The organism is Candidatus Villigracilis saccharophilus (assembly GCF_016711665.1).
The window spans coordinates 1-57,671 of the sequence record NZ_JADJSO010000074.1; the positions used below are offsets into that span (position 1 = coordinate 1).

The 57,671-nt window shown below is 50.0% G+C and carries 56 protein-coding genes, 2 tRNA genes and 1 pseudogene (1 of these 59 running past the window's edge); 21 read left to right on the forward strand and 38 right to left on the reverse strand.

Features of this window, described 5'->3' with window-relative positions; genetic code table 11:
• Positions 1–1,366: 1,366 nt before the first annotated feature.
• Positions 1,367–1,570, forward strand: a complete 204-nt coding sequence (locus IPL17_RS23195; RefSeq protein ID WP_345309468.1) for a hypothetical protein — start codon at positions 1,367–1,369, stop codon at positions 1,568–1,570.
• 1,398 nt (positions 1,571–2,968) lie between these two features.
• Here IPL17_RS23195 and IPL17_RS23200 read toward each other — a convergent pair.
• The 3 genes from IPL17_RS23200 to IPL17_RS23210 all read right to left on the reverse strand — a co-directional run bounded on the left by IPL17_RS23200 (position 2,969) and on the right by IPL17_RS23210 (position 4,188).
• Positions 2,969–3,172, reverse strand: a complete 204-nt coding sequence (locus IPL17_RS23200) for a hypothetical protein (protein ID WP_345309469.1) — start codon at positions 3,170–3,172, stop codon at positions 2,969–2,971.
• Positions 3,173–3,276: 104 nt separating this feature from the next.
• Positions 3,277–3,912 (reverse strand): amidase, encoded by a 636-nt coding sequence (locus IPL17_RS23205; RefSeq protein WP_345309470.1) that lies wholly within the window; start codon positions 3,910–3,912, stop codon positions 3,277–3,279.
• A 144-nt stretch (positions 3,913–4,056) separates the two neighbouring features.
• A complete protein-coding gene (locus IPL17_RS23210) occupies positions 4,057–4,188 on the reverse strand; it encodes a hypothetical protein (RefSeq protein ID WP_345309471.1) in 132 nt (43 codons plus the stop codon).
• On the opposite strand from IPL17_RS23210, the gene IPL17_RS23215 reads away from it, so the two are divergent.
• The gene (locus tag IPL17_RS23215) at positions 4,187–4,408 is read left to right on the forward strand and encodes a hypothetical protein (RefSeq protein ID WP_345309472.1); all 222 of its coding nucleotides are present in this window, start codon (positions 4,187–4,189) and stop codon (positions 4,406–4,408) included. The two genes, IPL17_RS23210 and IPL17_RS23215, sit on opposite strands and share 2 nt — an antisense overlap.
• A gap of 66 nt (positions 4,409–4,474) precedes the next feature.
• Here the strand turns inward: IPL17_RS23215 and IPL17_RS23220 are convergent, their stop codons facing one another.
• The 3 genes from IPL17_RS23220 to IPL17_RS23230 all read right to left on the reverse strand — a co-directional run bounded on the left by IPL17_RS23220 (position 4,475) and on the right by IPL17_RS23230 (position 7,334).
• Positions 4,475–4,969, reverse strand: coding sequence for a formate--tetrahydrofolate ligase (locus IPL17_RS23220; RefSeq protein ID WP_345309473.1), 495 nt, complete (start codon positions 4,967–4,969; stop codon positions 4,475–4,477).
• Entirely contained in the window at positions 4,953–6,314 is a 1,362-nt protein-coding gene (locus IPL17_RS23225; protein WP_345309527.1) for a formate--tetrahydrofolate ligase, read from the reverse strand. The genes IPL17_RS23220 and IPL17_RS23225 overlap by 17 nt, the downstream gene beginning before the upstream one ends.
• A gap of 219 nt (positions 6,315–6,533) precedes the next feature.
• Positions 6,534–7,334, reverse strand: coding sequence for an isopentenyl phosphate kinase (locus tag IPL17_RS23230; protein ID WP_345309474.1), 801 nt, complete (start codon positions 7,332–7,334; stop codon positions 6,534–6,536).
• A 42-nt stretch (positions 7,335–7,376) separates the two neighbouring features.
• Between IPL17_RS23230 and IPL17_RS23235 the strand changes: the two genes are divergently transcribed.
• From IPL17_RS23235 to IPL17_RS23305, 15 genes are all read left to right on the forward strand, one after another.
• The gene (locus tag IPL17_RS23235; RefSeq protein ID WP_345309475.1) at positions 7,377–8,207 is read left to right on the forward strand and encodes a hypothetical protein; all 831 of its coding nucleotides are present in this window, start codon (positions 7,377–7,379) and stop codon (positions 8,205–8,207) included.
• Positions 8,208–8,244: 37 nt separating this feature from the next.
• On the forward strand, positions 8,245–8,736 hold the full coding sequence (locus IPL17_RS23240; RefSeq protein WP_345309528.1) for a PaaI family thioesterase: 492 nt from the start codon (positions 8,245–8,247) through the stop codon (positions 8,734–8,736).
• A gap of 218 nt (positions 8,737–8,954) precedes the next feature.
• Positions 8,955–9,356 carry a hypothetical protein gene (locus IPL17_RS23245; RefSeq protein WP_345309476.1) on the forward strand — a complete coding sequence of 134 codons (402 nt, stop codon included), beginning with the start codon at positions 8,955–8,957 and terminating at the stop codon, positions 9,354–9,356.
• 79 nt (positions 9,357–9,435) lie between these two features.
• A complete protein-coding gene (locus IPL17_RS23250) occupies positions 9,436–11,085 on the forward strand; it encodes a hypothetical protein (RefSeq protein ID WP_345309477.1) in 1,650 nt (549 codons plus the stop codon).
• 38 nt (positions 11,086–11,123) lie between these two features.
• Complete coding sequence (locus tag IPL17_RS23255; RefSeq protein ID WP_345309478.1) at positions 11,124–12,500, forward strand: radical SAM protein; 1,377 nt, start codon at positions 11,124–11,126, stop codon at positions 12,498–12,500.
• Between the two features lie 28 nt (positions 12,501–12,528).
• Positions 12,529–12,870, forward strand: a complete 342-nt coding sequence (locus IPL17_RS23260; RefSeq protein ID WP_345309479.1) for a diguanylate cyclase — start codon at positions 12,529–12,531, stop codon at positions 12,868–12,870.
• Positions 12,871–12,885: 15 nt separating this feature from the next.
• The gene (locus IPL17_RS23265; RefSeq protein WP_345309480.1) at positions 12,886–13,890 is read left to right on the forward strand and encodes a hypothetical protein; all 1,005 of its coding nucleotides are present in this window, start codon (positions 12,886–12,888) and stop codon (positions 13,888–13,890) included.
• An 8-nt stretch (positions 13,891–13,898) separates the two neighbouring features.
• Positions 13,899–15,026, forward strand: a complete 1,128-nt coding sequence (locus IPL17_RS23270; protein WP_345309481.1) for a PqqD family peptide modification chaperone — start codon at positions 13,899–13,901, stop codon at positions 15,024–15,026.
• 87 nt (positions 15,027–15,113) lie between these two features.
• Entirely contained in the window at positions 15,114–16,184 is a 1,071-nt protein-coding gene (locus tag IPL17_RS23275) for a hypothetical protein (RefSeq protein WP_345309482.1), read from the forward strand.
• Positions 16,185–16,188: 4 nt separating this feature from the next.
• Positions 16,189–16,752 carry a dual specificity protein phosphatase family protein gene (locus tag IPL17_RS23280; protein ID WP_345309483.1) on the forward strand — a complete coding sequence of 188 codons (564 nt, stop codon included), beginning with the start codon at positions 16,189–16,191 and terminating at the stop codon, positions 16,750–16,752.
• Positions 16,749–17,513 carry a class I SAM-dependent methyltransferase gene (locus tag IPL17_RS23285; RefSeq protein WP_345309484.1) on the forward strand — a complete coding sequence of 255 codons (765 nt, stop codon included), beginning with the start codon at positions 16,749–16,751 and terminating at the stop codon, positions 17,511–17,513. The genes IPL17_RS23280 and IPL17_RS23285 overlap by 4 nt, the downstream gene beginning before the upstream one ends.
• A 25-nt stretch (positions 17,514–17,538) precedes the next feature.
• Positions 17,539–18,216 carry a signal peptidase I gene (gene lepB, locus IPL17_RS23290; protein WP_345309485.1) on the forward strand — a complete coding sequence of 226 codons (678 nt, stop codon included), beginning with the start codon at positions 17,539–17,541 and terminating at the stop codon, positions 18,214–18,216.
• Positions 18,217–18,225: 9 nt separating this feature from the next.
• On the forward strand, positions 18,226–18,522 hold the full coding sequence (locus IPL17_RS23295) for a YgiT-type zinc finger protein (RefSeq protein ID WP_345309486.1): 297 nt from the start codon (positions 18,226–18,228) through the stop codon (positions 18,520–18,522).
• A gap of 25 nt (positions 18,523–18,547) precedes the next feature.
• Positions 18,548–19,096: a hypothetical protein gene (locus IPL17_RS23300; RefSeq protein ID WP_345309487.1), complete on the forward strand. Its 549-nt coding sequence runs from the start codon at positions 18,548–18,550 to the stop codon at positions 19,094–19,096.
• Between the two features lie 52 nt (positions 19,097–19,148).
• Positions 19,149–19,221: transfer RNA gene (locus IPL17_RS23305), tRNA-Glu, on the forward strand.
• 84 nt (positions 19,222–19,305) lie between these two features.
• Here IPL17_RS23305 and IPL17_RS23310 read toward each other — a convergent pair.
• The 9 genes from IPL17_RS23310 to plsX all read right to left on the reverse strand — a co-directional run bounded on the left by IPL17_RS23310 (position 19,306) and on the right by plsX (position 28,432).
• Entirely contained in the window at positions 19,306–20,442 is a 1,137-nt protein-coding gene (locus IPL17_RS23310; protein ID WP_345309488.1) for a carbamoylphosphate synthase large subunit, read from the reverse strand.
• A gap of 23 nt (positions 20,443–20,465) precedes the next feature.
• Positions 20,466–21,461 (reverse strand): 3-oxoacyl-[acyl-carrier-protein] synthase III C-terminal domain-containing protein, encoded by a 996-nt coding sequence (locus IPL17_RS23315; protein ID WP_345309489.1) that lies wholly within the window; start codon positions 21,459–21,461, stop codon positions 20,466–20,468.
• Positions 21,462–21,527: 66 nt separating this feature from the next.
• A complete protein-coding gene (locus IPL17_RS23320; protein WP_345309490.1) occupies positions 21,528–22,700 on the reverse strand; it encodes a hypothetical protein in 1,173 nt (390 codons plus the stop codon).
• Between the two features lie 34 nt (positions 22,701–22,734).
• Positions 22,735–23,577, reverse strand: a complete 843-nt coding sequence (locus IPL17_RS23325) for an MBL fold metallo-hydrolase (RefSeq protein WP_345309491.1) — start codon at positions 23,575–23,577, stop codon at positions 22,735–22,737.
• A 67-nt stretch (positions 23,578–23,644) separates the two neighbouring features.
• On the reverse strand, positions 23,645–24,649 hold the full coding sequence (locus tag IPL17_RS23330) for an NAD-dependent epimerase/dehydratase family protein (RefSeq protein ID WP_345309492.1): 1,005 nt from the start codon (positions 24,647–24,649) through the stop codon (positions 23,645–23,647).
• A complete protein-coding gene (locus tag IPL17_RS23335; RefSeq protein ID WP_345309493.1) occupies positions 24,646–26,220 on the reverse strand; it encodes a fatty acid CoA ligase family protein in 1,575 nt (524 codons plus the stop codon). Before IPL17_RS23335 ends, IPL17_RS23330 begins: the two co-directional genes overlap by 4 nt.
• 44 nt (positions 26,221–26,264) lie before the next feature.
• On the reverse strand, positions 26,265–26,597 hold the full coding sequence (locus IPL17_RS23340) for a diguanylate cyclase (protein ID WP_345309494.1): 333 nt from the start codon (positions 26,595–26,597) through the stop codon (positions 26,265–26,267).
• Between the two features lie 14 nt (positions 26,598–26,611).
• Entirely contained in the window at positions 26,612–27,307 is a 696-nt protein-coding gene (locus tag IPL17_RS23345) for a hypothetical protein (protein ID WP_345309495.1), read from the reverse strand.
• Positions 27,308–27,409: 102 nt separating this feature from the next.
• On the reverse strand, positions 27,410–28,432 hold the full coding sequence (plsX, locus tag IPL17_RS23350) for a phosphate acyltransferase PlsX (protein ID WP_345309496.1): 1,023 nt from the start codon (positions 28,430–28,432) through the stop codon (positions 27,410–27,412).
• A 115-nt stretch (positions 28,433–28,547) separates the two neighbouring features.
• Here plsX and IPL17_RS23355 point away from each other — a divergent pair.
• A tRNA-Leu gene (locus tag IPL17_RS23355) sits at positions 28,548–28,629 on the forward strand.
• 89 nt (positions 28,630–28,718) lie between these two features.
• Here IPL17_RS23355 and IPL17_RS23360 read toward each other — a convergent pair.
• From IPL17_RS23360 to IPL17_RS23375, 4 genes are all read right to left on the reverse strand, one after another.
• Positions 28,719–29,483 (reverse strand): arginine deiminase family protein, encoded by a 765-nt coding sequence (locus IPL17_RS23360; protein ID WP_345309497.1) that lies wholly within the window; start codon positions 29,481–29,483, stop codon positions 28,719–28,721.
• Complete coding sequence (locus tag IPL17_RS23365) at positions 29,484–30,245, reverse strand: amino acid ABC transporter ATP-binding protein (RefSeq protein ID WP_345309498.1); 762 nt, start codon at positions 30,243–30,245, stop codon at positions 29,484–29,486.
• 1 nt (position 30,246) lies between these two features.
• Positions 30,247–31,095 carry an amino acid ABC transporter permease gene (locus tag IPL17_RS23370; protein WP_345309499.1) on the reverse strand — a complete coding sequence of 283 codons (849 nt, stop codon included), beginning with the start codon at positions 31,093–31,095 and terminating at the stop codon, positions 30,247–30,249.
• 77 nt (positions 31,096–31,172) lie between these two features.
• Positions 31,173–32,081, reverse strand: a complete 909-nt coding sequence (locus IPL17_RS23375) for a transporter substrate-binding domain-containing protein (protein WP_345309500.1) — start codon at positions 32,079–32,081, stop codon at positions 31,173–31,175.
• Positions 32,082–32,246: 165 nt separating this feature from the next.
• Between IPL17_RS23375 and IPL17_RS23380 the strand changes: the two genes are divergently transcribed.
• The 3 genes from IPL17_RS23380 to IPL17_RS23390 all read left to right on the forward strand — a co-directional run bounded on the left by IPL17_RS23380 (position 32,247) and on the right by IPL17_RS23390 (position 36,261).
• Positions 32,247–32,657 (forward strand): SCP2 sterol-binding domain-containing protein, encoded by a 411-nt coding sequence (locus IPL17_RS23380; protein WP_345309501.1) that lies wholly within the window; start codon positions 32,247–32,249, stop codon positions 32,655–32,657.
• Between the two features lie 118 nt (positions 32,658–32,775).
• Positions 32,776–34,593 carry an aldehyde ferredoxin oxidoreductase family protein gene (locus IPL17_RS23385; protein ID WP_345309502.1) on the forward strand — a complete coding sequence of 606 codons (1,818 nt, stop codon included), beginning with the start codon at positions 32,776–32,778 and terminating at the stop codon, positions 34,591–34,593.
• Between the two features lie 48 nt (positions 34,594–34,641).
• Complete coding sequence (locus IPL17_RS23390) at positions 34,642–36,261, forward strand: NAD(P)H-hydrate dehydratase (RefSeq protein WP_345309503.1); 1,620 nt, start codon at positions 34,642–34,644, stop codon at positions 36,259–36,261.
• Positions 36,262–36,363: 102 nt separating this feature from the next.
• Here the strand turns inward: IPL17_RS23390 and IPL17_RS23395 are convergent, their stop codons facing one another.
• The 19 genes and pseudogenes from IPL17_RS23395 to IPL17_RS23485 all read right to left on the reverse strand — a co-directional run.
• Complete coding sequence (locus IPL17_RS23395; RefSeq protein WP_345309504.1) at positions 36,364–37,407, reverse strand: SPFH domain-containing protein; 1,044 nt, start codon at positions 37,405–37,407, stop codon at positions 36,364–36,366.
• Between the two features lie 207 nt (positions 37,408–37,614).
• Positions 37,615–38,415, reverse strand: coding sequence for an XdhC family protein (locus IPL17_RS23400; protein WP_345309505.1), 801 nt, complete (start codon positions 38,413–38,415; stop codon positions 37,615–37,617).
• A 91-nt stretch (positions 38,416–38,506) separates the two neighbouring features.
• Positions 38,507–38,839, reverse strand: coding sequence for a hypothetical protein (locus IPL17_RS23405; RefSeq protein ID WP_345309506.1), 333 nt, complete (start codon positions 38,837–38,839; stop codon positions 38,507–38,509).
• Positions 38,840–38,921: 82 nt separating this feature from the next.
• Positions 38,922–39,251, reverse strand: coding sequence for a DUF86 domain-containing protein (locus tag IPL17_RS23410; protein ID WP_345309507.1), 330 nt, complete (start codon positions 39,249–39,251; stop codon positions 38,922–38,924).
• 186 nt (positions 39,252–39,437) lie between these two features.
• On the reverse strand, positions 39,438–39,896 hold the full coding sequence (locus IPL17_RS23415) for a hypothetical protein (RefSeq protein ID WP_345309508.1): 459 nt from the start codon (positions 39,894–39,896) through the stop codon (positions 39,438–39,440).
• 9 nt (positions 39,897–39,905) lie between these two features.
• Entirely contained in the window at positions 39,906–41,249 is a 1,344-nt protein-coding gene (locus IPL17_RS23420) for a DHHA2 domain-containing protein (protein ID WP_345309509.1), read from the reverse strand.
• Between the two features lie 116 nt (positions 41,250–41,365).
• Positions 41,366–43,783: a transporter substrate-binding domain-containing protein gene (locus IPL17_RS23425; protein WP_345309510.1), complete on the reverse strand. Its 2,418-nt coding sequence runs from the start codon at positions 43,781–43,783 to the stop codon at positions 41,366–41,368.
• A gap of 79 nt (positions 43,784–43,862) precedes the next feature.
• Positions 43,863–46,340: a molybdopterin cofactor-binding domain-containing protein gene (locus tag IPL17_RS23430; RefSeq protein ID WP_345309511.1), complete on the reverse strand. Its 2,478-nt coding sequence runs from the start codon at positions 46,338–46,340 to the stop codon at positions 43,863–43,865.
• Positions 46,280–46,852: a (2Fe-2S)-binding protein gene (locus IPL17_RS23435; RefSeq protein WP_345309512.1), complete on the reverse strand. Its 573-nt coding sequence runs from the start codon at positions 46,850–46,852 to the stop codon at positions 46,280–46,282. The genes IPL17_RS23430 and IPL17_RS23435 overlap by 61 nt, the downstream gene beginning before the upstream one ends.
• A 24-nt stretch (positions 46,853–46,876) precedes the next feature.
• Positions 46,877–47,389 (reverse strand): nucleotidyl transferase AbiEii/AbiGii toxin family protein, encoded by a 513-nt coding sequence (locus IPL17_RS23440; RefSeq protein WP_345309513.1) that lies wholly within the window; start codon positions 47,387–47,389, stop codon positions 46,877–46,879.
• Between the two features lie 2 nt (positions 47,390–47,391).
• Positions 47,392–47,901, reverse strand: coding sequence for a hypothetical protein (locus tag IPL17_RS23445; RefSeq protein ID WP_345309514.1), 510 nt, complete (start codon positions 47,899–47,901; stop codon positions 47,392–47,394).
• A 42-nt stretch (positions 47,902–47,943) separates the two neighbouring features.
• Entirely contained in the window at positions 47,944–50,853 is a 2,910-nt protein-coding gene (locus IPL17_RS23450; RefSeq protein WP_345309515.1) for an insulinase family protein, read from the reverse strand.
• Between the two features lie 54 nt (positions 50,854–50,907).
• Positions 50,908–51,974 (reverse strand): annotated as a pseudogene (locus tag IPL17_RS23455) (site-specific DNA-methyltransferase).
• Positions 51,975–52,064: 90 nt separating this feature from the next.
• Positions 52,065–52,451, reverse strand: coding sequence for a PilZ domain-containing protein (locus IPL17_RS23460; protein WP_345309516.1), 387 nt, complete (start codon positions 52,449–52,451; stop codon positions 52,065–52,067).
• A gap of 179 nt (positions 52,452–52,630) precedes the next feature.
• A complete protein-coding gene (locus IPL17_RS23465; RefSeq protein WP_345309517.1) occupies positions 52,631–53,548 on the reverse strand; it encodes a hypothetical protein in 918 nt (305 codons plus the stop codon).
• A gap of 143 nt (positions 53,549–53,691) precedes the next feature.
• Entirely contained in the window at positions 53,692–54,441 is a 750-nt protein-coding gene (locus IPL17_RS23470; RefSeq protein WP_345309518.1) for an FAD binding domain-containing protein, read from the reverse strand.
• A gap of 37 nt (positions 54,442–54,478) precedes the next feature.
• The gene (locus IPL17_RS23475; RefSeq protein WP_345309519.1) at positions 54,479–55,084 is read right to left on the reverse strand and encodes a trimeric intracellular cation channel family protein; all 606 of its coding nucleotides are present in this window, start codon (positions 55,082–55,084) and stop codon (positions 54,479–54,481) included.
• Positions 55,085–55,127: 43 nt separating this feature from the next.
• The gene (locus IPL17_RS23480) at positions 55,128–57,506 is read right to left on the reverse strand and encodes a LysM peptidoglycan-binding domain-containing protein (RefSeq protein WP_345309520.1); all 2,379 of its coding nucleotides are present in this window, start codon (positions 57,504–57,506) and stop codon (positions 55,128–55,130) included.
• A protein-coding gene (locus IPL17_RS23485; RefSeq protein WP_345309521.1) for an RNA polymerase sigma factor crosses the window boundary here: on the reverse strand, positions 57,503–57,671 show its 3' portion. 398 nt of this gene lie beyond the right edge of the window; 169 of the gene's 567 nt are visible here — the last part of the coding sequence; its start codon lies off the right edge, out of view; its stop codon occupies positions 57,503–57,505. The genes IPL17_RS23480 and IPL17_RS23485 overlap by 4 nt, the downstream gene beginning before the upstream one ends.

The window sequence follows — 57,671 nt, forward strand, 5'->3', positions numbered from 1 at the left end:
TGCCGGAAGGTGTTGTCACCAATCAATATTGCTCGGCGGACGGCAGCTACGCAACTTCCCGTCCAACTTTCGCTTCCGGCACCAGATTATGACGTGCGGGGAACTCAAATGCGATATGCAGGGTGATCGAAAACGGATGCCGTCTGCTCACCTGTCTGATCCGCGCGGCAAGGGAGGGCTACGAATGAGATCACAGTCTGTAATGCGCCTGCAACGGCACCTGCGAGGATGTAACTGGGTTAACTCCATGTGATGCGGGCTATACTCTCATTCTGCAGAACTTGTAAATTACTCCATCCTCAGCCAGTTGAGTGTGGCTGTGCTGCGGCCAGGTACAGCGTACGAGATAACGGTGGTCAACAGACCTGTGTGATCGCGACCGATCACACGAATGGTCAGTGTCTGGCAGGAATGTATTTCGACAGCCTTGCTGGCAGGTGTGTTTCACCCCGGATGGGTCAGAGTCCGCAAACTCCCTACAGTATCGATAATTTCATCTCCAGCATTGCAGACCTATGCAGGGTATGCTGCGCAGGATATTCCTACCGCAGCAGATCTTTCCAGCTGCTGCCCAGGCGGTGACAGGTGGAACATACCGGGTTATCAGCGGGCTCCACAGTCAATTCGGACCTCGGAGCCTGTTCCCCCGGGGCTGACAGGAACTGGAGTGGTCGGGCTGCGACGACCACGTGAATACGCTGAAATGCAGTGAACCGTGGATGTGTGTGCGCCCATCTCCAAGGAAACGCTTTGCGGATAAAGTTGTTTGTTCCTGGGATGAAAAAGCAGCTTTGTGTAAGCCAAAATAGTTTCTGATCAAAATCCACAGGTGTGTAAATGCGGGTTTTCCTACCTGTAAGGCGTATTCAGTTCTGTTACATACTAAAAAATATTGGGGATGGAGTTTATAATTTTTTCATTTTGAAAGCATTGTTATCGGAGGGTCGAATGAAACGATCTTTATTATATTTTCCCGATCATGGCGGGCTATATCTTTGATCATATCAACATGTAATTTGCCATTAGGCGCTGGAAGAAGCCGCCCGTAGCGCTTATCACGGAAAGCTCCAGCCACTTCTGCAGGTTGTGACAAAACCGCCCGCGTTTATCGCAGATCTGCCCACGGCAACTGAGGCTGCGCTGGCCCCACGATCAACCTGGCGGTCCTCCAGTAGGTTGGGCTCAAATATAAACATGTGGACGGTTCAATTTTGATAGCCGTGCCAGGGGGAGTTCATTATGGGTATAACGCTTCCGACAATCCCATCCACAACGTTACCTTAAGTGATTTCTGGATCTATAGCACCAAAGGTCACCAATCAACAATATACCCTATGTGCAGGCGGGAAAATGCACCTCCTGACCCATGGAAATAATCCTGATTTTGAAGATCATCGCTTTGTTAATTTTTTCCTGTGACGGCTGTGAATCATACTCCAAGCCGCAGAATATTGTTCCCTACGTGCATGGCCGCCTGCCAAGTGAAGCGGAGTGGGGAAAACTGCGCGCGGACCCGAAGGGATCTTTCCATGGGGTGATGAACCCCTGTTTGCGATCTGTTGAATTTTAAGTTTTGCTGTGAGGGCAAGACCACCGCTGTTAATAATTACACCAATGGGATCAGTTACTATGGCGCGTTTGATATGTCTGGGAACGCGCGCGAATGGGTGGCCGATTGGTGCAGTCGAACTTTACTATAGCGAGGCGGCGGTTGACCCGTTGGGTCCAACCTCGAGAGAAACAAGTCCGTGCGCGGGAGCAGTTTTCAGGACAGCGCCGATCCGTCCATCTCAGCGCACCGCTTTTCGCTCGTGCCGACCGGAGAATCTAAATGATCTGGGATTTCGCTGTGTGGTGGAAGATCCGACTTATTTTGCGCGATGTGCGAGCAATTGGGATATATCAGGACGGGACCTTTAGGCGAGCCCGCGAACTGCACCTCAGACATCAGATGCATGATGTCAATATTTCGCAAGCGCCCAATTGACGGGCAAGCCATATTACATTCATATACAATCGTGACCTTCAGTCTTTCAGACACGCCGCCCGATGCGTGGACGTATGATGTGGCGTCCGTTCAAGTCCGGTCGCGGGTGGAGTTAAATAAAATCCAATGTGACCTCCGGTCCTTATACAGCCTCAGCGGAAGGCTCTTGCGTGGACATGACTTCTTGTGTTTCTGACTGCCGGCCAATTGCGCGCGGGTCAAGGATACCTGTGTGTGGGACAGGTCTAAAACGGGCGGACAGCCTGTTTTGGCGAGTGCCACCTATGATCCGCCTCAACTCTTGTTGCGCTGCCGCGCCCGATAGTGTGTTAAGTTTTGAACTTTGCCCGGCCCGGTTTTACCGCTTTGGTGATGCATGTGTGATTCTTCGCTGGAGTGATCGATAGTGAACTTCAAGCTGTATTGTTCGATACCCAAAACTGTCATCCGCCGGTAAGAACTACGCCCAAGCCAAATGACGATCCTGGCGGGGATGTTTCACCCCCTCCGCAGGGTTGTGGCGGCCCCAACGATCCGTATTTGGCGTGGGATTCGACACTGTGTTGTTGTGCGTATACAAGTCCAACTGCAGGCTCATTTGCGTTAAGACACCATAATGAAGCTAATGGGCTTGGAAAATTCATCAACTCAACGAACCAGCTTTGGAGTAATCTTTCTGAAGCTGGTTTTTTTCTATTTGGCATTGATTACACCCGACCCGTGCTTTATTACAAAAACAGTCCCAAGGATTTCCTCGGGACTGTTTGATTTTCTACATTTTTCAGGGAGCGGGGATCGGGTGGTCGGGAGCACTAGCGCATCATATTCTTCGAACAATAACTCGCATTGTCTCTTAACTTTTTGGTCCTGGACTTGCGTCTTGCGAGTGAATACTCGCTCGAGGTGAATGCCCGCGCCTGTTTCGAGACGCAGGCGTACATCCGCGCCGCCGAACCAATCGGGATGTTCCCCTTCTTTCGTTCACGATGGAATGCCGCGCCCCGTCCGCCGGGTCATGATCCCATTGGCAAGTGCGGCTTCCTGAGGAAATCTTGCATTGACCTCGATGATGGTCGCGCCTTGTTCTTTCAAAATTTGCGCTGCTTTGCCCGACAGCTTCCAAACTTCCGGGTCTGCTTCAGCAATATAACTTCCAACTGCAAGACCGATCTTGGGTCCGCTCACGCCATCTTTGATGTGGCTGGAAAATCATCCACTGGGGTCTTGTTGCTGGCGGGGTCAAGTTCATCATATCCCGCTCATTACTTGCAGCATCAGCGCCGCGTCTTCTACCCTGCGGGTGAGCGGACCGGGTGATCGAGATTCCATGATAGTGGAAGGATGCCGCGCAGGCTCACGTCCGTAGGTGGGTTTGAGTCCCACCACGCCGCACAATGAGGCTGGGATGCGGATCGAGCCCGCCTGTGTCCGTGCCAAGCGCCGCCAGCGTCATGCCTGTCGCGACAGCGACCGCGCTTCCTCCCGGAGGATCCGCCGGGTGTGCGCGTAATGTCCCGGGGATTTCTGCAAGCCCCAAAGTGCGGGTTGTTATTGGTTACACCGAGCGCGATCTCATGCGTGTTGGTCTTGCCAATGATCTGCGCACCAGCCTGTTTTATTTTTTGAACCACGAGGGCATCTTCCTGCGGGATGTGGTCCGCAAAGAATTTTGAACCGGAGGTGGAGCGAATTCCCTTTGTATCGTACAGGTCTTTGACCGCAATTGGAATTCCATATAGCAAACCATTCCGTGTGTCCGATGAAGGCATAGTTGCTTCGGACGGAATGACTGTGATGAAGGCATTCAACGTCGGGTTGAGTCTCTCAATTTGACGGTGGCAGGTTGCAGCGAGGTCAGAGGCATGGGCAGGGTCGCTTTGGGCAAGTTCGCGTTGATCGGTCAATGACAGGGATTCATGATTCATAATGGCGCAGATTATATCCAGATTAGAAAGTTTTTACACGGTCTGTTCGTGCTGATATACTATTCTAATGAAAAAGATTGCCCGCTTTCTGATCCTGTCAATCATAATACTTGTGTTGATATTGACTTCAATTCAGGAAACCGATTATCCGAGCGGATTTGTCGGATCGTCAGATTCGAGCATCGCCCGCCGTTGGTTGCGCAGCAAAAAAGTGACAGGATGCACGGGCTTGTCTTTGTGAGTTTTTGCCGGCCAGTGAACGGAATGCGCAGCCATGCAGCCCATCGTGAATGGGATCAAAAAACAATATAAAGCCTGTTTGAAAATGGAGCGGGTGAACTTTAACTCGAAGACCCGCTGGCATGAATTGATCGGACCGATCGGGTCACCGGAATTTGTTCTGCTTGACTCCTCCAATCAAATTATTCACCGCTGGATCGGGCTTACAGAAAAGGCAGAGTTTACTCAAGTAATGAATTCAGTTTGCGGGAGTTAAAATAAAACAGACCCTGAAGATTTTCTTCAGGGTCTGTTTTATGACGATTGGGTTAGAACAAGCCGACTACTTTGCGGTCTCAAGGTCGAGATCGACATCGTAGAATACCGGGCGTGTGGGTAAGCCTGGCATTGTGCGCATGTCTCCAAGGATCGGGTAGAGGAAGCCTGCTCCAACAGAAGCGCGGATCTCGCGGATGCTGACACGGAAGCCGGTTGGTGCGCCTTTCTTCGAGGCGTCGGTGCTGAAAGAGAGGTGGGTCTTCGCCATGCACATCGGGAGTTTGTCGAAACCGAGGCGGGTATAACGCGCGATCTGTTCTTCAGCTTCGGGGGAGTAATCCACGCCGTCGGCGCGATAGATCTCGCGGGCGATGGTTTCGATCTTCTCTTTGATGGTGTCTTCCAACGGATAAAGGAATTGGAATTTGCTGGGTTTCTCTGCGGCTTTGATAACGGCTTCGGCAAGTTTCTTCGCGCCAGCGCCGCCATCGGCCCAATGGGTGGAGACGACCGCGTCCATCGCGCCCATCTTGAGTGCGGCTTCACGGACGAGTTCCACTTCTGCGGGGTGTCTGTGGCAAAGGGTTGACCGCTACGACAACATTCACGCCGTATTTGAGCGCATTCTGAACATGGCGTTCCAAATTGGGAAGGCCGGCACGCAGCAGTTCAAGATTCTCGTCTGTGTATTCAGAGGCAAGAGGTTTGCCTGCAACGACCTTCGGTCCACCGCCGTGCATCTTGAGCGCGCGCACGGTTGCGACCATCACAACCACCTGCGGGATCAAGCCGGAGTAGCGGCATTTGATATCGAAGAATTTTTCCATTCCGATGTCTGCGCCGAAGCCGGATTCAGTGATGACATAATCTGCGAGTTTGAGCGCGATCTTATCCGCGATGATGGAGGATTGTCCGTGAGCGATATTGGCGAACGGTCCCGCGTGAACGAAAGCTGGCGTGCCTTCAAGAGTCTGCATCAGGTTTGGTTTGATCGCGTCCTTCATCAGAACGGTCACTGCGCCAGCGACGCCGAGGTCTTCAGCGGTGACGGCTTCGCCGCGTTTGTTGGTCGCAACGACCATGTTGCCGAAGCGTTCGCGCATATCTTCTAGAGAGGAGGTCAACGCCAGAACGGCCATGATCTCGGAAGCAACTGTGATGTCGTAGCCAGAGCGATGCTCATGACCAGCTTCATCCTTGCCCATGCCGACCTGTACTTCACGCAGGAAGCGGTCATTGATGTCGATCACGCGCCGCCATGTGATGGTGGCTTCGTCAATGTCCAGGCGGGCAAAGAGCGAGCGTTCTTCAGTTGTGAGTTCGTTGGGATCGGTTTTGTTGATGCCGAGTTTCTTCAATCGGCGTAACATGCTGGGAGAGAATCTGCGGTTGCCTTTCTTGTCGAGCGGGCAGAGCGCATTGAACAACTTTTCATCATCCTGCATCTTTTCGTGCATGACGCGCGCATCCAAAGCAGCAGCTGTTAAATTATGAGCAGCGGTGATGGCATGGATATCGCCTGTCAGATGCAGGTTGAAATCTTCCATAGGGATGATCTGCGAATATCCGCCACCGGCTGCGCCGCCCTTAATGCCAAATGTGGGGCCTTGTGATGGCTGGCGAATGGCGGTGATCACCTTCTTGCCTAGCAGCGCGCCTAACGCCTGTGAAATGCCGACGGTGGTTGTGGTCTTGCCTTCGCCGAGCGGAGTGGGCGTGATGGCGGTTACGTCAATATATTTGCCGTCTTTGCGATTCTTCAAACGGTCTAAAATTTCAAGTTTAACCTTGGCTTTGTACGGACCATATAATTCAAGTTCATTTTCACGGATGCCCAATTCTGCGGCCACTTGTAAAATAGGCTTGAGTTTGGCGGCTTGCGCTATGTCGATGTCGGAGGGCACCGGGCGGACGAGTTTTAACTTCGTCGGTTTGAATGTGACTTTGGCTTTTGCTGGGACGACTTTCTTTGCCGCTACTTTTGGTTTGGCTTTCGCCTTCACGGTTTTCTTTGCGATTTTTGTTTTGGTTGCCATAAAATCTCCTTGTAGATTATATATAATCCAACGTGTCTATTATCCGATTTTTCACAAAAAAAGCAAGAGCGTTTCGTCACCTCTTTGTCACTCAATCAAGAGTGTGCCGACATTTTCTCCGTTCAATGCGCGGGTCAGGCTGCCTGGTTCCTCAGCCGAGAAGATCTGCACGCTCAAGCCTTTATTCTTTTTAACCAATTCAAGCATTTCCTCTACTTTTGCCTTCATCCCGCCAGTGACATCGGTACTGGCCGATCCGCCGATCCCTGCACGCATCTTTTCATAATCTGACAACTGGATCTGTTTAACAAGCGTCGTCCTTGCTGGGAAATCTGCCCACACCCCGGCCTCGATCCCTGCCAGCAAAATGCGTGTAGGGGAGAACTCTTCCACCAGAAATGCAAACACATCCTCGGTAGAAAGGATTGTCCCGCCTAAGGATTCATCGAAAGCCACATCGCCATGTACAACAGGCAAAAGCTTCGCCTCTAATGCTTTGCGCATAGTCAGCATGTTGTGCGAGGTGACTTTCCTATTCTTTGAAACTAATGAGGAAGACGGATGCAGCGAGACTGCGGGCAGTCCAGCCTTTAAGAGTGACTCGATCACGTAACGGGTCAATTCTGCGGCTTGAAACTTGACTTCTGCGAAACCGTGCCATTGCTCAACTGTTTTGACTCCGTCGCGTGTGCCGTGTTTTTTGGCGGCAGTGTGTCCGAATGAGCCGGAACCATGCCCGAGGATCAGAAGCAGGTCCGGGTTTGAATCCAGGACCGTTTTGATTTCCAGAGCCAGTTCATTTAATTTGTCGAGCCGCGGGGTGTAGGGGATATCCTTATCGGTGATAAGCGATCCACCCAGTTTGAGGAAGACGATTTCATGGGTCATGGTCACATTATAACGGTGAACGATTACGTTATAATCCTTCTCATGGATATTCATGGTGGAGTTGTTGCCGCGGCGATACTGATCGTTACTTTGGCAATTTTAGTGGTGAGATCGGCTATTCGTGTGATGCAGTCGGCGCGCAGGCTTTCCTTTTATAGTTTGCGCCGTATGCATAACCGCAATGCGTTCAGGTTATTTATATTTGCTTTATTCCTGTTCGCCTGCGCGTACTGGCTTCCTTTTTATGGCGAGCCGATGATCTATGTTTATTTTCCACCTTCACCAACCATAACATTGACCCCCACGATCACATTAACGCCGACCATCACGTTGACTCCGACCCTGTCTCCGGTGCCGAGCCAGACTTTCACCCCGTCTGTTTCTGATACGCCCACATTAACGACTACTCCCTTTTTACCGGTTGCGATCGAATCTCTGTTCGAAGGAGTGGTGACACCCAACCCCGATGCGGTCTTTACCGCCATTCAGTTCTCCACCAAATTTGATGGTTTGAATCCGGTTGATCCGAAGACAGTTTTTGAACTTCCCATTGAAAAGATCTATGGCGGATTTGATTACAACAACACGATCCCGGGTGTGCAATGGACTGCACTCTGGTACCGTGAAGGGAAATTGATCTGTTATGAGACCAAACCCTGGGACGGCGGCACCGGCGGAATTGGCGGGTATTCCGAATGTTCGCAGCCCATCGGCGGCTGGATGCCAGGTACATATGAAGTGCAGATCTTTATGGCTTATGAATGGAAGGTGGTTGGGCGCTTTGTTGTGCTTGACAACCTTTCCACGCCTACTTCTACACCCACATCCACTCCATTTATCGAACGAACAGTTACGCCTGCTGCTACTCCTTAAGTAAGGTAATAATAAATTTATTAAAAGGAATTCCATGATGACAGAAACAGCCTTTCAAGATTTTTACCCCGAATATTTTGCGCACTGTTACGGTTGTGGCAGTATGAATGACCTTGGACATCAAATAAAAAGTTTTTGGGATGGCGAAGAATCGGTCTGTCACTTTCAACCCATGCCTTATCACACTGCTATTCCCGGCTATGTCTATGGCGGATTACTTGCCTCCTTGGTGGATTGTCACGGTACAGGCACAGCCGCTGCGGCTGGCTATCGCGCCGAGAACCGTGCCATGGATACCGAACCGCCTTTGCGTTATCTGACCGCATCCTTGCATGTTGATTATCTCAAGCCTACGCCGCTTGGTCCTGTGTTGGAGATCCGCGCGAAGGTCAAGGAAGTCAAAGGGCGGAAGGTGGTTATAGAGGAATGGATCGTGGTGAATGGAGTGATCACTGTGAAAGGGGAAGTGGTGGCGGTGCAGGTACCGGAAGGTTTGGTGAAAGAGTTGTTGGAAAAAAATAATGATTAAGTGCTGTGCCGCACAGAAAAAAACTGAGACCCCCAGGTTCTTGAAGAATTAAGGACTTGAGGGTCTTTTGTTTTCCTCAAAACGTTCATTTTGAGAAAATATAGGTAAAAAATATCAGGACAAATGTCAATTGCCTGAAAACAACGAAAATGCTAGACTCATCGTATGTAAGATTGCTAATATTTCAATTTACTAATATTTTGTAGGAGAGTCACTTCATGGCAAACAAGACAGTTCTTTATGTTGGTGCCGGCATTTTGTTCCTGATCGGGTTGTGCCTGGTGGGTTATGGCGTACTCAGTGTCATCGGCTCCACCTCAGCTCAGGGCAGTTCATCCTGGTTGACTTTTGGTCTTGGGTTTGGTTGCGTGGGTGTTTTATTTTTTGCCGGCGGCGCAGGCATGGTCATTGTTGCCATGCGTGGAACAAAGACCGAGATCGTGCAGCAAGTCACCATGAAAATGGATCTGCCCGGGCAGACCAAGATCGAAGAAGTCAAATGCAGATCCTGCGGCGGGACCTTGAGCGCGAAAGATATCACGCTTGCGAATGGCGCGCCGATGGTCAACTGCCCGTATTGCCACACCATCTATCAACTCACCGAAGAACCGAAATGGTAGGCCGATTTACGATTGATTTGACGATTTTTGATTTGTGGGTTTTCGAGGTCATACCGAGACCATGCTGGAGGTTAGTTAAATGAAACAAAAATTATTTGCAATTTGCCTTGTCTTTCTATTGACATTTGGATTGGTGACCGGCGTATCTGCTCAATCCTATTTCTTTAACCTCGATCAAGAGGTGGTCAATGTGTTTTGGAATGAAGACGGCACATTGGCGCTGGATTATCAATTTACATTTACAAATTCACCCGGCGGGCATGTCATTGATTTCGTGGATGTCGGCGTTCCCACGGGACAGTTCTCCGATGTCTCCGCCGATGTGAACGGAAATCCGCTCACGATCTCTTCCGATTTTCAGGGGCAGGGCGGTTCAGGTTTCTCGGTGGATATGGGCGCATACGCCATTCAGCCCGGTCAAAGCGGGACCGTGCATGTGGTCGTCGGTAAAGTTGAAAACGTTCTATACAAGGATGATGACGATGAAGCCTACGCCAGCGCGGTCTTTACTCCGAACTGGTTCGGGTCTGAGTTTGTAAGCGGTGTCACGGACCTGACCGTCACCTATCACATGCCGCCCGGCGTTCAGCCGAGCGAGCCGCGCTGGCACGCCGCCCCGTCTGGCTTCCCGTCAGAACCGCAAACAGGCATCGGCGCGGATGGACGCGTCTTCTACTCCTGGAACAATCCAGCAGCGAGCGGTTCCACTCAATACACGTTTGGGGCTTCCTTTCCCAAATCCTACATACCGGAAAGCGCCATTGTCACCGCGCCGCCTTTTGATTTTTCCGCGCTAATCGGCGCCATGATGCCTCTATTATTTTGCGGCATTTTTGCCTTCATGTTCATTGGCATGCCCATCATCGGGGTTATTCAAGGCAAAAAACGAAAAATGCAATACATGCCGCCCAAAATCGCCATTGAAGGTCACGGCATCAAACGCGGACTGACCGCTGTCGAATCCGCGATCTTGATGGAACAGCCGCTCGATAAAGTGATGACCATGGTCCTGTTCGGTGCGATCAAGAAGAACGCCGCGTCTGTAAAAACACGCGACCCGCTTGAACTCGATATTGTCTCCGCGCAGCCTGAAGGTTTGCATCAATATGAAACCGACTTCCTCAAGGCGTTCAAAAACCCCGATAAAAAAGCGCGTCAGAAAGAATTACAAGACATGATGATCGCGCTCGTGAAGAGCGTCTCTGAAAAAATGCGCGGTTTCAGCCGCAAGGAAACTTTGGAGTATTACAAAGCCATCATGGAAAAAGCGTGGCAGCAAATTGAAGCCGCCAACACTCCCGAGGTCAAGAGTCAGAAACTTGACGAAGCCCTTGAATGGACGATGCTGGACAAGGATTATGACGACCGCACGCGCCGCATGGGACCTGTCTTTGTGCCGATGTGGTGGGGACGCTATAACCCGACTTACAGCTCGCGTCCGCTCTCAACTGGCAGCGGACTCCCAACCTCCTTGCCGAGTCAGCCCTCGGGCGGAGGTTCCCTGCCCGGTGCGGATTTTGCTGCGCAGATGGTGACTGGTGTGCAGACCTTCTCCTCGAAAGTCCTTGGCAACGTCAACACCTTTACTGAAAAAGTGACTGGCGCGACCAATCCTCCACCCAAACCCACATCCAGCGGACGCAGCGGGAGCGGACGATCTGGCGGCGGCTGTGCTTGCGCCTGTGCCTGTGCGGGCTGTGCCTGCGCCTGTGCCGGTGGCGGACGTTAATTGGATTTACGATTTCAGATTTACTATTAAAGGTAGCCATGGCTTTACTTAACTCTATTAAAAATATTTTTCAACCACCGTCCATGGTCAGCGGTCCATCGTCTGGCCTGTACCACTACGTCCGTGAAACTGCGGACGAAAAATCGCGCATCCACTTGCGGCTTGATGCAGATGGCGCTGGCACATTGATCGTTAATGCCAGCAGTGTCATGCATCTGAATCCAATGGCCGCGTTGATGGCTTATTTGATTCTCGAAGAGAAATCTGAAAAAGAGATCCTTTCATCGATCACAAAACAATATCGAGTTGGCGCAGCCCAGGCAGGCAATGACCTTTCCACTTTCCGCTTTCAACTTTCCGAGCTTCTCCGCCCCGATGGCGCCTGTCCGATCCACGAGCTGGATCTTGAATCGATCATGCCGTTCAGCGCGCGTCCTTCCGCTCCGTATCGCATGGACCTGGCTGTCACATATCGCTGTAATAACGATTGCGCGCATTGCTACAACGCCCGCGAGCGGAACTTCCCTGAACTCAGCACTGAACAATGGTTCAAGATCATGGACCAGCTTTGGGCGTTGGGCGTGCCGCACATCATCTTCACCGGCGGGGAAGCTACTTTGCGGAACGACCTCCCGGAGCTGATCCGCCATGCGGAGAACAATGGACAGATCACAGGTCTGAATACGAATGCCCGCCGTTTGTCTGATGAGAAATATGTGCAAACATTGGTCGATGCGGGGCTTGACCATGTTCAGGTCACGGTCGAATCTTGTGATGAACAGATCCATGATGAAATGATGCGCTCCAAAGGCGCATTCAAACAGACCATTCAGGGCTTGAAGAATGCGCTCAATAGCAAACTCTATGTGATGACCAATACCACCATGCTGAGAAATAATGTCCACAAGATTCCCGAGACGTTGGACTTTCTGGCTGAGATCGGCGTGCCGACCGTGGGACTGAACGCCTTGATCTATTCAGGTAACGGCGCGACGGTTGGTACGGGGTTGCGCGAAAATGAATTACAACCCATTTTGGATATCGCCACACACAAGACTGCCGAGCGTGGACAAAAACTGATCTGGTACACACCGACCCAATACTGCCAATTCGATCCGACCGCCAGCAATCTCGGCGTGAAAGGTTGTACTGCCGCGTTGTACAGCATGTGCATCGAATCAAATGGCGATGTATTGCCCTGCCAGTCCTATTATCAGCCGCTTGGCAATATGCTCACTGATTCCTGGGATTCGATCTGGAATCACAAACTGTCCACTCAACTGCGCGACCGCAAAAACCTGCCGCTCAAATGTGATACCTGCGCCCTCGTTGCCGAATGCGGCGGAGGCTGTCCGCTACAGTTTGAAGGTTTACAAGTTGAAAAGTTTTCAAATTCAAACCTGCCAATTTTCTAATATTTCAACCTTCAAACCTGGAGACCACATGAACGACCACGAATGGATCAAAGAATTTCCTGCCGCCATCACGGTGTGTGACCAGGAAGGCATCATTCTTGAAATGAATGACAAAGCCGCCAAAACTTTTGAAATGGATGGCGGATATAAACTGGTCGGCTCGAATATGCTGGATTGTCACCCTGACCCTGCGCGCGAAAAGACCGAAAGACTGCTGGCGGCAAAAACTAAAAATGTTTACACCATCGAAAAGAACGGCGTCAAGAAAATGATCTATCAATCCCCATGGTACAAAGATGGACGGTATGCGGGCTTCGTGGAACTCTCGCTTGAGATCCCGTTTGAACTGCCGCACTTCATTCGCTCCTAACTTATTCCTTGACCTATGGAAATCTGCTACCTGATCGCCTTTCCCGATGAAGATGACGGCAAGATACCCCTTGTTGAACCATTCAAGGGGTTGAAGGATGCGCCGTATTTCCGTCCCATTGATATTGACATTGTGACTCTCGGCGAGGAAACTGTCCTGATCGAAGGTCATGCAGTGTTGGTCATTCGTCAGCGTTTTGACGGGCGCGTGCAAATGGTGGAATGCAGGTTTGAATTGAAGGATCCTTTTGCTGCATCGGTTTTGCAGGAGCGCACACAGATCCAGAATGCGCTCCAGAGCAAATTCATCCCAACCCTATACCGCCAGAGCGGATTATATGAAGAGTACACCATCCTGCTTGTTCAGGATATCAGTCCATCTCCTGATAAATGGATCGAGAAGAATTCCCGCGCGCTGGCGAAATTTATCCGTTCCCAGCGTGAAGTGTTTGACAAGGAAGAACTTAACGAGATCCTTGTTTCGCGCACACGCTACTCCGCGGTGGAATTGACATTGGTGGATTGGGAAGGCGCGGTCATCATTGCGCCCAATGAAGATTACCAATCTGACATCGCCCTGCTGAAAATAGGCAACTATCAATTATTAAGGTACCGCATGCTGGATCAATCCATTGACGGAATGCTGGACAAGATCAGCCAGACCTTCTTTGAAAATAAGCGCCGTCCACGCCCGACCCGCGGAGTCATTCGTCAGATCGCGGAACACAAGCTCGAGGTCATGTTGGACTTCGAACGCGCGGAACAAAACCTGCTGCTCATCGGTGATTGGTACACCGCCAAGCTGTATGAAGCCATCCAAAGTGAGTTCTATCTCAAGGATTGGAAGGAAAACCTAAAGAACAAACTCAACAATCTCGAAAGCATCGTCCAAACGATCAAGGATAATTTCTCGCTCTCTCTCGAAAGTGTTTGGGGGCGCATCGAAATGGCTGGTTGGATGATCATGCTGATCGGATACATCTATCTCTTTATCGCCGACCTCGGATTGTTTAATAAATAGGAGACCCTATGAACATTCTCAACCAAATTTTTAGCAAGGTCACACCTCTGCCCGTGGGCACCCATCACATGCAGTCAATGCAGGATGAAAAGCCATACCGCCTGCATCTGCGTCTTCAAAAGGATGGTTCGGGTCTGCTCATTCTTAATGCGGCCACGGTCATGCAGCTCAATCCCACCGCCGCTGAATGCGCGTTTCACTACATCAAAGGCTCGTCGCCCGAAGAAGCCGCAAAACAGATCTCTGCGCGCTATCGGGTGGATCGGAAAACTGCGCTGGCAGATTTTAACAACTTTGCCGACCGCATCCACGACCTGATCTCCACGCCTGACTTGGACCCCGCTTCCTTCCTGGACTTTGAGCGGGTACAGCCTCATTCAACAGATTCCACGCTGCGGTTGGACTGCGCCCTCACGTACAAACTCCCTGCAAATAATCACACGGAGTATGCCCCAGTTAAACGTGTTGACCGCGAACTGACCACGCAGGAGTGGCAGACCATCTTAGACAAAGCCTGGCAGGCGGGCATTCCACACATCATCTTCACAGGCGGCGAAGCGACCTTGCGTGACGACCTCCCGCAGCTGATCGCCCATGCCGAAAAGAACGGTCAGGTCTGCGGTTTGTTGACCGACGGCTTGAAGCTGGCGAATAAGGAATACCTTGAGTTATTGCTGCAAACAGGCCTGGATCATGTCATGGTCATCCTCCAGCCCGATCAGCCGCGCTCGTGGGAAGCGATTGAGATCATCATCCCGCAGGATCTTTTTCTCACCGTGCATCTCACGCTCAACAAGGAGAACGTGAGCGAAGCCAAAAATATTTTGCAAAAACTGGCGGAGCTTGGAGTCGAAAATATATCTCTTAGCACCTCAGAAAGTGATTTGCTCGATGACCTACTCGAACTGCAAGGCACAGCCAATTCCCTGGGTCTCGCTATTCGCTGGGATCTGCCTGTACCGTATTCCGCCTCTCATCCTGTTGCATTTGAAACAGTGGACGAAGAAATCCCTGACGGCGCGGGCAAAACATGGATGTATGTTGAGCCTGATGGCGACGTTCTCCCCGCGCAAGGGGAGGCGGATAAAATTCTCGGGAACTTCCTGAGAGATACATGGGAGAGTATTTCAAAATAGAATTGAACCCCAAAACAGCATGCCCTATCAGCGGGCATGCTGTTTTTTAAGTGGTATCCTTGTCCAAAAATCCCAGGCGATCAAATCATGCCCCGTATAAAAACACTTCTCGCTCTTTCTGCAATTCTGGTTTTGTCTCTGGCTTGTGTTACTTTAATGGGCGCGCCGGCATCCCAGCCGCCCACCTATGTTCCACAGCCTTTGCCCGAGATCACACAGATTCCAGCTACAGAACTCCCGACTGAGATCCCAACGGAAATCCCCGATGAATTCCTTTCCTGCCCCGTGATCACGGAAAGGATCATTGAAGCGAATTCCACTGTTCTTGTGGAAGGGGAATCTGAAACCATGGATTTTGGCGCTCGTGACGAAGATAACACCACCTATATAGTTACGTATCTTGTTTCAGGGAATGAGATCAATGATCCCAGTTTTGAAAGTGTGCCAGCCGACTTGCAGGATGAACAGGATGATACCGCTGCGCATCAAAAACTTTGGGAGTATTTCACGAACTTAATACCGCTCGAAGGCAGGCAGGATCTTGCCGAATTTTCCGTGATGACCGATGGACAGGATAATGTATTGGCTGCTGTTGCTCAGACCTACAATGACCCAGCCTTGTGGGGATTGGAAGTGGATATTGCCGACTCACAGGAGTATGACTATCTTAGTTACACACTTGTCCACGAGTTTGCGCACCTGCTGACTCTTGGTCCGGATCAAGTCCCGCCAAGTGAGGCTATCTTTAACAATCCTGAAGACAATGATATTTATCTGAACGAAGTGTCAGCCTGTTCCAACTTTTTTCCCGGTGAAGGCTGTTCCAATAGCGATTCGTATATCAATCAGTTCTATGATCGTTTCTGGCGGGAGATTTATGAGGAATGGGATGCGATCAATTTGGAAGAAAATGATGATAAATATTACGAACGCCTTGACGATTTTTATTACAATTACCAGGACCAATTCTTAACTGATTACGCCGTCACCCATCCCGCGGAGGATATCGCGGAATCTTTTTCGTTCTTTGTCTTTGGCGAAAAACCCGCAGGAGATACCATCGCAGAACAAAAGATACTCTTCTTTTATAACTATCCCGAACTTGTTGATCTTCGTACAAACATCCTCAACAACCTGTGCGTATCATTTCCACAATAAGACTATGACCAAAATTCCCATTCCAGAATCTTACTGGGTCGAAGAAAATCGATTCCTGGCGGGTGAATATCCCGCTACTTATGGTATTGAATCCACCCGTCAACGCATGGACTTATTCCTTGAAGCAGGAGTTACCTCATTTTTTGACTTGACCCAATCTCATGAGCTTGTGCCATATGAGTCCATCCTAAAAGAGCAGGGCAAGATATTTGGCATCACGACTAGCTACCAGCGTTTTCCTATCCGTGATCACAGTACTCCTTCAGCGGACCTGATGACAGATATTCTGGATGCCATTGACCTGACGATCAATAGTGGAAGATGTGTTTATGTCCATTGCTGGGGCGGGATCGGGCGGACTGGCATGGTGGTTGGCTGTTATCTTGTGCGGCGTGGGGCAACGAATGCAGAAGCCGCGGCTCAGGTAAATAAGTTATTCAAGACCAGACCCAACAATCCATATTTTTCGCGTTCGCCAGAAAGCGATGATCAGGTCGACTTTATCTTGAATTGGTGGGAAGACCCTGATAAGCTGCATAGAAACGATTTGAAGTTCTGCGAAGGATGAATTGGCATTCGCGTTATCTCCAGCAAGCCGCGTGGACGCGTGATCTGAGAGTGTATTTGTTTGAGCAGGCTGGCTTGGCGAATGCAAAGCGATCTGTGTTGGAGGTTGGCTGTGGTACGGGCGCAGTCCTGTGCGAACTCACCGATCCTGCCGCCATTCACGGCCTTGACCTGAATCCTGCTGCGCTCGCTGAATGTAAGATTCAACGCCCAGCAGTTATGCTCACACAAGGAGATGCTTTTTCTCTGCCGTATCCGGATAAGTCATTTGATATTGTTTATTGTCACTTCCTGCTGCTGTGGGTGAATGATCCTTTGCAGGTCATTTGCGAGATGGCGCGCGTCGGTCGAACTATTTTGGCATTGGCAGAACCGGATTACAGCCAACGTGTGGATGAACCCTTTGAACTGAATGTGCTCGGAGAGTGGCAGGCTGAGGCATTGCGGCGACAGGGTGCAAACCCCAATTTTGGCGGCAGGCTGGCAGAGACGTTCTATAATTCGGGAGTCGAACTCATCGAAACTGGACCCATTCAAGGTCAGGTGGTGATGCGTTCTTCTGAAGATTGGGAAAATGAGTGGCTGGTGATTGAATCCGACCTGGAAGGATCGGTTACAGGGCAGGAAATCCAGAAAATAAAATCACTCGACCAAGGAGCGCGTAGCCGAAACGAGCGGCCGCTTTGCAGGTTCCGTTCTTATCGCTTGGGTAAAGACTTACAGGTAAGACCAAACCAGAACTTCGAAAAAAGAGATGTATAATCTCGACGAAGATTTGGAGGCATGTTTGGAAACCACAAACCAAGAAGAGCAGTTGGATGCACCCATCGCCACGCAGGTGGAAGGTGCTGAGTTACCGGAGACGGGAGAGGAAAAAATAAATTGGGGCAGGTTTGCGCTTGATATTATTGAAACGCTTGCTTTGGCTGTTATTTTATTTTTAGCGATCAATGCCATGTCGGCGCGTGTTCGCGTGGATGGGTTCAGCATGCGGCCAACCCTGGAAGACGGCGAGTTTGTGCTGGTCAGTAAAATGAGCTATTTGTTTGGCGAGGTACAGCGCGGTGATATTATTGTGTTCCATTTCCCGATGAATCCGGAAGAGGAATTGATCAAGCGTGTGATCGGCCTGCCCGGAGATTCTGTGAGTGTTCACAACGGCGTGGTTTCAGTGAATGGACAGGTTTTGAATGAGTTGTATATTTCAAGCGCACCTGCTTATTCCGGTGACTGGCAGGTTTTGGATGGACAGCTTTTTGTTCTGGGCGATAACCGCAACAATTCGAATGATTCAAAAGATTGGGGACTTTTGCCCTTTGATCAGATCGTGGGCAAGGCGGTCTTGATCTATTGGCCGCCGCCTTTTTGGGATGTACTTGAGCATCCTCAATTGATCACATGGGTCCGATCGCCTTATGCGGCAGTTTTTAATTCCTCGCGCGGCGTCAATTCTTTTATGCAGTAGGGATTTTATATGAGTGAACCCGATACCATCTCTCGCTCCAACGCCTGCTATGAATGTCACGCCGGCATCATGCAGCCGCGGCATCTCACCTACTTTACCTGGCTTGGTGAAGAACTAATCACCGTGCCGCATTTTCCCGCCTGGATCTGTGATGTGTGCGGCAAACGCGAATATGATGAAAAAGCCATCCAGTGGTTGAACATGTTGCTTGACCCGAATGCGGGCAAGCCCACCACGAACCGCCGCCGTGCGCCGCTTGCCCCCCGTCCTCATCATGGTGCACATCGCCCGATCCATGATTCTTAACTGAAAAGGTGATTTCAGTATGTCAATGGATACCTCTCCCCGCACTTATCGTCATCTCTCCGCTGATATTTTAACTTCCGGTTACCGCGTGGCCGGCAAGATCATGGTCACCAATCATGGCGCCATGGGCATGTTGAACGACCCCACCCGTTCCGCCATGGATGTCAGTGATGCGCGTCTCGCGCGCCTGCACATGCCTACGAAACTTGTCGATCATTTTGAATTGGTGCGCATGATGAAGAAACATGTCTACGCGGTTTGCCTGTCGCGTCGCGAAGATTTGGGTCCGCACGCCATAGTGCGCGGCGGGTATACCAGCGTGATCGAATATCCCATCCGCGTTACCACTCAAATGTTTGAAATTGAAGGCATCATGGAATTGCCTGGCAGGTTTGACTTCACCTCGCTTATCACTGAGGGCACGCGTGAGTTCCTGCCGATCTTCAATGCGACGCTGACTGCGATCCTGCTCCCGAACCTGCGTGTTGAAAGCGCCGGTATGTTGATAAACCGCAATCAGATCGACCTGATGGCGCTGTTGAATCAACGGGTGAAACCGGAAACTCAAAGCTGAAATTGCTTGACGGTCTCAGAGTGGAGTGATAGAATTCGCCCGCTCAAAAAAAGCCCCCATCGTCTAGAGGCCTAGGACGCGGCCCTTTCAAGGCCACGACCGGGGTTCGAATCCCCGTGGGGGCACTTTTTTTTGCGAAAACGCTGATCATTGATCGGCGTTTTTTTGTGCCGCGATCCGAGCTGAAGTTATTAAAAACATTGAGACATTCACATGCTTCCATTCCACTCAATATCAAACGTGGATGCTTTAAGCGGAGTTATTCCATATTTCCGCGCAAGTGCGATGTATGTGATGATGCCCCTAAACTGAAACAGGGACGGTAAGGGATCATGGAGATCAAAAATTACATCCCTGCTTGTTAGATATGTTTGCAGCCATTCAAAGAACCGACCGCTTCTGATTGAGGCAGGCAGCGCGTATGCTAGCATGGCTGCAGAGATCATGTGCGGAGATGTCCCCATGGGGCGCGCGCAGCCGGGATTTTGACCGATAAATGCCTCAAAAAATTGTGGGTTTGACGCCAGTAAGTGCACACCGCTGGTTGTGCGCGGGTTGCATTCCAATGCAAACAATTCGCCTTGGTGAGTCTGGATGAAATCGAAGGCGATCTGTCCTGTAAAATTACGTTCCCTGACAAATGTTTTCACCCAATTAAAAATGGCGGGATGTTCCACATGCCCAAAGACGATCGTCGCGCCCTGCCCCGCCGTGAATACGGATGGATAAGTGGTGTGCGCGTGGACAATTCCATTGTGGCAAACAGAATAAGTGCAATATGGGTGACCCTCTATAAATTCCTGCGCGATCCAGGGCGACTCAAAATTCAGCATGGATAACGCTCGCTTGATTGATGGCCGCATCAAGGTGTGTGCGGCAAAGCGGGAATATACCGGTTTCAGTATCAGACTGCGCCAGCGATCATACGCTTGAAGAATGTCATCCTGGTTCTTGATCAGCATTGTCTCAGGCGCAAGCAGTCCCATCTCAAGTGTATTAATGACAAAATCCCATTTATTGTGGAGAGCGTTTAATTGATTAATGGACTCGACAAAAACTGCACAAGGTAATTGATCGCGTCCCATGCTGACGTAGAAAGTTTCCTCGCAGGTGGGAATTAGCACATCGATTTTATTCGCTGTAATAATGTGGTTCAAGGCACTGAGGAATGCCTCCTTGTGTTGACGTGGTGCTGGTACGATGAAATTGGCTTGAATCGCTGCGGAGGGCTGACTCAAATGCCCCCGTAAACTTTCCGCCATGAAAACAGAATGTCCCGCGCGATGAAAAGCGCGGGCAAGTTCAAGCGCCGCAGGGGCACGACCGCCGGTAAGCAGGATGTTCATGGTTTTATCAAGATCTGCTGAATTTAGAAAGTTAACACCATTCCACCGATCGACAGCCCCGCGCCAGTGCCAACCAGTAAAATCTTGTCACCGCGCTGGATGTGTCCGTCACGGACGCCTTGATACAGGGTCACAGGAATGGACGCCGCCACACAATTGCCGAGTGTCTCAATTGTCTTGATGATCTTATTCTCAGGCCATCCAAACCGTTTAAGCATCATCAGCCCCACCTTGCTGGCCTGATGCGGAACGACTACGTCGATATCCACCATGCCTTCAGATAGGCCGGGATAGAATTCCTCCAAAAAATCGTGCGCGATGCCTCGCACCATCCGCAGGACTGCGGGACCATCCATGTGAAAGAGATCATCCTCGGCTTTGTGCCCTTCGAAACGGGGATGAAAACGGGAACCCCCTCCCATGATGGTGGTGAGATATGCGCCATCGCCATAGCTTTTGAAATGCGCGTTGTGGATCATGGATTTATCCCCATTCCCTGATCGTGTCACGACAACTGCCGCCGCCGCATCCCCAACCAGCGAGGCAGACTCGGGTTCCTTTGGATTGATTCCGCAGGATGCCACATCCGCGCTGGCGATCAGGATGTTCCTGTAACGTCCGCTGCTGATGAAATTGGACGCGACATCCATTGCCATGATAAAGCTTAAACAAGTGGTATGAATCGTCATTGCGGGGATGCCTGATTTTCCCAGTCCCAGTTGACGTTGGATCAACACACCCGTATCAGGGATCGCCTGTTCACCTGTGCCTGAAGCGTTGATGATGAGATCGAGCTGATCCGGTCTGAGTTTTGCCTCACAGAGCGCTTCGCGGGCTGCTTCCGCGGACATGAATGATGATGTTTCGTCTGTAACCCAGCGGCGCTCACGCACGCCATTATGCCGCTCCACCCAGCCTGCCGAGAGTCCGCACATGGCTTCGAGCTCTGAACTCGGAACGATTCGTTTCGGTAAATACCTTCCCAGTCCAATAATTTTGAGGGGGATGTTGACTTGCAAATTTATACTCCTGAATGATGTTGTTAATAATTTAACCGCTGACCGAAATGAACCCGCGGTCTTTACTTAAAAATCCATCTTTTTAAAATACGGGATCGCCGCCCTCGATACCGCTTGGATCAACTTCCACGGCAGCCGCTGTTTGCGCGGCAGGTGCTTTGTGTACACCGCATTATATTCAGTCACCGATTCCCCGCCGCGGACTTTTTTGAAATTTCCCACACCCCCGCTGGCGTGAACAAGTACATTTCGTTTCAATCCTTCCTGCAATGTGATCAGCGTAAGCAGCCGGTACAAGCCTTCAGCAAGGGGAAGCGAAGTATCATATCCAAACAACGGCTGGGTCATGACACTATTACGGATGAAAAATCCCATGATCGCGTCGACTCGCCCAGCCTTTTTCAAGGCATACATGTTCAAGATCTCTTCATCGCGTGCCAGTTTTAAGAAGTCAAACGTGAATTGCGGATTATAGTACGAATACTTTTGAAGATAGAGCAGCTCGTATAAATTTACTGCGCGGCGCAGTTCATCGTCTGACAGGTCTCTTCCGTTTACCACCTCGTATTCATTCTTTCTCAGCACGCGCAAGTCCTCTTTGCATTGGCGGGTCTTCAACGCAGTAGCTGGATCCATGTACCAGACCTGGCGACTCAACACCAGGTCGTATCCGAGTTCATCCAGCGTTTGAACCACATGTGGATTTTTCTTTTGATCAACGGAGCGGAAAATGATGGCGCGGTCCGGGAACCATTTGATCAACGCCTCGCTCACCGCCGATAACTGGCTGCTGTTAACCGATGGGTAAAGATTTGTAGAAAGCAGGTAGTTATTGACAAAGACCACTTTATCCAGTTCGGCGTATCGAAAATAACAAGCTGCGGGACCCATGATGAGTTTTACCATTTTTTCCGCTGGCGGGTTATTCAGGTGTTTTACTTCCTCCAGTCCACCGTATGAAACGTAATGGCTGTATGGTGATACAGTATATGTATTTTCGGGATGGAAATTTGTGAGGCTGATGGGAAGAATCACATCGTCAATTTTGACAGCCATCAACTGTGTATTGTGGACGTTTCTGATGTATTTCTGCGGATCATCCATCACCCGCGGCAAATAACGGTGTGCGTACTCACCGTCTCCTGATGAAGGGAATTGCAGGGTGTGGATATTTTCACGGGTGAATAATTGTAGAGTGTGCAATGGGTGCGTCGCGCCATGTGGGTTGGATAATGCCATTTACTAATATTCTCTCAGGGTCGGATCAGGATTGTTAATGTTGGTGCGAGGCGCTCTTCTGGGCGCGGATCGTCTCGTCACAATGTGATGGAATAACCAGCGTTTCCGGATGTGTAAGCTGGTAAGTATGTAAGTTCCCGAGCGTCTCACGGTACGCTGCGGGATCTGGAAAGAGCAAGTTAGTGATCCTGTGCGGGGGACGGTTCTCCAGAATGGATCGTTTCAGCCATGCCGCGTCTGCGACGAAGAAGAAAAGTTTTTCTGCTTCATCGCGGACAAAAATTCCCATTTGACCAAGGGCGTGCCCGGGCAATTCCACCCCCATAACGGATCCATCGCCAAGCAGATCATACCCTTTCGTAAATGGCGCGTATTTTTCTGAGAGCAGGGTGGGTTTGGACAGATCCACTTCTTGAGAGCGATCATCGAAATCGTTCGGGATAAGTCCGCGCATAAAGGCGTGTTTTATGCCTTCAAAAGGCGGCAGGTTGCGGAGGTGTGCATATGCGTGGGGCATATAGATATAACGAGACCTCGTTATATCTGGGAGTGATGCGATATGATCCGCGTGGAAATGGGAGATGAAAACGTGGGATACATCCTGCGGCCTGACACCATATGCCGCGAGCTGGTTGATAAGCAAATCTTCTTCATGCAATGTGACCGGGGTGATCCAGCGATGGAAACGATTCGGGAATTTTTTCGTCTCATCGAAGAATCGATGAGAGTATCCCGTGTCAAACAGCATTGGACCGAAGTGTGGGTGCTGAAGCAGGGCGAACATGGCTGGGAAATGAATATTGCGCCAGTGCCCGCCGTGAATGGCAATGTGTTCGGGTGCGGTGCAGTACCCTGCGTGCAGGATGTTGATTTTCATTTTGTGCCTTGCCATTGCGAGAATGGGCTGCAATCTCGCAGATAGAGTTGGTAGTCGCTTTGTCGGGCTAAAACCCTTCCCGCAATGACTCGGTCTCCTTCCACCATTGCATGAACTTGTCGAAGCCTTCAGCAACAGAAATTTTTGGTTGATAGCCGAGTTCGTTCTTTGCGGCGTTAATATCAAGCGTGGTACTGTTTGCCAATATGCTGATGGACATGCGTGTAATTGGCGGCTCGGGGTGGGTGGGGATGAGTGTGAAAATGGCTTCAAGCGTACTCGCGGCCGCCATAGCCGTTTGATATGAGATCTTTCGTTTTGGAACTGGTAAATTTAAGTCCGTACAAATTCGTTCGATGAGGTCCCAAAGTTTGACGGGTTCATCATTTGAAATGTTGTATTTTTTACCAAGTGTGCTTGCCGGCGAATTGACGCACAGAAGAAGCGCATCGACAACATTCTCGATGTAAGTCAAGTCAACTAGATTTTCGCCATCGCCTAAAATGGGAAGCCTGCCCGATCGCAGGCGCGGAATCAATCGTGGAAAGATGACTGTATCCCCTGGTCCAAAGATCGCGCGCGGGCGGATCGCGATGACGGCGAGGCCGCGTGCGAAGGCTTCATCCATTTCTTGCTCGGCGAGGAGCTTTGTGGCCGCGTAATTACTGACAGGTTCAGGCAGGGGGGCGGTCTCCCTGACATTTATGCGTGACGAATATCCAAAATAAATGCTGGGTGTTGAAACATACACCAGTCGTTTTACTTGATGCTCCTCGCATCCGCGAATGACATTGCGCGTGCCGATCACATTGGCTTGATAAAATTCTTCAAAGTTTCCCCACGGCGATGGGAGCGCGGCGCAATGAAAGACGATCTCCTGTTCCTTGCAGGCGGTCGCAATATCGCCTTTTTCCTTCAGATCCAGCCGATGTGCGCGGATACCTTCCCTTTCCAGTTGATCCAGCTTTGAAGTACTGCGTCCAAGCGCGGTTACGTCCCAGCCCATGTTGTGAAGTCTGCGGGAGAGTGCGCCGCCGAGAAAGCCTGTTGCCCCGCTCACCAATGCTTTCACGAAAGCCTCTTTTTTGCCATGATCCCCAATTTTTCTCGGATGATCTTTGAATTATGCCGTACATCTGTTGGAAATTTTTTCATATATAAGAATATTTTTATTTTGGATGCCTGTGGATGATCTTTGGCTAATTCAAGTAATTCATGGGTTATTTTTTTGTCATCGGCCTTACGATCAAGCTCGATCCATAGAACAGGTTCTCTGTTGACGCCTACCAGCGCGGTCCGATAAACGAACGGGTGCATATTGAAAACACCTTCTATTTGTTCTGTAAAAAATACACCATGATTTGTGGCTACGCGGTCGGATTTTCGTCCACAATACCACAGGCGGTTGTCATCATCAAAGTATCCCACATCTCCGCTGCGATGCACAATGTGATCGCCATGCTTGATCTTGGAAAGCAGGTTTGCGTCCTCCCTTGCGATATATGACTCGGTCACTGCCGCGCCTTGAATGGTGATCTCCCCAACGACGTTGGCTTTCACTTCGAGCGACTCGTCCCAGCCTTCGATCGCTGAATCAGTGATGGATATGATCCGTACCCGGACTCCTTCTACTGGTTTCCCCAAACAAACACCCGCCCCCATTGCGGATTTGCGCTTTGCTTCAAATATCTCACGACTCTCGATCTTCGCGATGGGTAATGCTTCGGTCGCGCCGTAGATGCCAAAGAGATCTGTTTTGTCATCCAGCAATTTTCTGAATTTTTCCTGTAGCTGAATGGTTGCGGGGGCTCCCGCGGTAATGACACGTTTCAAGCCCGATAATTTTATATTGCGGGGTATACCGTACTCCGCAAGTTTGTTCAGAACCACCGGGGATGCAAATGTGTTTGTTACCTTATAGCCTTGCATGGCGGACACTATCCGCGCAGGGTCAATGTTTCCCGGCACAGGGAAAGTGACGTCAGGGATCACAGATGTAACGCCAATCAGGGCGTCTATGAGCGCGTAGAGTGGAAACGCAGGCAGGTCAATTTCGTCCTGTGAAATATCAAAAGTGTTGCGCAACATCTCCAGTTGCGCGGCGAAGTTCGCCTGTGAGTAGATCACTCCTTTGGGAGCGCCTGTACTTCCGCTGGTATAAATGATGGCGGCGGGCGCTTCCGCGCTCATGGATTGGGGCTCGGGAAGCTCATTCTTTAACTTTTTACTTTTAGCAGATCGTATCGTCAGATTGATTTTGACTGTATCTTTACCCCAGCCAAAAAGAATCCTCAAACCATGCGTGATCGAATTGCCTATAAAAATATGCGGCTCGGTTTCTTTGAGACATTCGCCCACTTTTTTCAACCCAATGGCAGGGTCAACAATGACAGGGACGACGCCTAGCTTAAGCATGGCGAGTGCCAGCGCAAAAAACTCGATCGACGGCGGAGTCATCATGGCGGCCCGCATGCCTGGAATGACGCGGCAGGCTAAAAGTCCGCAGGTGAAGTACTGTGTCAGGTCCGCGAGCTGTGCGAAGCTGAGTGTCTCCCATGTTTTGCTGCGCGCAGATAAAAAGATAAAAGCGGGTTTATGCGGATCGATGCTGGTGATATGATCCAAATATGACAGGAGATTCATAAGCCATGATTGTATCTGCTTAATGACGATCTTTGTTCGCGTGGCTATTTTGAATCAGACATGACCGTACGGTTGCGCCCGGCTTCTTGGCGGCGTATAAAGCTTGATCGGCACGCAGGAGCAGGCTTTCCACGGTATCGTGCTTTGAGTGAGGCGTCGTGGATCAATTGAGCGATGCCGATGCTGTTCGTAAGCGTCAGCGGACCTTTGTTCATGTTGAGGTGCATTTCCGAGATGCTGGCATGGATATATTTCGCGAGGGACAGGGCATTCCGTGCGCTGGTCTGGGGCAAGAGGATCACAAATTCGTCGCCACCAATGGCGTGCCCGAAGCTGTCACTGACCCGTTTGAAATGGTCAATATCAAAGAACATCATCGAACGCGATTAAATTATTCCTGTTCAAATAAACTTGTGATCTTTGTGATCTGGTCGCTGGTCAATGCACGGTTTTTTACACCTTGGCGCATGAACTCTTTAAGTTGTTTCAGTTTCATTGCGGGAATGGGTGAATCGTTTGGCTCCAATTCAACTTCATCGCTGGTGAAAACAAGGATCGGTTTGATCTCAGGAATGAATGCTTCATCCAGCTTTTTTGCAAAGAATTTTTTCAATGTTTGCACTTCGGTTTCCGCGTCGATCTCCGGTCGGCCGATGCTCTCCTGTCCAAAAATGCGCATGTAGGCTTGCATAAACCCGCCGCCGCGCATCCGCCAGCGGTTCTTCGTGAATTCCACCTTGCCTTTTTGGTGATAGGGGAGCAGCACCCATGCGCCGGATGGTCCGACCAACAGATGCGATACTGGTGAAGAATAGTGATATATGCTGAAGTCGCTGTGTAGACCTTTTAGCCCCGTGTCAAATTTTTCGTCAGGGCGCGGGGAACGTCCCCAGCGGTTGCCCATGTACATGCCAACCTGCGTCATGATGAAACCGATCAATAAACAAACAACTGAGTATGTGAAAAGTTCGGGTTTTGTGAACGAGATATACATGCCCAGCCCAAGCACAACCAAAGCGCCCAGACTTACATACTGGCCGATCTTGCCGTTCCGTGAAATTAGTTTTTCATTCTTAATGATTTTCATGTTTTCCTATGTTGCTCCCATGCCACAGACGGTATGAGAAACTGGCTGAAATTTATGAATAAATAGATTGCTTCGAGCGGAATACGGTTCTCGCAATGACATTTATGCGGAGTTTTTCAAACTTTCTTCAATTGCAGATTTCATGGCATCCAGCACGTTCACATCCACGGCGTGTTTTGCCACGCGGATGGCGTTCTTGATGGCGAATGCATCTGAGCGGCCATGACCGATGAAGACCAGTCCGTTGATGCCAAGCAGGGGAGCAGCGCCTTGCTCGCTTGGGTCTAATAGCTTCTTGATCGCACCAAGCGCCGGCTTTACCAGCAGACCGCCGATCTTGGTGGCGACACTGCCGTTCTTGATGATCTCACGGATGCGGTCCGTGATCAATTTGGCAACTGCTTCAGATGATTTTAGCATGACATTGCCGGTGAAGCCGTCCGTGACTGCTACATCCACTTTGCCGCCGATGACTTCCTTGCCTTCCACGTTCCCGAAATAATTTAGCTTTGATGCTTTAAATAATGGCGTCGCACCTTTCACCAATTCGTTGCCTTTGCCTTCTTCTTCTCCGTTGGAGATCAGTCCCACCTTGGGATTCTTCACGCCGCGTACCTTCTCGGCATAGATGCTTCCCAAAATACCGAATTGAAAGAGATTTTCAGGTTTGCAATCCGGGTTTGCGCCAATATCCAATACAACACAGGTCCCTGTTGCGGTGGGAAAGATCGGAGCCAGCGCGGGACGGTCAACGCCGCGGATGCGTCCCAGACGGAAAAGAGCTGTGACCATGCCTGCGCCAGTATTTCCAGCCGTGACAAATGCGTCAGCGCCGCTACTCTTGACCAGGTCAATGCCGACCGCCATTGAATTCTTCGCGTCTTTACTGCGCGCCTTCAAAACTAATTTCTCGCCTTTGTCTTCCATGGAAAGCATCTCAGGCGCGTTCACAACACTGATCTTTAATCCCTTTGTGTCTTGTTTTTCAAGTACCGGCTTGATGATGGATTCATCGCCCACCAAAATGATCTCCACTCCATATTCACGCGCCGCCTGTACCGCGCCTTCCACATCCGGTACGGGGTAATTATCACTTCCCATTGCGTCCACGACGATTCGAACCATGATAGCTCCTGTTCACTGATTATTTTTATTGCAAAGAGGTAGCGTTCTCCTCGCAAAGATATAAAAGATTGTGCTTGACAAGAAAAGCAAGCCGATTATAATACGCCCTGCTAATGCGCTGGTGCTGGAATTGGCAGACAGGCACGCTTGAGGTGCGTGTGCCGTAAGGCGTGGAGGTTCAAGTCCTCTCCAGCGCACAAGCAATGAAAATCCCCGAACTCGTTTCGGGGATTTTTTCTTTTTTGATGAAGAGCCCGTTTCGCGCTTATCCCAGACCTGCTTCTGTTTACTGCGAAATGATCAAGCTGCAGCAGGTGACCGCGCCTTCGGCTTTCGCGAGTTCGTCTACAGTCACGGCGCAAATCTTGCATCCGTGTGCTTCGAGTTTGGCGCGTGTTTTTGGAAATGATGTGGGGTAAATGATCTGACCATTCACGGGTAAACAATTTGCCGCAAACGGTTCGGAGGGATCAACCTCGATCCAATTCAGATCTTTGAAGTGGGAAGTGTCCACCCAGTTTGGGTTAATGAGCACCGTGTTGTCATCAACTTTTGTCAGCGCAGTTTTGAGGTGAAGGCAGTCGTGCATTTCCACGCCGCTTACTTTATAACCATAAACAGCGAGTAATTCCTGTAGTTGATGAATGGCGGCCGCATTGCTGCGTGTTGAAATGCCGATGTAAATATTTTTTCCGAGCACAAGCACATCGCCGCCGTCCACTGTGGCGGGCGCGGTGACATGTACCAGTGTTTTGTATGGCGACAATGCCCGGATGATGGACTCTGTCTCAGGTTTGCGAGAATCCGCTCCGGGCCGCGTGATGACCGCCACTTCATCCAGAATGAAAGCTGTATCCTCCACGAAAACAGAATCGGGCAGATCCGCTTCGGCGGGTAATTCCAGCACCTCGCATCCAATGGACGCCAGCGCTTTTACATATTCATGATGCTGTGCACGCGCAACCTCAACATCGATCGGCGTGCGGTCAATATGCGTGATCTCGCATTCGTTGAAACGCGGACTGACATCGCGTGTAATGGCAACGGTCATTTATTGTTCTCCCGTGCGATAACGGTCGATCAATGCTTTTGTGCGCGGATCTTTGGGGTTGTTGAATAGATCGGCAGGCTTGGCATCTTCGATCAATTCACCGTCGCCCATCACCAGCACACGGTCTGCGACTTCGCGAGCAAAGCCCATTTCATGCGTGACCACGAGCATGGTCATGCCTTCTGTGGCGACCTTTTTCATCACGTTCAACACTTCGCCGATCAATTCAGGATCAAGCGCGGAGGTGGGCTCATCGAAGAGCATGACGCGCGGTTCCATGGTCAGCGCGCGCGCGATGGCGACGCGCTGTTTTTGTCCGCCGGAGAGACGCATCGGATATTCGTCTTTTTTAAATAACAATCCAACACGGTCCAGATTTTCCTCGCCGAGTTCTATGGCTTTTTTCTTGTCCATCCCTTTCACAATGACCGGACCTTCGATCACATTTTCAAGCACGGACATGTGTGGGAATAAATTAAATTCCTGAAAGACCATGCCTGTCTTCAAACGCACATCGTGAACGAGTTGGCGGTGGCGTGCGCCTTTCTCGCCGCCTTCCACTTTGATTCCATCCACTTCGATACTGCCATGCGAAGGTTCTTCAAGGAAATTGATGCATCGCAGGAGCGTGCTTTTCCCTGAGCCGCTGCGTCCGATCAGGCAGACGACCTGGCGTTGTTCAACATCAAGGCTGATATTTTTTAGCACATGCAAACGACCGAAATATTTATCGAGATTGGAAATCCTAACAATGGGAACCATGTTATCGGTCTCCTTTGGCGAGTCGCTTTTCGATGATGCTCTGGATATAACTCAGGATCAGGGTCATGCCCCAGTAAAACAGGGCGGCCATGATGAGCGCTTCGAGATTATGGAATTGCGCGCGTCCAACTTTTGTGGAACGCCACATCAGTTCATGTACGAAGCCGGTGGCTGAGACAAGCGCTGAATCTTTTGTCATGGCGATGAAATCGTTGCCGATCGGCGGAATGGCGAAGCGCAGGGCTTGCGGCAAAACGATGCGGCGCATGGTCTGGTTTGGGGTCATGCCCAGGGCGGCGGCGGCTTCACGCTGACCTTTGCCCACGGAACTTAATGCTGCGCGGAAAACTTCTGACATGTAAGCCCCGTAATTAAGGCCCAGCGCCAGCACGCCGGCAATGAGGCCGGGCAGAATGATGCCCAGTTGCGGCAATGCCAGAAAGAAAAAGAAGATCTGTAAATAAAGAGGTGTCCCGCGAATAAGCGAGACATAAAAAGTGCTAAGCGCATAAACGGGGGGGAGAGTGGATAGTCGTCCAAGAGCTGCCAGCAGTGCGAGGGTCATGGCAAGCGCAATGGACAGGATCGAGATCCTGATCGTTTCACCGATACCGCCCGCAATAAAGGTCAGGTTGCTCCTCATGAACTCGGTATCCACTTTTATACCGCTGAAGGTCGTTGACCCGATGGTGATTTCCTGCCCGCTGAAAGTGAAGACGAGGATAAAAAGTAAAATAAACCAGGAGAGAGCTACATTGGCGCGGAAATGGTTTTCCTTGCGGGTCTGGGCTTCATAGATCAATTCGGCTTGTGATTTGGGTGCATTCTGTTTGGTTGAGAATATATTCATGCCGATCTCCCTTGCGGATAAAAAATATGGGAAGCGGTACGCTACGCGAGCCGCTTCCCATTTGTTATTGCAAAAATTTATTTGGGAGCTTGAGTCAGATCCTGACCATCGAGCCATTTGATGGAAAGGGCGGAGAGGGTGCCGTCAGCATGCATGGCGGTAAAGATCTTGTCCACTTCGGCGCGCAGGGAAGTCGTGTCGAGGGTGGAAGCCTTGTCGAACGCGGCGGCGAGGTCTTCAGAGTACACAACACCTTCGAGTTTTCTCACGGGCAAACCCGCGGCGAGATTCGCATCCACAACGGTTCCGGAGGTGACGTAGCCGACGAAATCGGTACGGCCGGCGGCGATGGACTGCGCACATTCCTGATCGCTATCGAGCGGGACAACGGTCACGCCTTCGGGGACTTTGGCGTAGATGGAAGATTCGGGCAGGCCGAGAGCGACCATGTCATTGTTCAACCAAGATTCGTAGGTGGTGGAAACGCCGGCGCACAAAGCCTGACCAGCGAGCGATTCAAGGGTGTCATAGGTCGAGTCTGCGGCAACAGCTACGACTGCGGGAGTGTAGTAGTAGGGCACGCTGAAATCAAGAACGGTCTGGCGTGTGGTGGTGATGGTCATCGAGCCGACGCTCATATCCCATTTGTCGGCCCAATTACCGGCGGTGAGCAGATCCCAGCCGGGGGTGGCGAAACAAGTTTCAACACCGAGGGCGGTGCCGATCGCTTTGGCAACATCCACATCGAAGCCCTGCATTTCAGCAGTGGTTAAAGCGTCGGACGGGCATTTGGTGTCAGCCGGTCGTTTGGCGGTTGTATCGAGAAATGATTGCGGCGCATAGTTCGGATCGGTTGAGATCAAAATATAGCCGCGGTTCTTGATGTCATCAAGCACGTTATCCGCTTTGGCAGCGCCCCCGCCACAAGCAGAAAGGACAAGGGAGGCCAGAACCAGCAGGCTGGCCAGTGTAAACAGTTTTTTCATTTGCTCCTCCAAGAGACATGAAATATTGGGCAATTAATAAATTGCCGCGGGATGATGTTCATCCCGCACGGTTAAGCATAGACTATTTTTTTCATTTGTGCAAGGATTTTTGTACATAATTTCATAATGGTACAATATCAGTATCCTTGATGTGGAGGTTTTTTTATGACTGCTGTCTTTCCAAGTGAAGAGTGGTTAAAGGGGCTTGAAACAAAACTTAACTCTGACGAAAAATACGCTGACATTGCGAAGAATTGGGAAGGGGATCTGTTCTTTCGGATCGAACCAGAGGGCAATCTAAAAGAGGAACTCACGTTCTATCTGGACCTGTGGCATGGGAAGTGCCGAAAAGCAGAATACAAACCTGATGCATCCGCCTACCCAAAACCCACTTTCACATTAGCCGCGACCTACAACAATATCACCGCCATCCTGACAGGCAAGATGAATCCCATGACCGCCATGATGACCATGAAATTAAAAGTTCAGGGCAGCATGGGCTATATGATGCGCAATGTGCCGGTCGTGCTTGATTTTGTCCGCGTGGCGAACGAAGCGACGGAAGAAATTTTATAAGATGTCGTTGCGAGGGCGCTCGTATTTTTGCCCCGGCGCCGCCAAGCAATCTCCAACTAAGAAGGAGGTTGCTTCGGGCAAAGAACAAGAGCGCCCTCGCAACGACATAAATTAGATCATGCAACCCATCCTCAAAATAAATCTCACAACTGGCACAACAGAAGAATATGTCATCCCAAAAGAATGGGAGCGTGACTTCCTTGGCGGCGCATCTCTTGCGGCGCGGATTCTGTATCCGTATCTCACAAAGGAACTTGATCCGCTCTCGCCTGAGTCACCTTTGCTGTTCATCAATGGTCCGCTCACGGGAACATCGGGGCCCACCACAGGCCGCTTTGTGATCTGCGGTAAAAGCCCTGCGACTCAATTGTGGGCTGAATCCAATATCGGCGGATTCTGGGGACCCGAGCTTCGCAAGGCTGGCTACGACGGATTGTGGGTGACAGGAAAGTCTAATAGCCCGGTCTATCTCTGGGTCGAAGAAGGCAGGCTTGAGGTCAGGAATGCAGCGAATGTTTGGGGCAAGGATGTCTATCAGACGCAGGAATTAATCAAAGAGGAAGTTGGAGTCAAGGGTGCAAGAGTCGCCGTGATCGGACAAGCGGGTGAGCGCGGAGTCTTGTACTCATCCATTTGCTGTGACCACGGACGCATGGCGGGGCGCACTGGACTCGGCGCAATAATGGGGTCGAAAAATCTCAAAGCCATCGCAGTGTATGGAAAAAAGAAGATCGAGGTTGCGGATGAGGAGCGTTATTCCGCGTTGCGTTCCGAGGCCAATCGCACACTCAAGCAGGATAATCAGGCGAGGATCGTACATGAACTTGGGTCAGCGAGCGCCGCGAATTTTGCCGAATATCTCGGGCAGATGCCGTCGAAGTATTATCATCAGGGATCGTTCGCAAATGTGGATAATATTTCTGGTTCGAAGATGTCCGAAAGTATTTTGGTGGGATACAGCGCATGCCAGGGATGTGTGATCGCGTGCGGGCGGGTGGTGAATATTGGCGATGGCAAAAAACGCAAAGGACCAGAATACGAAACGATCGTTGGCTTTGGTCCGAATCTTTTAATCGATGATCTTGTTGAAGTGACTCGGCTCGGTGAGTTATGCGATAAATATGGCATGGACGTGATCAGCTCTGCAAACACGATCGGTCTGGCATTTCACTTGTACGAAATGGGCAAGCTGACCAAACAGGATACTGGCGGACTTGAACTGACATGGGGAAACTTCATGGCTGTGCGACAGTTGATCCAATTGATCGCGCGCCGTGAAGGACTCGGCGAATTGTTGTCGCGCGGGGCGCGTCAGTTTGGCGCGGCATTCGGTGCGGAAGATGAAGCCGTGCAAGTGAATGGACTTGAAGTGGCATATCACGATCCGCGCGGTGTTTCGGGTATGGCGCTTGCGTATGCAACTAGTCCGCGCGGGGCGTGCCATAATCAATCGGATTATTTCATGGTGGATTGGGGCAATACGCAGGAGAATATTGGTATTACCTATTTTGACCGTCACGCGCAGGCGGAGAAAGCCGCGAACGTGGCGCGTCATCAAAACTGGCGGACGTTCTTTAATTCCTTCGTGATGTGCATCTTCGCCAATGTTGACCCGCAAATGCAAGTAGACCTGGTCAACGCGGCCTGCGGTTACGAATGGACTCTCGCAGATATGATGCGCTCAGGCGAACGCGGCTGGAATCTCAAACGCGCCATCAACAACCGCCTGGGATTAACTCGCGCGAATGATAAATTGCCCAAGGCTTTTCTTGAACCCTACAAGGAAGGCGGCGCGGAAGGGTTTGTCCCTGATTTTGCTGAAATGCTGAATGCGTATTATGAAGCGCGCGGATGGGATATGGAAAGCGGGAAACCGTCCAAAGAGAAGTTGATCGAGTTGGGGTTGGAAGATGTAGCAATGGATATTTGGGAATGATGCAGGGATGACCCTTATGGTCTCCCTTTTATTTATTTTGGAGAAAAAATGAAACTCGTAACCGTCGCGCAGATGCGCGAGATTGAAAAAGAAGCAGACGCAAACGGCTTGACCTATGCCGAGATGATGGAAAACGCAGGGCGCGGACTCGCAGAGATCGTCAATGAAGTTGCCTTTGATGATGATTGGGAGGAAGTGCTGGGGCTGGTTGGACCTGGTAACAATGGCGGTGATACGCTTGTCGCGTTGACGCACCTCGTGGAAGCTGGCTGGCATGCGCGCGCGTATGTGGTCAAGCGCAAGAAGAAGGATGAATTGGTGGCGCGTTTTATTGAGGCGGGCGGAGAGGTGACCTTTGCAGATTCTGATAAGGATCTTTCGGCTTTGGACATGTGCTTTGAATCCGCGGATATTTTGTTGGATGGTCTGCTTGGCACTGGAATCAAACTTCCGCTTAAGGCAGAGATCGCATCTGTGCTGGAGCAATCCCTTTTTATTATGGCTGAGTTGGAAGAACCGCCTTATATCATCGCTGTGGATTGTCCGTCTGGAGTTGATTGCGATTCTGGCGAAGCTGCGCTGGAATGTCTGCCCGCCGATCTGACCGTCACGATGGCGGCGGTCAAACGTGGACTGTTGAAATTGCCCGCCTTCGAATTTGTCGGCGATCTGGCGCTGGTGGATATTGGTCTGCCCGACGACCTTGCTTCCTTTTACGATCTGAAAACCGAAGTGGCGGATCTTGATCTGGTGGCAGGGCTGCTGCCCGAACGCGACCTAGATTCGCATAAGGGGACGTTTGGTACTGCGCTGATCGTGGCTGGTTCCATCAATTACACAGGCGCGGCATACCTGGCTGGCGCGGCGGCGTATCGCTCGGGTGCGGGTCTTGTGACGATGGCGGTTCCAAGTCCGCTGCATGGCGTGCTGGCAGGTCAACTCCCTGAAGCAACATGGGTATTGCTTCCGCATGAGATGGGCAATATCGCAGGCAACGCTCTATCCGCGCTGACCAAGTCCCTTGAAAGCGCATCAGCTCTACTCGTTGGTCCCGGACTCGGACTCGAAGCCAAGACCAGGGAATTTTTGGAAGGACTGCTCACAGGCAAGTCCAATGCCAAGAAGCAGACATCCCAGATCGGATTTGTTCGTCAGGAAGCCAATGAAGACGCTCCGATAACTTTGCCGCCCATGGTGGTGGACGCGGACGGATTGAAGCTGCTTGCAAAGATCTCTGATTGGCATAAATTACTTTCGCCTCTCAGTGTGCTGACCCCGCATCCGGGCGAGATGGCTGCGTTGACTGGTTTATCAAAAGATGAAATTCAAAATGACCGCGAAACCATCGCGGCGAAATTCGCGCGGGAGTGGGGGCATGTGGTTGTGTTGAAAGGTGCCTTTACGGTTATCGCTTCGCCTCATGGTCAAATGACCGTGATCCCGGTGGCGTCGCCTGCGTTGGCACGGGCGGGCACAGGAGACGTTCTGGCGGGTTTAATTGTCGGTTTGCGAGCGCAAGGGCTGGATGCCTACGATGCGGCTGTTGCAGGCGCGTACATTCACGCAGAGGCAGGTCTGATCGCGGCGGAAGACCTTGGTACGACCGCATGTGTTCTTGCAAGCGATGTTTTGAACAGTATTGTAGACGTGATGAGTGAATTGGAATAATCTTTACAAGTTGGCAGATTTAAAGGTTTGAATGTTTAAACAAAAAAGAGACTTTCCAAACGGAAAGTCTCTTTTACTACTCACTATCTACTACTCGCTGCCCTAACTATTCATAAACGATTCGAGGTTTTCCTTGCTGATGCGATACGCAGAACCGATCTTCTTCGCCTTGAGGCTCCCATCAGTGATCGCGGAAAGGATATCTGCTTCGGTCACTTTGATGAACTGGGCCGCTTCAGCGGGGGTCATGATATCGGGCATCTTCGCGCCAGCAGCGGGAGCGCCGCCCTGGGAATTATTCTGCATGCCGCCTTGTAAGGCCTGTCCCATTAAGTTACCGATTCCCATTCCAGCGCCAATGCCAGCCGTGAGACCAGCTCCACCGCTTTGGTTCTGAGCTGCGTCGCGCATGGCATCTGCGGCTTGCAGTTGGGTGTAGGTTGACATGTCGAGCATGCCCATATCGCGCAGTTCCTGAGCCGATTTTTCAGAGGGCTTCAAGTTGCCGACATAGAAAGTCTTAAGCGTTAAACCGATGGCTTCAAATTCTTCCTTGCCTTTAGCGCGGACTGCCGCGCCGATCTCTTCGGTCAGGCCGATCATTTCAGGCACGGAATTCTTCGCGGCGGTTTCGCCGAGCACATCCTGCAATTTTGAGAGCAGCATGGTGCGCAGGCGTTCCTCGATTTCAGAGGTGCGATACGTGCCAGTCGTACCAACGATCTGGGTCACGAACTGCTGAGGGTCTTTGACCTGGAAGGAATAAGTACCAAAGCCTTGCAGTAACGCCACGCCCAATCCCATATTCGGATTGCGGACAATGATCGGCTGCGGCGTGCCCCACTTCTTGCTCGCGAATTCCTTCATTGAAACGAAATAAACTTCCGCCGGGAATGGCGTGCGGTCATTGAAAGCCTTGCCGATGAAATCAATGATCTTCGGAATATTCGCAGTTGCAATGGTATGACGCCCCGCTTTGAAAACATCCAGTGCGTTGCCGTCACGGAAGAATACCGCGCTCTGGCTTTCGCGCACGATTACCTGCGAGCCGATGCGGAAATCACCGATGCCTGTTTCAGGGAAGCGGTGGACGATCTCATCATTCATCTCAGTTGCGTATTCAATGACATCAAAAATTCTAGCCATATTTTCTCTCCTTTTTTATGATCATGCTCAAATTATAGTCTTATTTCTTTACGAATTCCAACCCGAAACGTTTCGTGCTTCGAGTGAAAAAATCTACTTTTGAAATTTCCCTGCTCTAAATCAGCGCCTCATTCTTAACCTCAAACCTGCTTCTGCTTTCTCAAGCATCATCCTGCCTTTATCTTCTCACTACCCACAATCCACTTTTCACTTCTCACTGCTCTTCATCGACTTGCCCGTCCCTTTTTCCTTGATCATCATCACCTCAGCCATAATGCTGACTGCGATCTCTTCGGGCGTCTCGGCTTGTAATTCCAATCCCATAGGCGAGTGGACTTTCGCGATCTTTTCCTCGCTGATGCCTTTCTCTTTCAATGCTTTGACAGTGGTTGCCCATCTGCGTTTTGAGCCGATGATGCCAATATATGCGGCAGCGGAGTCGAGCAGCGGAGCAAGTCCAGCCACATCAACGGATGACCCTCTGGTGGTTAAGATGAGAATTGTGCGTTTGTCTATTTTTATATGTTTGGGAAGTTCATCCATGGTCACTGGATAATAGGCATCCGCTTCTGGTGTGGATTCAGGAGTGCAAAATTCCACGCGGTCATCGTTGACGGCTACGCGGTATCCCAGCCATTTCGCCAGATGGACAACAGCTTTGCCCACATGCCCCGCGCCAATGACGACGAGCAGCGGGGGAGGAAGGATCGGTTCCACAAAAACCTCCACCTGACCGCCGCACACGCCGACATCTCCGCGTGATGGGTCAGCCATGTTGTAATGCAGTTTGCGCGGCTGGCCGTCTGTGATTGCCATCCACGCTTCGTCGAGCACGCGATGTTCAAGGTCGCCGCCGCCGACCGTGCCGATGAATTTGCCGTCAGGGTAGACGAGCATTTTGCTGCCCACATGGCGTGGCGTGGAGCCTTCACTGCTGGTCACAGTGCAAAGTGCGGCAGATCCGTTATTCTTTTCGATTTCTGCAAGGGCTTGGTAAATGGAATTCATAGTGGCCTCTGGAGTCAGACTGCTTGCTGTCTGACTGGATGCTGTCCATACGGGAGCAAGCTCCCGTACTCCAGAATGTGCTCCAAATAAATTATCCGATCTCTTTTGCGATCACACGCACGCGGATCGCTTCCACCAAAATATGCGCATACTCCATCCCCTTTTTGGAAGGAGTCTTTTCAAGATGTTTCCAGCGGCGGGATTCAAAAAAGAGGCAGGTACGCAGATCGGTTAATGACAGGGTCATATCTTTTTGGGCGCGGTATAACTTAACGCCATCCTCGGCGACTTCGCGGCATCTTTTGAAGGAACCCCAATGTTTGTAACCGTTAAAGGTCAAGGCAAAGGGTTCGATCTTTTTCCAGCTTGCGCGGTGGGAGGGAATATCTTTTTCGATCAAATGAGAGTTGGGGATTATATCCATGGTGTTCTTTCTGTCGCTTGCGCGTTTATTATTAAATGTAAGGTGTCTTAAACTTCAAAGTGCGCGGCTTGACGATAAATCGCTATAAAAATTTCTTGATTGCATGTTTGTGAAGCGGGAGATCGTCCTGGACTGTGTTCCATACATTCGCCAGGTTTACGCTGAAATGTTCTGGAATGATCTTTTTGCAGATACCCATCATGTCATCCCATGGCAGGGCTGGATGTTCATTCTGAAATTCAGCGGAGATGCAATTCGCCGCTTCACCAATGATCTCAACCTGGCGGACCACAGCATCCTGTACCATAGCGCGTGAGAGGAATTCACTTTCAGACATGCCGCGCGTGTAGCGGTCGATCTGCTCGATGGCCGAGAAGATGTGGTGTAAATAGACAGCATCCTGATTAGCCATGACTGGCCGCCTTTTCTTGATTTAAATTAGGGAGGTTCATTGTTTTTGTGGACATGATCATACATCCATTGTACCGTAATAAATGTACTCGTGGCGGAGGTGGGGATAGTTCCCTATATGCATCATCCCGCCCCTTATGACTTGGGAGCGGGATGATGGCAGTTAAAAAAATGAGACACAGGACGGTTAGGAAAAATAAACGTCCCACAAGAGGATATGCTTTGGATTATTCTGGTCTATCACCAGTGTAACTTCTTTTTGTTGCAATAGTTTCTTTGTCCTTTCAGTGATAACCTGGTCAAGTTTTTGTTCATGGATTTGGCTCAGATAGGTATACCGTAACTTCAGCCGCATATTGCTTCTATGGGCGCTCATACTGAGAACCTGTGCAGTCACTTTGTAACCATTCTCAAATACCTCGTTGATATATCGAATACGCCACAACGTAATGAGAACCGCGGCGAATCCCGAGATACTTGTCATGATGATGAAAGGTGTTGCGCTGGGAACCTCTGAGATCGTTGTGAACTGAAGCGTAAGCGCAACGATTGACGTCATGATCAGCAGTGCGGCGAATACGCCGGTTGCGGGTGCTGTCCAGTTATCGTTATGAAGAATGCTGCTGACGCTTGGTTTCTGGTCCATGCTTTACCTTTATTTTTCGAGTAACCCGAGTATGGCTGGTAACAACTGCTTCTTTCTGGAGACCACGCCTTTTGCCTCCCGCGTGCCATCCGCCAGAGGAGGGTAGGGAAGGTCATCCAGAATGGAAGGGGCTTTGGAGGTGATCAGCAGGCGGCTTGTGCTGCGAACAACGTCCGTGACCAGCAGCATGGCAAAATCAAGTCCGCGTTTGTCTCGCAGATCGTTGAGCGCGCCTTGCAGCGGTTCAAGATGATCAGTAAGTTGCATGATGTCGGTTACTTCGGCTTGTGCCACAGCAAATTTATATCCGCCGCCTTCAAACGGTTTGATATCTGTGCTGACCACGTCTTTTGGTTCACGGTTGGAAAGTCCCGCGCCTGCGCTGAGCACGGCTTTTCCGTACGTATCGAGTGTCTCGCCTTTGAGCGGACTTCCACCAACGAACGCCCAGCGGGATAATCTCTCTGCGGCGGTTTTGTCACGCGGCGTGGTGGTGGGAGATGTCAGGATAAGAGTATCCGCTAACAGCCCGGCTAGAAGCGTGCCTGCCAGCGGGGGCGGCATGGAGAATCCAGCCTCGGCGGTTAGTTCCGTTACCAGTGTCGAAGTTGATCCAACGGTATCCACAGTGAATCGAATCGGCTGATGCGTATAGGGATTGCCAAGGCGGTGATGATCCAGTATCTCAAGCAGTTCAGCCTCTTCAAGCGCGGCGATGGCTTGACGCGGCTCGTTGTGGTCTACGAGGATGATCTTTAAGCGCGGCGGGTTGAGCACTTCGCGCTGGCTGGCGATGCCGACATAAACGCCATGTTCATCCACGACCCAATAATCATCATGCTCGTCCCGCAGGATCTTGTTGAGCGAGTCTCGGATATGTGCGTTGGCATTGAATTTTTGGATGTTTGTATCTGCGGCATCTCTACACGGGGCAGACATCATTTCACGCACGGTGGTATCGCCGGGGCGCGGTCCCAATGTATCTGTGAAATATTTGAAGAGGCTCATGCCATTGATGAGCCCATATGGTTTTCCGTCTTCGTTGACGATGGGAGCGATCCCTCCAGTTTTGCTGGCAAGCGTCCAGGCAGCGCCCAATTGTGAGTCAGGGCGGAGCGTGTCGAGGCGGCGCATCACCGATTCGAAACGCGGCGACGCGTCTGTGAGCAGGAAGGGCGCGTCCAGGCTGAGGGTTTTGAGCACCCATGATGTTTGCGCGTTGAGCGCGCCTGCGCGCGCGGCAACGGTATTTACGCCGTCGCGTTCGCGCAGCAGCCAGGCGTATCCCATTGCAGATGCGATGGAATCCGTGTCTGGGTTGACGTGTCCAATTACATAGATTTGATCAGGCATGGTTGATTTTTGACTCCAAGGCTTTGAATGTGATCAATTCGACTTAGGCAATGATCTGGCGTTAATTTGAAAGGGTTGATTTTTTGATCGCGCGTTTACGGGGCAATGCATATGAATTATATCTCTCCTTTTTCAACCAGCTCTAAAAACATTTTTAAAATAACCGGATCGAAATGACGGCCGGATTCGTTGCGTAAATACTCGATCACCTTATCTTTGTCCCAGGCTTTTCGATAGGGTCGATCATTAGATAGCGCATCCCACACATCGATCACAGCAAAGATGCGGGCTGTTATGGGAATGTTCTCTCCTATCAATCCGCGCGGATAGCCGGTTCCGTCCCATTTTTCATGGTGGCAGAATGGGATCTCAAGAGCTTTTTTGAGATAGGGTATTTTGGACAATAAATCGAAGGCAACTTGCGGATGGTGATTGACAATTTCGCGCTCGTCAATTGAAAGAGGTCCCTGCTTTTTTAGAATTTCATCAGGAATTGCCATTTTGCCTATGTCATGCAGGATGGCGCCGCGGCGGATGTCTAAAAGATCCGACTCTTTCATCCCCATTTTTCTTGCGATAATCACTGTTGTTTCTGTCACACGGCGTGAATGTCCTTCTGTTTCCTTGTCCCGCAGTTCCAGTGCGTTTGCCCAGCCTTCAAGGGTTGTATCGTATGCTTCCGCGAGATTTTCCTCTGCCTGCTTGCTTTCGGTAATATCGAGAATGGATACCAGCACCCTGCCCCACGTTTCTTCATATCCCGGAGCGATTGTGCCATTGATGATCAAATGTATTTGAGCGCCATTCCGGCTTGGGCGGGAAATGGCGACCTCATAGTGTTTTGCTCCTTTAATAAGGAGCATTAATTCATCGGTGAAACTTCTGTATTCCCCAGGTTCGATCAATTCACTAAGGCGGACTTGCAGTGCTTGTTTGTTAGTGACGCCGTACCACTTTACAGCGGCTGTGTTGACATCCACGATGCGCACCATTTCTGCCAGTTTTTTTGCTTCCTCGAGGTTTTGATCTAAGAAATTTACCAGATCCTGAATCCCCGAATTCTTTAACTGATCAATATATTTTTTTGCTACCGAGTAATCCTCTTCCAAAAGAGGAAGGGGTGAGTCTTCAAAAAGCGTGCGGAAACGGTTTTCGCTTTCCCGAATTATTTTCTCTGTCCGTTTATGCTCGGTTATTTCGATAAAGGATGCCACCCATAATTTTTTGACAGGGCGCATCAGAATTTCAGTAGTATGGAGCAGCCCGTCCTTGCCGGTGATCTCGTATTCCCGCAATGGCGTAGTGGCTTCAAACTGCCGGGCGGTGGCTACGTCTTTTGTCCATTGCTTAACGACTTTTTCGCGATGTTCGGGATTCGGATATGCTTTCAGCATCCACTCCGGTATGGTGGACATATCCTCCAGCGTATAACCATAATTTTCAGTGAATTTATGGTTGACCGTGAGGATGTTGCCTTCCGCGTCCGAGATACTGATCGGGATGGGGAGGAACTCAATTGAGTCGCGGAATTGCGCCTCTGAGATCTTCAAGTTTGAGAGCGCTGCCTCCAATTCCTGTGTGCGTTTCTCAACACGAACCTGAAGTGACCTGTTGAAAACGACAAGGATAGAAATGATGAGGAGGGTTAGTGCGATCCCAATGCCTAGATAATATATGATCTCATCCAGATTTTTCGGATACTGCTTTCCAAACCAACGGTCGTTGATCGTCTGATATTCCCCTTTGCTTATGCTTGAAAAGCCATGATTCACGAGAGCGAGAAGTTCCGAGTTTCCTTTTTGGACCGCGCGATGGAATTCACCGCTATATAATGGCTCGGAATAATGGAAATCATTTTGGATATTATATTTTTGTAAAAAATAGATAGCAGGTGGTTCGTCAACTACAAAAATGGCTTCATCTTTTCTGGATGCCGCCTGAATGATTTCCTCGTAGCTGTTGTAATACACCAGATTGGTCACGCCCTGGCTGATCAAATAATCGGCATTCGCGTCTCCCGCTTTCACTGCAACTCGAAATCCTTTGAGGTTGCCCGCATCCGCCAACCCCAAAAAATTACTTGGGTAATATATATTTACATTGATCTGGGTGTAGGGATCTGTGAAATCGTAAATTTTGGCGCGTTCTTCTGTTAAGAATATCGTATCAATTACATCGAACTCACCAGCTTTCATTCCTGCGAGCGCTTTATCCCAGTGCAGCCCGACAACCTCAACTTTAACATTGGTATGTGTTTCCCAAGCCTTCCATTGGTCAACAAGGATACCCTGCATATCTCCATTTTCATCCATAAATGCGTAAGGCGGGTAATTGTTATCCATCACAACACGGATGCTTTTGATGGATGATTGGGTCGTTGGTATGGTCGCGCAGGATGTCAGAATGGAAACCAACACCGCTACCAAACATAATTTCACCCAAATCATTAAATTCGACTTGGGTGAAATAAGCCATTTTTTATTGGCTGTTAAAGTTGATAATGGAACAAAGACTCTTGTTCTTGCGGTTTCCAACGCGAAATCTCTCCAATATTTAAGGAATATTTATATGAGGGAATAATTCGGATTTTTTCCCAGCGCGGCCTGCTGCTGTTTACTGATGCTTGATCGCCCTCCACACTCTTTCGGGGGTAAGAGGAATTTCATCCACATTCACGCCAATGGCATCCAGGATGGCGTTACCGACTGCAGGAGCGACCCCGTCCATGGGAATCTCGGCAACAGCTTTGACTCCGAAAGGATGGCTCGGTTCAAATGTCTCAACGAAAATTGTTTCCAGTTCTGGCATCTCGTCAGCGCGGAAGAGATGGTAGCGGTCAAAGTCACGTTCGTAGGCGCGGCCTTTGTCATCGTAGCGCATTTCTTCATTGATGGCATACCCAAGAGCCTGGGTCATTCCGCCTTCGATCTGACCTGACGCTGTCTGCGGGTTGATGATGATGCCTGAATCAACCGCCATCACGAGTCTGTCCACAGTGACCGCGCCTGTTTCAGTGTCCACAGTCACTTCGGCGAATTGTGCCGCGTACGGAGGCGGCGAGACATGCGAGACGTAGCTCGCCACGCCCATGATCTGTTCCTGATTATTTTTGTGCAAACTATCCAATGCGATCTCAGCCATGGATACTGACCGTCCATCGGGAGCGATAGCTTGCCGATTTTCCAGCTTGATGTCATCATGTTTGTCAAGTTTCAGGATCATCGCCGCGCGGACTCGAATCCTCTCTGCCACGATCTTGGCCGCATTGACAGCCGCAGTGCCTGAGATATAAGTCGTGGATGATGCGTATGCTCCTACATCAAACGGTGTGAAATCTGTGTCGGATGAGTAGCAGATCACATCTTCGATCGGAACGCCCAAAACTTCCGCCGCCATTTGCGCGAGAACTGTATCCGATCCAGTTCCCAGATCTGTTGCGCCCACGAGCAGGTTGAATGAACCATCATCATTCATTTTGATGGATGCTCCGCCCATATCGAGATACGGAATGGCCGTGCCTTGCATAACCATTGCCACACCGATACCCTTGCGGAGGGACGGTGGACGGTGGACGGTGGACGGTCTATGGTCTTCGGTCCATCGTCCAGAGTGCCATTCTTCGTTTCCAAACTTATCATCCCAGCCTATTGCAGCGCGGGCTTGCGCCACGCATTGCTCAAGGCCGACAGTCTGGATGATCTCAGGGCGCGGCTCACGTCCTTCATTCCATGCCACTGAAAATGGGTGATATTCTCCAGCGTGGATTGCATTCTTCAAGCGGAAGTCAATTGGGTCAAAGCCCATGGTGCGCGCGATCTTTTCCATGTGACGGTCAAGTGGCCAATATCCTTGCGGCACACCGTAGCCGCGGAAGGCTCCAGCGGGTGGCGTGTTGGTGTAAACCACGTCTGCATAAAAGCGGATGTTCGGCGCTTTGCGATATTCTCCATCGCCAACATATAACGCCATTGCCTTGTGACCGGTGTTGCCAGTCACTGTCAACGCATGACAGCCGTATGCACCTGTATCAGATAGCGCATACATGGAATTGGCTGTGATTGTGCCATCTCTCTTTACGCCAGTTTTCATTTGCACACGCATCGGGTGACGTGAACGCGCGGCGATAAATTCCTCTTCGCGTGTGTATTCGTACATCACTGGCTGTTTGGTGGCAATCGTCAAATGCGCGGCTACATCTTCCATCAACACTTCCTGTTTGCCGCCGAAGCCGCCGCCGATGCGCGGTTTGATCACGCGGATTCGCTTCACGGGCAGGCCCAATACTGGCGCCATCATTCTGCGCACATGGAACGGTACTTGTGTGGATGTGCGGATGACCAATCGGTCATCTTCGTCCCAATAGGTCACAACCACATGCGGCTCGATGTGCGCCTGTTGAACTTTTGGCACTTCGTAATTCGCTTCAAAGATCACATCTGCATCTCTGAAACCTTTTTCGACATCGCCAATGTCAATGCGGATATGCGCCGCCAGATTTTTGTCAGGATTGGAATCTGCAAAATTTACATACTCAGGTTCGTCATGGATCTTTGTGGTGCTGGTCATTGATTCTGTGGAGTTCAAAATCGCGGGCAGGATTTCGTATTCGACATCGATCAACGCGAGCGCTTGTTCTGCGATCTCGGCAGTTTCTGCGGCGACGAATGCCACTCGGTCACCAACGAAGCGGACTTTTTTATCCAGCGAAAACGCATCCAGCGGACCGGGGATCGGGTCTGACTGCCCTGCAGTGGAATATACGACCCGCGGCAGATCCTGCCACGTGAGGACTGCCGCAACACCATCCAGCGCCTTGGCTTTGCTGGTATCGATATTTTTAATTAATGCGTGCGCGTGCGGTGAATGTAAAACTTTTGCGTGCAGCATTCCGCGCTTTTCGAAATCTGCGGCGAAGGCGGGTTTGCCTTGCACCAGTTTGACCGCGTCCACTTTGATCTCTGGCTTGCCGACGGTTTGGTAGGTCTTTGATTCGGGAGCTAAAACCACTTTTGGCCGAACCTGCACACCCGTCAGGTTTGAAGCGGGGGCGTCATCTTGAGGGGAGTCATCTTTGGCGTGCCGAAATCCCATTGAATGGAACCAAGTTCGAGCGGCGCATCGCCCCTTAATTCTGCAGCGGCTTTCAAGACAGCCTGCACAGGTTTGAGATAGCCCGTGCAGCGGCAGAGCACGCCAGAAATTGCCTCGCGGACTTCGGCTTCACTGGGATTCGGATTCTTTTCAAGCAATGATTTCGCGGCGAGGATTTGCGCGGGCGTGCAGTAACCGCACTGGATCGCGCCCGATTCAACGAACGCCTTTTGCAGTGGATGCAGGCCATCGGTCAACTTCCAACCCTGTTCGGGATGTTCACCAAGCGCTTCGATGGTGGCGATCTTGTGACCTTCAGCCTGCGCGGCCAGCAGTGATCCCGCGTTGACAGGTTTGCCATCAAGCAAAATCGTATCCGAACCGCTCAAGCCGCCTTCATCGCCAAACTTGACTCCGTGGAAGCCAAGTCCGCGCAGGGCGGAGAGCAGGGTGGTGGATGGGGCGGTATCAATGTTGTAGTCAATGCCGTTGATGTGTAGTGTGATGTTCATAGGAACTCCTGTTGCGCTGCTAAATTATTTCAACCGTGATTGTAACTCTTGCAGATGCTCAAGTATGTCGGGATGGAGATCGAATTTTCGCGCTTGTGATACTGCATTTTGTACAAATGTTTCCAGTTCTTTCAGATTAATATGGCCGCCTTGAATTAAAAAGACCAGGTCTTCCAAGTCACTATCCAAACCACGATCTACTTTGCTGAGCGCGATGCTGTAAGGGTCTGCAACATAAACATTCAAGTTCCCAAATTGGGCGATGGGGATGGCACGCTGTTCGCTTCCTTTTGGCAGGGGAATGAAACGTTCGATTGGAACGGGTTCAATCTGAATTTTCAATTCGCTAGCGATTTGGATGATCTGGCGATGCAATTCATTTGGGTTAACATCGTCACCGACAAAGTCAATGTCCACAGTCAAGCGCGGACTTCCAAGCAGGATCAACGCGCTGCCGCCAATCAGAGTTAAGCGGGAAGCGGGTGGAAGACGTTCTCCCAATTGGGTCAAAACAGTTTGAAGTTCTATATAGTCCACGATTACGCCTTTTGTAATTCCATTTGTTTTAACCAGACTTCTGCCGCATGTTCATACGTCCCAAGCCAATTGACGAATTGGCCGCTCAGGATTTTGTGCCGTCTTGCAAGTTCTGCGAGAGCCTGGTCGGGGTTTGTCTCTGGCAGAACACCTAATTTGCTGGAAAACAAATCTGGCAGTTGGGGTTGTTTTCCAAGGATACGGATTAATCGTTCCTGATATTTTCTTTGAAGATATACGGCGGCGGTATAGTAAAACCGAAGCACATATTGATTTATTTGCGACGAAAGCGATTTATCTGCGTTTTCAACCTCGGCGGAGAATTCAGGGTGGCGCAAGAAGAAGGGAATCAGAGAGAAGCGCACACGCGCATTTGCACTCTGTGCCAGTCCTGCGATGAGATTCGCGGGGGCAAGCAAAGGTGTTGCGCTGAATTGGCGTCCCATCAAGAATCGCACATCCCGTGCCCAGAGTTCGGAAACCAGTTGGTCTTCAAGTGTTGGGGTGTTCATTTACCTTCCACGATTTTAATATCATCCTATGACTTTTATTTTCTACAAAACCTTCGTAACCTTCAATCCAATATTCGCGGACTCAATCGCGCTTTGTGAACCGATCACCGCAACGGCATCTGATTGCGCGACCTTTTCCAAAATTTCACCGAAGGCAATAAAATCTTCGCCGTTCGTGGAAAGAATTTGGTCGCGGGTCTTCTGTCGCATTTCATCGGTGCGGCCAGTGAGATAACGCATCAGCGAAGTATATCCCTTTGCGTCTGGTAATTGATAGGCATCCAGGTCACCGATGGCGGCGATGATGGCTTTGGTTAATTCCGAATCTGAAAGTCGTGACGCATCAAGGTTCTTCAGGAATTCGGCAGACTTGTCGTAGTTTTCCAATGTGCCCGCAAGGTTGGGGTCGCGATACGATATAAAGGTTATCACGCCGGAGCGGTCATCGAAGACCGAGAAGGCTCCGTACGCGCCGCCGAGGATTCTGATCTTTTCCCAAAGATGTGTCAGGCGCAAATATCCCAAAATGACCTCGACAGAGCCGTCGTGTTGATAACCGAGTTCATACAGGTTCGCGCCTTTGCCAACGTAGTTGACTTGCGCGGGGATGGTAAAGCCTTCTTTTTGGGTTGAAGGGTGAAAGTTAAAGGGTGAAAGTTTTACATTCTTTGACGGGATTTCTGCGAGGAATGATTCAAATTGCGGTTTGAATGTCTTCCAACTTTCGCCGTCGAGAGTCACATTGCAGATCAGCGCGTTGCGGTTGATGAGCAGATCGCGGATCTTCTCAAACCGCTTCAACACCGACTTCCATTTTTTATCAATGTCATTCGCGAGTTCGCGCAGGGCAAACAAATACGCGATGCCTTTCATCTGGTCATTGGCCCAGCCCGATTCATTGAACTGCGCGCGCAGGCGTGTGTTCACGAAACTATGTCCGCCGGGCACCAGCCCTGATTCGAGCCCAGCCTTTTCTTCCAACACCATTTGTTTGAGTCGTTTGCGGTTATCGAAATTTGTTTTGAGGAGCACATCTTTGAGGATGTTCAACATCTCGGCAGATTGCGCTACTGTGGATTTGCCTCTGATAAACAGCTTGATCACGCTCTCTCTTGACCCGAGAGCTGTCACGCTGACCGCATCGGCATAGATTCCGCCCGTGCTTTTCCCGATCCGCTGCGACAGTTTGGTGTAATCTTCGGTATCTGTCCCCATCTCGAACAGCGCGCGCCCGAAGATCTCCGTGAGCGGAAGCAGGTCTGCGGGGAGGGCGTGCAGATCAAAGCCGAGATCGAGATAGACGATCCCATTCGTGAATAGATCATGATAGAGCGTGGTCGTATCCTGCAATTGCATTTCTTCCACTGGGACAGAGTTGCTCTTTTTATCGAGGTCTTCCAACTTTAAGAAGGGCAGAGTCTCCAATGCTTCATTTGAATTTGGTGTCTCCTGTAATTCTTTGAGCTTCTTTGTCTGTTCCACCAACTCAGCAATTTGACTTTCATTGAGCGCGGAGCGGATCGCTTCCAGCCGCGATTTTTCATCTTCGTCGAAACGGCGACCCAATTCAGGGTCAGGGGTGAGGCGCAATATCGTGCGGTGCGCATTGTCCAGCAGGTGAGTCTGAATCAACTTTTCAAAATAATTCTTGTCGGCAGACAATCGTGTTCGAATCTCTTTGAGTGAATCTTCGAAGCCGAGCATCTTGAAAGGGGAGTCGTCATACAGCCAGGTGGTGAGGGCGCGCAGCATGAGCGCAATGCCGCGCGGGAACGAGCCTGTGTTGTTTTCGCGCAGACGGAACTCAGCGGTGTTGATCGCCGCCGCGATGGTGTCGGGGTCGATGCCGTCGCGCACGAGATTTTCAAGCGTGGTGAAAATGAGTTTTTCAATTTTCTTCGCATGACGCGCGCGCGTGCCTTTGAGACCCGTCGAGAAAATCATCTGACGCATGTCACTTTCCAAACCGAGGCCAGCTAGATCTTCACCGAGACCTGAATCCATGAGCGCCTTCTTGAGCGGTGACGCGGGCGTGCCGATCAAAATGTTGGCGAGAATTCCCATGCTGAAACTCAAGACTTCATCCGATGTGTCGGGCATTAACCAATTGACCACGAGATAATTTTTGTTTTCAAGTTCCGAGTCACTGCCCGCGTCGTAAGCGTATTCAACTTTCTTGGCGCGCTTGAACGGCTTGGCCAATGGAACGGCAGATTTAACTTTCTTTTTCTTATAACCTTTGAGATAACCTTCCATCAACTTGAGGCGTTTTTCAGGATCATCATTTCCGTACATAAAGATGAACGCGTTGGATGGGTGATAGTAGGTCTCCCAGAAATTTCTGAAATTCTCGTAAGTAAGGTCGGGGATATGACGCGGGTCGCCGCCTGAGTCAACTCCGTAAAGGTGTTTGGGGAACAGTGACTCCATCACGCGGCTTTGCAAAACCCCGTCGGGTGATGAGTACGCGCCTTTCATTTCGTTGAAGACCACGCCTTTATAAGTCAGCGGTTCATCGGGATTGTTGATCTCGAAGTGCCAGCCTTCCTGCATCAGCGTTTCCCTCGTGATGAGCGGATGCAGAACTGCATCCATGTACACATCGATCAAGTTGTAGAAATCCTGCAAGTTCTGGCTCGCTACGGGATAGCAGGTCTTGTCAGGAAAGGTAAACGCATTGACGAATGTCGCCAGCGAGCCTTTCAACAATTCCACGAACGGTTCCTTGACAGGATACTTTTCCGATCCGCCCAAAACAGAATGTTCCAAAATATGCGCCACGCCCGTTGAGTCTTTCGGCGTCGTGCGGAAGTTGATCGAAAACACTTTGTTCTCGTCATCATTGATGATTGAAAGCAGCCGCGCACCCGTGCGTTTGTGCGCGTACAGTTTTGCCGTGGAGTTCAATTCGGGAATATATTTTTCTTCAATAAGGTTAAATGCCTTGGACATTTGGTCTCCTGTTTGTTTGTCAAGGTTTGAAAGTCAAAGGTCGGACTTTTGACCTTAGACCTTCGACGCTCTTATCTTTTCTCTCAACTCATCGATCACTTTCAACTTGCCATTCTCTTTATACAACCACATATCCCAGCCATTGACCGCGCCGCCTGCCAGCGATTTTGCCATTGAATGGATCGAACCAACTTGATCTTTATATTTCAAATGTCCATTCGATAGAATTACAACGCTGATGGATTTATCTTCTTTAAAGAATAATTTCTGGCCCGCACTTAAGAGGCCCGCCTCAAGCAGCGCCCCAAACGGGACCCGTGCCTGATTCCGTTTCTCGGGCAGAGTCAATGCCTCGGCAGGGGACTGCTCAACAGCGTCGATGCGCTTCTGAGCCACCTTGACATATTTCTTATCACGCTCGATGCCGATGTAATTTCGTCCGAGCTTCTTCGCCACTGCGCCAGTTGTTCCGCTTCCAAAGAATGGATCAAGGATCACATCCCCAATATTACTGCTGGACATCATCACACGATATAACAGCGACTCTGGTTTCTGGGTTGGGTGAGCCTTTGTACCGTTGGATTTGATGCGCTCTTTTCCAGTCGCCAACGGCAGAACCCAATCCGACCGCATTTGCAGATCATCGTTCAAGGCTTTCATCGAATGATGATTGAAAATATATTTTGCGCCTTTTTCTTTTGCGCCCAGATCATGGTCTCATGTGCGTTGGTGAATCTTACGCCGCGAAAATTTGGCATCGGATTTGTCTTCAGCCAGATGATGTCATTCAAAATCCAAAATCCCAGATCCTGCATGATCGCGCCAACGCGATAAATATTATGATATGAGCCGATGACCCAAATCGTGCCCGTCTCTTTTAATACGCTTCTTGTTGCGGATAGCCACTCTTGCGTGAAATCGTCATACTCTGCAAAGCTATTGAACTTGTCCCACTTGTTATTGACCGCATCCACCTTGCTCAAGTCGGGACGATACAAATCATTTTGAAGTTGAAGGTTATAAGGGGGGTCGGCGAATACCAAATCCACCGAATTCTCTGGCAGTGACTTGAGAATCTCGATGCAATTACCTTGCAATATCTGGTTCAAGGGGAGTGTCACAATGCGATTATACACGCATAAGAAAGCAGATATGAATAAAAAAACGGACGGGATTAACCGTCCGTTCACATAGAGGCTGGCTCGTTTTGGTCATCCCTTTATAGAATTATAGTTTTGTCTGTTGTTATTTCTTGATGCGGCATATTTATCGTACATGCGTTGAAAGATAATGGCGTCACCGGAACTTAATCCGATAATTTGAAAACCGATCTTGAATGTATTAGGGACGATGTTGTCCGGCTGACACCAAATACTGCGCGCAGAAAATATCAGCGAAGATTTATTGGAGATATCCCCGCTAAGCTCGATATGAAGGCGAAAATCCTTCCCGACGGATATTGATTTTTCGCTATCCAATTTAAATCCGCCTGTACTAATGTCCACCAGATAGCCGACCAAACTTCCGGTGCCTGCATCAGTCACTTTCATGTAATACGTGAAATCGCGGCGTTCCACTTTTCTTTGTTCGTTGACCATGGTATTCACCTCATTCCATCATTTACATAATATTATAAAAAAGATTCGAAATCAAGAGAAACTACCTAAAAGGACGATCTTTGGAAAGTCGATTGTCTTGTGAGGCTGTCTGCGGTCAGATTATACCTTCATAGAATCGAAAAATAATTCATTGGGCCGTTTGGAAATCCTGTTGAATCTCAAACATCTATAGTGATCGTTGTGAATGAGAAACGGGGCGGGTAAAACAGAAATTTTCTGCCCCAGAAGTCCATTAACTGCTGGGTGTTCATTTTATATATTTTGGGGGTGACTTGGCTGTGTTTATTGACAGGCCATGGGTCAGCCGGGTTAAGCAATAGCCACTGCAAGGTGGCGCTGTCGTATCCTATGAGTATCATTGTATGAGGGGTTCCACCCATGAGCGCGTGTAAAACATTGTACCTAAAATTTTTATTGCTTCGATCAAGTGTTGTTTGCCAGGCTCCATGGATGAGAATAAGGCTGCCCTCACGCAACTGATCAATAATATCATGGAGTTTATGGCCGGCACTCAACTTCACGCGAAACGATTTACCGTATTTTTTTTGTAGACCGCGCGCAAAATCCTTTAAAGTGATGACTGCCTGCCAGGGCGTCATCATTCCGGGCAATGGACTGTGGGTTGAAAACCTATATCGCCAACCCCGCAAACCGATGGTATCCAGGTGGTGTGTGTATTCTTCAATACTTTGATTGCGTTCAATGGGATGACCATGCTGGGAAGCCAGCCAATCTTTGATCATGTTCATGCTGATCAGAGTAGAAGTGGTGACGCACTCATTTGGAGTTGGTCCGTAACCCTGACTTTGAAAATAATATAGAAAATAGGAACTTTTTTGTGGCGGGTTTTCAGCGGACGAATCAGATATCCATGGAAAATGAAAGGCGATCGGCGGCATTCCCCAAACCTGCCCTTCGATCAGTTGCGGCGGCTCAGCTGTCCAGCGGTTTCGATAGAGTGCGTCAAAAAAAGAGTCCAGTCGTTGAGTAACTTTCTTCCAAAACTGACCTTGGCCTGGGTTTTCTGAAGCTATTTCGCTGGTCAAGTTGGGTTCGTCTTGTTCCAGGTTGGACATACTGCCTCCAGTAAAAACCGATAAATATTATGGAACAACGCCACTATATAAAAATGATTATACTCATTGAGCAAAAAAAATCAATTCTTGGTATCTAAAATCGAATGCCCCATTTGTAATGGGGCATTCGATTTTATGCTTACTTAAAGGGTATCTTTGCATCTTCTTGCTAACACTGCTGCGATCTCCATCCGATATTCAGCAGATGCCCATTCATCCATCGCTTCATGATAGGCGTTGCGTGCTGCGGCTTCGAGACCCTCGTCTTCTGTTCCGTCCATTGCCAGAATGGGACTCTTGCCGTAACCGCCAAGGGCGAGGCGTGTGCGGCCTGAACCCCATTGAGTCACTGCGGCACAGATAATGGGTTTGTCTGCGGGTGTGCGGGAGACAAATTCAAAGGCAAATTTGGTATTGAGCGGTAGGATGATCTTTGTGATGAGATTCGTTGGACGCAGTGGAAGATATTCACCAATGTTCGATATTTGGTATTCGATTTTTGAATGATCAAATATCGCCTTTTCGATTTTTGTATCCATCGCCAGCAGTGCTGTTGCAAATGGCGAGCGTCCGTCGCTTGCGACGAGTGTGCCTGCCACAGTTGCCGAGTTGCGGATGTTGATCGGTGCTTCGAGTTTGATGGCGGTCTTTAATGTTTCGGGACAATTTTCATTTTCAAGTAGTGATTGTAGCGTACATGTTGCACCAATTTCGAGGTCGTTGCCTTTTTTGGTTAGCGAATCCAAGCCCAAAGCTTGAAGGTCAACCGCTTGGACAGAATCAGTTGTTGGCTGGGAGAGAAGCGTGCCTCCTCCAAGCGGAACTGTGTTGGGCTGTGTCAAAAGAGTCAAGGCTTCTTCCAATGTTTGCGGGCGGTGATAAGTTGTGATCATGGTGTGCCTCCGTGAAATTCTTCTGTATTATACAGGCTTATGGCGATGGCAGAGTCATTTTAAATTTTACAGCGAGCAAACGCAAAATAAAAATGGTAATTGCGCCAATGGCCGAAGCGAAAAGAGTGTTGATATGAAACCACGTGAGGATGATAAATATCCACGTGCCGATGAATGAACATGTGGCGTAGAGTTCAGTGTTGTTACGGAAAACGTTGGGGATTTTGTTACATAACAAGTCGCGCAGGACACCGCCAAATATGCCTGTGACGATGCCCATAAGGACGGCGACAATCGATGAGAGTTGAAGTTGAAGCGCATAGGTCGCGCCGAGAATACTGAACAGGCCAAGGCCGACAGCGTCTGCGATGATGAGTGGCGTGTTTGAAATGCCCTTGACGCGGTAGAACGAGATGGCTGCTGAAACAAAAGCTGCGACGGTCAGCCACGGGTCGATGATCCAGAAGACAGGCGTGCGGCCAAGCAGCAGGTCGCGCATGGTGCCGCCGCCAAAGGCTGTGACGAATGCAATTGTGGTTGCGCCGACGATGTCCATTTCATGTTTGCGCGCTTCGAGTGCGCCTGAGACGGCTGATGCTATAACGGCGATGTAAGTAAGGAAGAGCAGAAGTTGATCCATCATAAAATTTTACCGCCATCTCATCAGATGGCGGTAAAGAGCTTGTTTAGCCCGGTGGAGTGTTAGGGGCGAGTTCAGGATAAAGGAATTCGTCTTTCAGTGCCTGGATAAGGATCTCAAATTCATCACCGTTGCTGTAGTGACCATAGAAGCGCCACACAGGCTGGAGGTATTGGGCGTCAGCACCTGCATTTGCATCAGTCATGGAATAGATCGGATTTCTGATGTAGTATGCCAGATCCACTTTTTCTATTGTTGCAGTTGGTGGAATGGAATTATTATTTGGAACACCTTCCATAATATAAGGTTGATCGATGGAGGTTTCATATTCCATGGGCGTTCCATCTTGCGGATTGAATACGAGACCGCCGGTAAAATATCTGAACGCAGGATAGCCAGCATAGGTTTCGTTTGGAATGACAAAACCTTCAATGAAGAGCTGCGGCTGGGTCGGATCAATGCCTGGGTCCACCATTAAATCCCCTGCGGGGAGGAGTTGAATATATTTTTCTCCAGCATTTGTGGTGAAAAGAACTGCGGTGTTACCATCCAATTCAATATTTTCTTGCGTGCCTTGTAGGACTTGGATTTCGATATCTGGATATGGGGCTTCGTAGCTTTCAACTTTTATAATTGGCCTGCCAAAATTGTCGTAGCGGTCGATAATGCCCCAGATGTCCACGGGGCGGTTGTGGTATTTTTCCAGGTTACTTAGTTCATTACCTTCTAAAAGCATATAAGGAATTGGGCTATCTTCCTGTTTGAGAATAAAGCCATATTCAACGCGTTGACTGCCGTTTGAACTGCGGTAAATATTAACTGTAAAGAGTCCGCGTAAGCCTTCAAATCGTTGGCCGATATTAAGTTGTCTGGGGATGATAAGTACCTGTCCAATAAATATTCTTGATTCGGATAATCCATTTATCTGCATTAATTCTTCGGTATTGATGCCATGAGATTCTGCAATGGAAGTGAGTGTATCCCCTTCCTGAACGATATATTCGCTTCTGTCTGAGATTGGAGCAGGTGTTGGAGTTGGGAATGACGCTGGCGTTCCACTCAAATTGAGCTTGTAAAAACTTGAGCCGCCGCCTCCACCGCCATTGCCTCGGAAAATTTCCATCATGCCGAATTGTTGACTTGGAGCAAGGATTTTTTGGAAGGCTTCTTCTGCCGTGCGAATGCCAAAACCTTCCAATGGTTCAAGGTTTATCTGGTAACCTGAAAATATGATGTTTCTGTTGTCATCCAATGTGATATCGAATCGCAGCGGCGTCATGTAATCAAAGCTTATTTCATATCCATCAGGAGTGAGCGGCAGGATACCATATTGGCGGCCTTCATTTCCAATTGCCATTTCAATATTGTAGGCAAAGTTGAACTGATACTGTTTGAGGAAATTGTCAATGATGGCTAGTGCTTGCCCTCCTGGAAGTTTCCCTAATGTGAAATTTTCAAAATCAGAAAAGTACGTGAAGTAGTGATCCGAGCGGACTGTTAACTTTTGTTTGCCGTCTATGATGAGATAATCAAAGTATCCTGAGATTTCGCCCGGTGTCTCGGTCACTTCGCCATTCAATCCGAATTGTTGCGCCAGCGCGCGGGCTTCATCCATTGTCGCGGGCTGACTCAGCTTCAGCGAATACACCTTTGCTTCAGCAGGTGACTCAGGTAATGCCTGTGAAAGAGTCAGCTTTGTGTCGCGCCAATCATAATTTTCGTCATTTGCGATAGGCGTTGATGGAATGGGTGTGGAAATTTCCTGTATTGCAACAGGCGTTGGCTTTACTCCTTCAAACAATACTTCAGTCACGAAAGTCAGTGACGATTCTCCGACACGCCCGGTCACTTCCCAACAACCGGTGGTGGGGAATATCAAAGCGGAGACTTGGAATCCAGTATCACCGTACCCATCCGGGATGTCAGCGCGAAGCGGTTCCGCCTCTGCGTCCAGCCGGTGACCTTCGATCGTCAGCGCGCCAGTCACAGCCCGCACCCAGCCCCACTTCATGCTGAGCGAGCCATCGGTTTCCTGATTGTGCTGCTCCATCATCACCTTGCCATCAGGCCAAAGAACTGTCCACAATTCGCCGTTGCCTAGATATTCTGGCGATTCAACAGTCTCACCGGGCGGCAGGCTTCCGTTCGGTTCTGTCACAGGACAAATGAAACCATTGCCTGCGGCAGGTGTGCGCGATACCAGCGAACGGGTTGCCCAACTCAACCCGGATACCAAAATAACCAGCGCAATTGTCCAGCCTAAAGTTGGAAAAATATTCTGGCGCAAAAACGCGAATAGGTCAGGCTTTGGTTTATGCGCGGCAGTCAGACGTTTTTCAAGTTCATGTTCAAAAACCATATTTGGTTTGATCGCTTGTGCGGTGTTTTCAAGCAGCTCAATTATTTTTTTATCTTTGGGATTCATTTCTCCACCTCCAATGCAAGTGAAGTTCGTTCGCGCAAGTCTTGTAATCCGCGTGCAACCAGCATTTTGGCAGCCGCCTCGCTTTTGTTTAGAACGCGGCCTGTTTCGGCCATGCTTAACTCACCGAAGAAACGCAAGATTAGTGCTTCGGCTCTGTCGGCGCTG

Coding starts and splice junctions, on each gene's coding strand:
- plsX (WP_345309496.1), bottom strand. CDS start 28,432: ATGGTTCGAATCGTCGTGGACGCAATGGGAAGTGATAATTACCCCGTA.
- IPL17_RS23335 (WP_345309493.1), bottom strand. CDS start 26,220: ATGAATCTCCTGTCATATTTGGATCATATCACCAGCATCGATCCGCAT.
- IPL17_RS23405 (WP_345309506.1), bottom strand. CDS start 38,839: ATGGATATAATCCCCAACTCTCATTTGATCGAAAAAGATATTCCCTCC.
- IPL17_RS23410 (WP_345309507.1), bottom strand. CDS start 39,251: ATGGCTAATCAGGATGCTGTCTATTTACACCACATCTTCTCGGCCATC.
- IPL17_RS23310 (WP_345309488.1), bottom strand. CDS start 20,442: ATGAACATCCTGCTTACCGGCGGTCGTGCCCCTGCGGCGCTTGAACTT.
- IPL17_RS23345 (WP_345309495.1), bottom strand. CDS start 27,307: ATGAAAATCATTAAGAATGAAAAACTAATTTCACGGAACGGCAAGATC.
- IPL17_RS23320 (WP_345309490.1), bottom strand. CDS start 22,700: ATGGCATTATCCAACCCACATGGCGCGACGCACCCATTGCACACTCTA.
- IPL17_RS23240 (WP_345309528.1), top strand. CDS start 8,245: ATGACAGAAACAGCCTTTCAAGATTTTTACCCCGAATATTTTGCGCAC.
- IPL17_RS23475 (WP_345309519.1), bottom strand. CDS start 55,084: ATGATGGATCAACTTCTGCTCTTCCTTACTTACATCGCCGTTATAGCA.
- IPL17_RS23210 (WP_345309471.1), bottom strand. CDS start 4,188: ATGGCTGCGCATTCCGTTCACTGGCCGGCAAAAACTCACAAAGACAAG.
- IPL17_RS23370 (WP_345309499.1), bottom strand. CDS start 31,095: ATGAATATATTCTCAACCAAACAGAATGCACCCAAATCACAAGCCGAA.
- IPL17_RS23295 (WP_345309486.1), top strand. CDS start 18,226: ATGAGTGAACCCGATACCATCTCTCGCTCCAACGCCTGCTATGAATGT.
- IPL17_RS23390 (WP_345309503.1), top strand. CDS start 34,642: ATGAAACTCGTAACCGTCGCGCAGATGCGCGAGATTGAAAAAGAAGCA.
- IPL17_RS23465 (WP_345309517.1), bottom strand. CDS start 53,548: ATGTCCAACCTGGAACAAGACGAACCCAACTTGACCAGCGAAATAGCT.
- IPL17_RS23430 (WP_345309511.1), bottom strand. CDS start 46,340: ATGGGATTTCGGCACGCCAAAGATGACTCCCCTCAAGATGACGCCCCC.
- IPL17_RS23245 (WP_345309476.1), top strand. CDS start 8,955: ATGGCAAACAAGACAGTTCTTTATGTTGGTGCCGGCATTTTGTTCCTG.
- IPL17_RS23300 (WP_345309487.1), top strand. CDS start 18,548: ATGGATACCTCTCCCCGCACTTATCGTCATCTCTCCGCTGATATTTTA.
- IPL17_RS23450 (WP_345309515.1), bottom strand. CDS start 50,853: ATGTCCAAGGCATTTAACCTTATTGAAGAAAAATATATTCCCGAATTG.
- IPL17_RS23250 (WP_345309477.1), top strand. CDS start 9,436: ATGAAACAAAAATTATTTGCAATTTGCCTTGTCTTTCTATTGACATTT.
- IPL17_RS23270 (WP_345309481.1), top strand. CDS start 13,899: ATGAACATTCTCAACCAAATTTTTAGCAAGGTCACACCTCTGCCCGTG.
- IPL17_RS23365 (WP_345309498.1), bottom strand. CDS start 30,245: ATGGTTCCCATTGTTAGGATTTCCAATCTCGATAAATATTTCGGTCGT.
- IPL17_RS23325 (WP_345309491.1), bottom strand. CDS start 23,577: ATGAAAATCAACATCCTGCACGCAGGGTACTGCACCGCACCCGAACAC.
- IPL17_RS23235 (WP_345309475.1), top strand. CDS start 7,377: ATGGATATTCATGGTGGAGTTGTTGCCGCGGCGATACTGATCGTTACT.
- IPL17_RS23215 (WP_345309472.1), top strand. CDS start 4,187: ATGCAGCCCATCGTGAATGGGATCAAAAAACAATATAAAGCCTGTTTG.
- IPL17_RS23480 (WP_345309520.1), bottom strand. CDS start 57,506: ATGAATCCCAAAGATAAAAAAATAATTGAGCTGCTTGAAAACACCGCA.
- IPL17_RS23285 (WP_345309484.1), top strand. CDS start 16,749: ATGAATTGGCATTCGCGTTATCTCCAGCAAGCCGCGTGGACGCGTGAT.
- IPL17_RS23445 (WP_345309514.1), bottom strand. CDS start 47,901: ATGAACACCCCAACACTTGAAGACCAACTGGTTTCCGAACTCTGGGCA.
- IPL17_RS23435 (WP_345309512.1), bottom strand. CDS start 46,852: ATGAACATCACACTACACATCAACGGCATTGACTACAACATTGATACC.
- IPL17_RS23400 (WP_345309505.1), bottom strand. CDS start 38,415: ATGAATTCCATTTACCAAGCCCTTGCAGAAATCGAAAAGAATAACGGA.
- IPL17_RS23260 (WP_345309479.1), top strand. CDS start 12,529: ATGAACGACCACGAATGGATCAAAGAATTTCCTGCCGCCATCACGGTG.
- IPL17_RS23275 (WP_345309482.1), top strand. CDS start 15,114: ATGCCCCGTATAAAAACACTTCTCGCTCTTTCTGCAATTCTGGTTTTG.
- IPL17_RS23280 (WP_345309483.1), top strand. CDS start 16,189: ATGACCAAAATTCCCATTCCAGAATCTTACTGGGTCGAAGAAAATCGA.
- IPL17_RS23420 (WP_345309509.1), bottom strand. CDS start 41,249: ATGCCTGATCAAATCTATGTAATTGGACACGTCAACCCAGACACGGAT.
- IPL17_RS23460 (WP_345309516.1), bottom strand. CDS start 52,451: ATGGTCAACGAACAAAGAAAAGTGGAACGCCGCGATTTCACGTATTAC.
- IPL17_RS23380 (WP_345309501.1), top strand. CDS start 32,247: ATGACTGCTGTCTTTCCAAGTGAAGAGTGGTTAAAGGGGCTTGAAACA.
- IPL17_RS23375 (WP_345309500.1), bottom strand. CDS start 32,081: ATGAAAAAACTGTTTACACTGGCCAGCCTGCTGGTTCTGGCCTCCCTT.
- IPL17_RS23470 (WP_345309518.1), bottom strand. CDS start 54,441: ATGATCACAACTTATCACCGCCCGCAAACATTGGAAGAAGCCTTGACT.
- IPL17_RS23205 (WP_345309470.1), bottom strand. CDS start 3,912: ATGAATCATGAATCCCTGTCATTGACCGATCAACGCGAACTTGCCCAA.
- IPL17_RS23230 (WP_345309474.1), bottom strand. CDS start 7,334: ATGACCCATGAAATCGTCTTCCTCAAACTGGGTGGATCGCTTATCACC.
- IPL17_RS23255 (WP_345309478.1), top strand. CDS start 11,124: ATGGCTTTACTTAACTCTATTAAAAATATTTTTCAACCACCGTCCATG.
- IPL17_RS23395 (WP_345309504.1), bottom strand. CDS start 37,407: ATGGCTAGAATTTTTGATGTCATTGAATACGCAACTGAGATGAATGAT.
- IPL17_RS23360 (WP_345309497.1), bottom strand. CDS start 29,483: ATGACCGTTGCCATTACACGCGATGTCAGTCCGCGTTTCAACGAATGC.
- IPL17_RS23415 (WP_345309508.1), bottom strand. CDS start 39,896: ATGGACCAGAAACCAAGCGTCAGCAGCATTCTTCATAACGATAACTGG.
- IPL17_RS23385 (WP_345309502.1), top strand. CDS start 32,776: ATGCAACCCATCCTCAAAATAAATCTCACAACTGGCACAACAGAAGAA.
- IPL17_RS23195 (WP_345309468.1), top strand. CDS start 1,367: ATGGAAATAATCCTGATTTTGAAGATCATCGCTTTGTTAATTTTTTCC.
- IPL17_RS23265 (WP_345309480.1), top strand. CDS start 12,886: ATGGAAATCTGCTACCTGATCGCCTTTCCCGATGAAGATGACGGCAAG.
- IPL17_RS23340 (WP_345309494.1), bottom strand. CDS start 26,597: ATGATGTTCTTTGATATTGACCATTTCAAACGGGTCAGTGACAGCTTC.